We start from the raw sequence: 56,799 nt of genomic DNA on the forward strand, positions 1-56,799 counted from the left end.
CACTAAGGTTGCGATGCTGCCCCGTTCTTCGAAGGGTGTCGGTATTTTGGATCAATGAAAGGGAACAAACGTGGATCATCATGCTCAGCATGTCCATGGCTCCGCGGAGCTGGAACCGGTTTCCGACCGCCGGGGCCCGTCCGACGATCCCTTCAAGTTCCTGATCGTCGACGACCATGCCCTGGTCCGCTACGGATTGTCGCTGGCCCTGAAGCAGCGCTACGAGGGCGCCGTGATCGTGGAGGCAGGATCGCTGGCCGAGGCAATGCGCAAGGCCCGGTCGGAAAGCGACCTCACCGCCATTCTCTACGACCTGCAGATGGGCGACAGCGACGAGCATTGCGGTCTGGCGGACATGCTGGAAGCGGCGGGCGACGTGCCGCTGATCGTCGTGTCCGGGGCGACCGACGGCAACGTCATCGCGTCCTGCATCCGGGCCGGCGCCCGCGGCTTCGTCCATAAGGGTTGCGAAGGGGTGGTTCTGGATCAGGCGCTTCCCATCGTGCTGGAAGGCGGCATTTTCGCCCCGGCGCCGCCGGCCGCGCGCGACGGCCGACCGGTGCGCATCGCCATGACGGCCGCCGTGCCGGCGAAGTCGGACCTCGACGCCGTCAACGGCCTGACCGACCGCCAGCGCGAGGTGCTGCGGCTGCTTCTGGAAGGCCAGTCGAACAAGGAGATCGCCCGCGCCCTGGGAGTTCTGGAAGGCACGATCAAAGTGCATCTGCGTACGGTGATGCAGCGTCTGGGCGTGCGCAACCGCACCCAGCTGGCGCTCGCCACCATGCGTGCGGGGATCAAGCTGCAGTCCTGATCCCAACCGCGGTCCACCGACGCCGTCCCTATGCCGCAGTCGGGCCGATCCCGCGCTGCTGGGCGGCGTCCAGCAGGCTTATCAGTTCGCCCGACACCCACCAGCGGCATTTGCGCCGCTCTTCCGTCGCGACCGTGACCACACGTTCGATCAGCCGGCTTTCCCCGGCATTGAGTTCGCGGCCGTCGCGCAGCGCCCGCTCGACGATGGCCAGCAGAGTCTTGTCGATGGCGGTGACCTCGATCGGGTAGCCGGTCTCCTCCGCCAATTCGCACAGGTCGGCCATGGCGGACAGCGCGTCGTCCCGGCCATAGCTGCCGATCTGGCGGAACAGGCCGGCCAGATGGTCGCCGATGGCGGTCAGCCAGGGGTTGGTGGAGGCGGCGATGCCGCGGCGGCGCAGCCGGTGGTTGAAGCCGTTGATGAAGCGCACCGGCTCGATCAGCGGCCGGGCCGAGGAGCTGGCGTTCAGGGTCAGCAGGCGATGGCTCAGCACCGGCACCACTTCCCCCTCCACCAGCCCGGTGACGCGGCCGACGGCGGCGGACACCGCGGCCCAATTCCGGCCGCCGCGCTCCACCCCGAAGCCCTGCAGCGCGTCGTACCAGCGGAAGGCGCGTTCCTGCAGCCGGTCCACCGTCTCGCCGGCGGTCAGCTGCGGCGGGGCGGGGCGGCCGAGATAAAGGTCCTCCAGCTTCTGGCGCAGGCATTGCCAGGCGAACTGGACATGGCCCACCGCCGCCTCCGTCAGGGGCGAGTTCGGGAACAGGCCGTAGAGCGCCAGCGTCTGATCGGGATCGCGCGATCCGTTCACCAGCGACAGGGCGAAGAACAGGGCGCCGTCCGGCGTTCCGGCCTGCTGCGCCATCTCCGACACACTGTGCAGGATGCCGATGGTGTCGCGCGGGCGCACCGCGCCGCGCCAGGCCGGGGCATGGTCCAGCATCCCGTCCAGCATGGCGAGATCGCCCATCGACAGCGGCGCCACGCTGGTCAGGCCGCGCTTGCGCAGCAGGGTGATCCGTTCGGCGTTGGCGGTCGCCAGCAGCGTGCCGGCCCCGCCGCGCTGGCGCAGGACCGCCAGCGACCGGACGCGAAGCTCCTCCGCCCAATCGGCCGCGGCGGGGGAGGCGAGGACGGCGTCGAGCGGATGCTCGCTGGCCCTCACGGCGATGTCGGATTGCACTCGGCCGGCCAGTTCGCGCAGGTGCGGCAGCAGGGCGAACCACCAGGCGCTGGCATCGACCACATGCATGCAGCCGGGCGGCCGCGTTTCCGCCAGCATCAGCGCATCGGTGCGCAGCATCACCGGGTCGAACCAGCCGGTCCAGATGCGGCGGGCATGTTCGGTGCGCGGGCCGTTCAGCATGGCGACGATCAGGCGCCCGACCTCCACCGTCATCTGGTCGTCTTCCAGATGACCGGCCTGCACCAGTTCGAACAGCTTGGACTTCTGCGCGCGGTCGAGCGGAGCCAGGATCGCCTTGACCTTGTCGAGGCTGACCGCCGCCGGATCGGGTTCGGCAGCGTGGAGCGGGACGGTCTGAAGGGAGGCGCTGCGGTTGGGGCGGCCGGCCATGGCATTCACGGGCGCTGCTGAATCGACGTAATTTTAGGTACAAGCATTTAATATTGCCACTGATATGTAGTGACATATTCTGTCGAGCTGTGTCGCGTCGTCGCAGGGCGGGGCGGGGGCAGCTACCGTTGGGGGACCCCGGCCGCTGCGGAGGATATTGAAACGAGTTGTATCAAATGCTGCCTAAATTTATTTCATTTAAGCGCTAAATCGCTCCTTCCCGCCCAGCGGTTGCGGGGCCATTATCAGGACAGGCAACGCGTCCAGTATGAAGGCGGCCCCATGGTCCCGCAACAGATCGCCGACACCACCCTCAGGTTGTTTCCCGTCATGAGCCACGCCGACACCAGCAAGGCCCAGCAGGCCGTGGATGACGTCGTCGCCCGTCTGGCCGGCGCCGGCCTGTCGGATGCCGACCGCGCCGAAGCCTGCGAGGCGGTGCTGAAGCATCTGATGGGATACCTGATCGAGCGGGAGGGCTGGGTGGCGGAAGAGTTCACCGCCCTGGCCCATTCGCTGGGCGCCTACTGAGCACCGGCCGGTTGCGGGCATCCTCCGGCGCGGGCAAACTCCGCCCGGCACCATCGCCGGCGGGGAGTGGAACAGCGTGGCACAGAAGGTCATCGGCCTCATCGGAGGCATGAGCTGGGAAAGCTCGGCCGAATATTACCGCATCGTCAACGAGCGGGTGCGCGACCGGATGGGCGGTCTGCATTCGGCGCGCTGCCTGATGTGGTCCTTCGACTTCGCCGAGATCGAGGCGCTCCAGCATGCCGGCCGCTGGGACGACGCGACGGCCCTGATGATCGACGCCGCCCGGCGCCTGGAACGCGGAGGGGCCGACTTTGTCGTCATCTGCACCAACACCATGCACCGCATGGCCGATCAGGTGCAGGCGGCCATCGGCCTTCCCCTGCTGCACATCGCCGATCCCACGGCGGAGCGCATCCGCGCCGCCGGCCTGCGGCGCGTCGGCTTGCTGGGCACCGCGTTCACCATGGAACAGGACTTCTACAAGGGCCGGCTCGTGCGGAAGCATGGGCTGGAGGTTCTGGTCCCCGACGACGCGGACCGCGCCACCGTCCACCGGGTGATCTACGACGAGCTGGTGCAGGGCCGTGTCGAGGAGGCGTCCAGGCAGGCGTACCGCGGCGTCATCGCGCGCCTTGTCGAGCGGGGGGCGGAGGCGGTGATCCTCGGCTGCACGGAGATCATGCTGCTGGTCGGCCCGGAGGACAGCCCGGTGCCGCTCTACGACACTACGGCGATCCATGCGGAAGCCGCGGTGGAACTGGCTCTTTCCATCCCGTAGACCCAGCCTCCACCGCTCTCCCCGGCGCTTATCCGTTGGACTGGCCCACGCCGGCAAGGTCGGGGTGGATGCCCAGGACTTCCGCGGCCATCCTGGCGACGTTGCTGTCGACCGGGGGCGGGGCGATGTTGACACCCTCCTTCAAGGCGGCGGTGACCGTCTCCAGCACCTTGATGCGGGCGTACCATTTGGAGTTCGCCTCCACCGCATGCCAGGGCGCGTGGGGAGTGGAGGTTTTGTCGAACATCGCCTCCGCCGCCTTCACGTAGTCGTCCCATTTGGCGCGGTTGCGGAGATCCTCCTCCGTCAGCTTCCAGCGCTTGTAGGGGTTCTTCATCCGCTCGCGGAAGCGCTCCAGCTGCTCTTCCGGGGTGATGTGCAGGAACAGCTTGACGATGCGCACGCCGTCGTCGGTCAGCAGCCGTTCGAACTCGTTGATCTCATCATAGGCACGGTGCCACTGGTCCTTGCTGGCGAATTTCTCCACCCGCTCCACCAGGACGCGGCCGTACCAGGACCGGTCGAAGATGGCGAAGGTGCCGGCGCCCGGCAGCTTGGTCCAGAAGCGGTAGAGGTAGTGCTTGCTCTGCTCGTCCGCCGTCGGGGCGGAGATCGGCCAGACATGGAAGCCGCGGGGGTCGAGCGGCTCGGTCATGCGGCGAATTGCCCCGCCCTTGCCGGCGGCATCCCAGCCTTCGAACACCACGATGGCCCGGCGCTTTTCATGCCAGTAGGTCTGCTGGATGTGCAGCAGCTCCTTCTGCAGCTTGCCGAGTCGGCGGTCGTATTCCTCGGCGCTGTCGTAGCGCGCCTTGTTCTGGTCCAGTTTACCGAGGCGGATCTTCGCGACCTTGCCGGGCTTCTCGGCCATGCGGGGCATCCTGTTCTGGAAGGTTTGGTTGGTGTGTCGCGCGCGGCGGGCGGAACCTTCACCGCCCCGCCGGGTTGACCGGCGGGGGCATGTGCCGGCCGTGGCGCCGGTCCGGGTGCCTCCGCTGGGGAGAGGAGCACACCCCGTACGGTTGATCCCACAACGGGACCGGCGGGCTGTCAACGGAGAAGCAGGCCAAGTAAGGGGGTTCCATGAGCATCGCCGGACCGCGCATCTACAACCTGTTTCCGACCCTGGCGGGTCCCGTGCGCGATTGGGCCGGGCACCTGCCGCGGATCCAAGGGATGGGATTCGACTGGATCTTCCTGAACCCGATCCACCAGCCCGGATTCTCCGGCAGCCTTTACGCGGTGAAGGACCCCTACCGGCTGCACGATGCGCTCCGCGGCGGGTCGCATGAAAGCGACGATGAACTGCTGCGCCGCTTCACGGCGGAGGCCGGGGCGCATGGACAGTCGGTGATGATGGATTTCGTCATCAACCACACCTCCCGCGATGCGCTGCTGGTCGACCGCCATCCCGACTGGTACAAGCGCGGCGCTGACGGCGACCTGCACCGTCCGGGTGCCGTCGATCCCAACAACACGGCGCATGTCACGGTGTGGGGCGACCTCGCCTCGCTGGAATATGACCGGGCAGATTCGCGCGCCGGGCTGGTCGGCTACTGGTCCGACTATCTGCGCCATTACATCGGGCTGGGCGTGAAGGGCTTCCGCTGCGACGCCGCCTATCAGGTTCCGGCGGAGGTGTGGAAGAGCCTGATCGACGCCGCCCACGCCGTGAATCCGGAGGTGAAGTTCTTCGCCGAGACGCTGGGCTGCACGGTGGAGCAGGTGCGCGAGCTGTGCGGCGCCGGCTTCGACTTCCTGTTCAACAGCGCCAAATGGTGGGACTTCAAGGCCGACTGGCTGCTGGACCAGTATGAGGAGTTCCGCTGGATCGCTCCGTCCATCGCCTTCCCGGAAAGCCACGACACCGACCGCCTTGCGGCGGAGGTCGGCAGCCAGGACGCGGTGCGGCTGGCCGCCCAGATGAAGATGCATTACCTGTTCGCCGCCAGCTTCTCCACCGGCGTGATGATGCCGGTCGGCTTCGAATACGGCTTCACCCGCAAGCTGGACGTGGTGCGCACCAGCCCCGCCGACTGGGAACAGCCGAAGCTGGACCTGACCGGCTTCATCGGTGCCGTCAACGCCATGAAGGCGGCCACCCCGGCCTTGAACGTGGAAGGGCCGCAGCGCCGCGTGACCTCGCCCCACAGCCCGGTTCTGGGGCTGATCCGGCAGGTGGACGGAGCCGCGCTCGACCAGCCGGACGGCTGCGCCATCCTGGTGCTGAACCCGGACGAGAACCGGCCGCATACGCTGGACGTCGGCCCCATCCTGGCCGCCACCGGCGGCACCTATGAGGCGTTCGAGGACGTGACTCCGGAAGCCGAGCCGCTGCCGATGGAGCCGGGTGCGCCGATGACGCTGCGCCCGATGGAACTGCGCGTCTTCCGCGCCCGGGCCGCCCGCAGCCATGCGATCGAACTCCACGACGTGGAGGAGCGGGAATGGATGGATTCCATCGCCGCCGGCCGCATGACCATCGAGAATGTCTATCCGGAACTCGACGGCGGCCGCTTTGCCATCAAGCGCGCGGTCGGCGACGTGATGGAGGTGTGGGCCGACATCTACACCGACGGCACCTTCGTGCTTGCCGCGTCGGTCATGTACAAGGCGGACGGCGACGACGCGTGGAGCGAGGCGCCGATGCGCTTCCACGAGAACGACCGCTGGGTCGGCCGCGTGCCGCTGACCCGCAACGCCCGCTACACCTACAGCATCGAGGCGTGGCGCGACGTCTGGGAGAGCTGGCGCGCCGACTTCAAGAAGAAGGTCGATGCCGGAATGGTCGTCGACCTGGAGCTGGTGGAGGGCCGCCGCTTCGTCGAGCAGGCGCTGGACCTGAACCATGGTGACGGGCGTGCCGCGCTGGAGGCCGTCATCGAGCGGATGCAGGCGCTGGCCGGCCGCGAGGCCATCGATTACGCCCTGTCGGACGAACCGCGCCGCGTCATGGCGCTGTATGGGGAGCGGCAGTACAAGTCTCGCTATGTGCGCGAGCTGGAAGTCTATGTCGACCGCACCGCCGGCGCCTATTCGGCATGGTTCGAGATCTTCCCGCGTTCCGCTTCGCCCGATCCGTCGCGGCCGGGCAATTTCGACGACGTGGTGAACCTGCTGCCCATGGTGCGCGACATGGGCTTCGACGTGCTGTATTTTCCGCCGATCCACCCCATCGGCCGCGCCTTCCGCAAGGGCAAGAACAACACGCTGAACCCCGGCCCCGACGATCCCGGCGTGCCCTACGCCATCGGCGCGGAGGAGGGCGGGCACGACGCCATCGACCCCATGATCGGCGATTTCGACAGCTTCCGCCGGCTGGTGCGCGAGGCCAAGCGGCACGGCATCGAGATCGCGCTGGATTTCGCGGTCCAGTGCTCCCCCGACCATCCCTGGGTGAAGGAGCATCCGCACTGGTTCTACTGGCGGCCCGACGGCACCATCCGCTACGCCGAGAATCCGCCGAAGAAGTACCAGGACATCGTCAATGTCAGCTTCTACCGCCAGTCCTATCCGGACCTGTGGTACGCGCTGCGCGATGTGGTGCTGATGTGGTGCAAGGAGGGTGTCCGCATCTTCCGCGTCGACAACCCGCACACCAAGCCCTTCCCCTTCTGGGAATGGATGATCCGCGAGGTGCAGGACCGCTATCCCGACGCCCTGTTCCTGGCCGAAGCCTTCACCCGGCCCAAGTTGATGAAGCGGCTGGCCAAGGTCGGCTTCACCCAGTCCTACAGCTACTTCACCTGGCGCAACACCAAGGCCGAGCTGACCGAGTATCTGACGGAGCTGACGCAGAGTGAATCGAAGGAGTACATGCGCCCCAACTTCTTCGCCAACACCCCCGACATCCTGCCGAAGATCCTGACCCAGGGCGGCCGGCCGGCGCACATGATGCGGGCGGTGCTGGCGGCGACGCTGGCCGGCGTCTACGGCCTCTATGGTCCCTACCTGCTGTGCGAGGCGGAAGCCTATCCCGGCAAGGAGGAGTACAATCATTCAGAGAAGTACGAGGTTCGCCACTGGGATTGGAACCAGCCCGGCAACATCCGCGACTACGTCACCGCCATCAACCGCATCCGCCGCGAGAACCCGGCGCTGCAGCAGTTCACCAACCTGCGCTTCTACAACGCCTTCGACGACAACATCCTGCTCTACGGCAAGATGACGGCGGCCAAGGACAACGTCATCCTGATCGCGGTGAACCTCGACCCCCACAACGGCCATGGCGGGACCATCGAGGTGCCGCTGTGGGAACTGGGCCTGCCCGACGGCGCCCATGTCCAGGTGGAGGACCTGTTCAGCGGCCACCGCTTCACCTGGATCGGCAAGTTCCAGCATGTCTGGCTGGATCCCCACCGCAACCCCGCGGCGATCTGGCGGATCGTACCGCCGGGGGTGTGAGGGTTGTGGGGCGGTTTGCCCCCACCCTAACCCTCCCCCGCTGGGCGGGGGAGGGGATAAGTACTCGATTGAAAAAGTAGCGGCAGTCCCTCCCCGCCCAGCGGGGGAGGATAGGTGGGGGTCTAACTCCACCATAAAAAGCAGGCACAAAAAAGCGGCCCCGCAGGGCCGCTTTTATCAATTCGCTCCACGCACCGATCAGCGGCGGCGGATCATCGTCACGCCGCCGACGGTCTTGTCGAGGAAGGCGATCATCGTGTCCGGCTTGTGGCCGACGGAGGAGGCGGCGAAGGCCATCCACCAGCGGGCCATGGGGGTCGTCCAACCGTAACGGTCGGCGATGTCCTGAACATCCAGGGTAGAGGTCATGGTCGTCTGGGCAATCGTCGCGGTGCCGCCGGTGCGAAGGGCACCGGACGGGGTAACCTGGGATTCGACGCTGTGCATGGTTCCTCCCAACGGGGACATTCGGTGTCCGCCTGTGCGGTACCTTATCCTTCAACCGCCGAAAGGGGCAGAGGTGCTTTGGTCCTAACGGGTACTACACCTTTGGCTGCAGCGACCGTTGGCACATCTGCGTCCTTCGAGTAGGCGTGCCCGATAATATTAGCATTCCCAATGCCCTGACCAGGGGCCTGCGGCGAAATAATCGCGGATGACAATCCGGCAGGCCGTATCGCTTGCGGCGGCCTATGTCACCATGTCGCAGCTTTGTCCCCGTCCTCGCCCTTTCCGCCCTTCACTTGGCGGCGAGCAGAGCCCGCGGCGCGCGGTCGGCGCCGCTCGCCAGCGGCGTCTTCGGGTTGCCGATCCAGGCGACGATGTCGTTCACCACCAGCCCGCCCTTCAGGTCGCGCAGAAGCATGTGATAGCCGTCGGGATAGACCGCGACGACATGCCGGCCGCCGGCCTCGAAGTCCTTCAGCGCGCGTTCCACCGGCCGCGGCGGCAACACCTCCTCATGCGCGCCGTAGAGCACCAGGGATGGCGTCTGCAACTGCTGGCAGGCGTCGAGCGCCGCACCCATCAGGTCGGTCAGCCCCTCCAGCGCATCGACGCGGGAGCCCTTGATGACCAGCGGATCGCGGCCCAGCGCCCGCAGCATCTCGATGTTGTCGGACGGCTTGATGTTCATGTCGCGCGGCGGATGCACCACCATGCCCGGCACAAGATTGTAGGTGATCCACAAGGCGGCGCGCGGGAAGAAGCCCATGGCCTGCCGGCCCCAGACGGCGGGAGCCACCAGGATGGTGCCGTCGACCTTCGGCGGGTTGGGTCCGGTCATCGCGGTCAGCACCACCGCACCGCCCATGCTTTCGCCCATCAGGTAGACCGGCAAGCCGGGATGGCGCCTGCGCACCATCTCCACCGCCGTGCCGGCGTCGCTGACCAGGGTCGGCGTGCCGGCCCACACGCCGCGGTCGCGGGTGGCGCCGAAGCCGCGCTGGTCGTAGGCGTAGGTGGCGATGCCGGCGGCGGCGAACTCGCGGCCGGCCCCGTCGAAGGCGTTGGAATAGTCGTTGTAGCCGTGCAGGGCCACCACGGCGGCCCGCACCTTGCCATCCGCCGGAAGCCAGGAGCGCATCGGCAGCTCGAAGCCGTCGGCGGCGATCAGCACCTTGTCGTTCAACTGCGGCTGGACGACGGCCGCTCCCATCGGCTGGAAATCCGCGGCACAGCCGCCAAGCAGAAGTCCCAACCCCAGAACAGCCGCCAATCCGCTATGCCGCATGGATTACCCCTGTTTCGCCGTGCGCACCGCCCGTCAGTTGGAGGAATATATCCTCCAGATCCGATTCCTCGGTCGTGACATCGATGATCCCGATGCCGGATGCCGCCAGCGCCGACAGGATGGCACCCGCGCGCTGGCGGCTGGGCTGGTAGCGGACGACCATCCGCCGCGGCTCCGGAAGCTCCACCGTATAGCCTTCCAGCGAGGCGGGGGCTGCGGACAGGTCGCGCTCCAGCGTCAGGCACAGCGCCTTGTTGTCCACCCGGCGCAACAGCGTGGTCTTCGGTTCGCACGCCACCACCTGCCCATGGTTGATGATGGCGATGGTGTCGCACAGCTCCTCCGCCTCCTGCAGGTAGTGGGTGGTCAGCAGGACGGTCGTGCCGGACTTGTTCAGCGTGCGCACATAGTCCCAGAGCTGGCGGCGCAGCTCCACGTCGACGCCGGCCGTCGGCTCGTCCAGGATCAGCACCGGCGGGGTGTGCACCATCGCCTTCGCCACCATCAGCCGGCGCTTCATGCCGCCGGACAGGGAGCGGGCGTGGGCGTCCGCCTTGTCGGCCAGCCCGACGGCGTCCAGCAGTTCCTCCGTCCGGCGCTCCTTCTTCGGCACGCCGTAGAGGCCGGCCTGCAGCTCCAGCATCTCGCGCGGGGTGAAGAAGGGGTCCATGTTCAGTTCCTGCGGCACCACGCCGATGGAGGCGCGGGCGCGGCGCGGCTGCTCCGACACCTCGTGACCCCAGATTCTGGCGGTGCCGCCGGTCTTGTTCACCAGGCCGGCGAGAATGTTGATCATCGTCGACTTGCCGGCGCCGTTGGGGCCGAGCAGCCCGAACAGCGACCCGCGGGGAATGGCGAGGTCGATGCCCTTCAGCGCATGCTTCGGCCCCGCCTTTCCGGTCGGCTGGTAGATCTTGGTCAGGCCGCGCAGCTCCACCGCGTTGGCCGGGAGCGAGACGGGGGTGGGGGTATCGGTGGGCGCAGCCATTGATCCTGAACCATGATGATTGCGGTTGGTGAAAAAGCCCGGCGATCCGGCGGTTTCCCCCGTTGATCCGCGGCGCGCGATGGGTATCATCCGGCCCGCGCGCGCGGAACCCTGAACGGGGGCCCGGACAGCGGGCGTGTCCACGATGGCGTGAACCGGCGCGCCTGTCAAAACAGAGGATGACTGCCATGCAGCCGACCGAGACGATCCTTGTTGAAACCTCGACCGTCGGGTGCGACGGCGGCGGCGGCGCGCTGGGCCATCCGCTGGTCTATCTGACGCTGGATCGCGAGGGGAAGGTGGAATGCCCCTACTGCTCGCGCATCTACAAGCTGAAGGAAGGTGCCAAGGTCGCCCACGGTCATTGATCGAGGACCATTGAGCCGGGTCCACTGATCGGGTCCACCGATCCCCCCGGCCGTTGGCCAACCTTCGGCCGCGCCGCCCCGCTTCACGGGCGGCCCGGCCGGCGGGGCCGCTGTCTCCGCTCGGCGCCACGGCAGCTCCCCTGATGTCCGGGACCGTAACTGCTCAAGCACTGTGCAGCGGTGAGTAAAAATCGACCATTCGTCTAAGAATGACTTTGAGCGGCCGTCCGGGAGGCATCATCCCCTGCCACTTGCCAAGTCTTTCAGATTTTCAATACAACCCGATTAAACATTCCTTCTTTTTCAAAGGCTTGCCACTTGGTGCCGACGCTGTCCGCGCTCATGGGACAGGATGGGTTACCTTTTTGTTATATTTTCCCTTCGTACTATGCCACAGTATCGGCGATGACGCTTGACGGGCGTCGTCGGGCCGGCGTCTACTTTGCCGCATTGCGGAAAGGTGGAGATTCCACAATCGTTGTTTGAGTTGTACGCTTATGTTGTTTCCAGGCGGTTCGGGATTGGCGTCGGATGAGGCGCGGGCAATGAGTCACGAGACGGAAGAGCAGTACCGCAGCATCTTCGAAAATGCCGTCGAGGGCATTTACCAGACCACCGTCGATGGGCGTTACCTTCGGGTCAATCCGGCGCTTGCCGACATCTACGGCTACGCCTCGCCGGACGACCTGATCGCCAACCTCACCGACATCGCCTGCCAGCTCTACGTCGATCCCGGAAAGCGGGAGGCGTTCGCCGACCTGATGGCCCGCCAGGACCGCGTCCACAGTTTCGAGGCGCGCGTCTTCCGCCGCGACGGCTCCATCATCTGGATTTCGGAGAGCGCGCGCTGCGTGCGCGATACCGCCGGCCGCATCCGCTATTACGAAGGCACCGTCCAGGACATCACCGAGCGCAAGCAGCACGAGGAGAAGATCCGGCTGCTCGCCACCGTGTTCGACAGCGTCGCCGACGGCATTCTGATCGTCGATCCCGAACTGACCGTCCAGGCGATCAACCCGGCTTACGAGATCATGACCGGCTTTCAGCGGGAGGAGCTGCTGCGCCGCCCGCTGGTCCTCTTCGCCCCCGGCTCGCACGAGCGCGACTTCATCGACGCCATCTGGACCACCGCGCGCCAGTCCGGCCGCTGGCAGGGGGAGGTCACCAGCTTCCGCCATTCCGGCGACGCCTTCGCCGCCGCGCTGTCGGTGACGTCGGTCCGCGCGCCCAACGGCGTGCTGGAGCATTACGTCCTCACCATCGCCGACATCAGCCAGCGCAAGTCGCAGGAACACCAGATCCGCTATCAGGCCAGCTTCGACCGGCTGACCGACCTGCCCAACCGCTGGCTGGTCTGCGAAAGGCTGGAGGAGGCGATCGTCCGCGCCCAGCGCAGCAAGAGCAAGGTCGCCGTCGCCTTCCTCGACCTCAACCGTTTCAAGCAGGTCAACGACACGCTGGGCCACCATGCCGGCGACGAGCTGCTGAAGCTGGTGGCGCGGCGCCTGCGCAACTGCACCCGCATGACCGACACCGTCGGCCGGCTGGGCGGGGACGAGTTCCTGATCGTCGCGCCCGACGCAGCCGACCGTTCCGCCGGCGCGCGGCTGGTGGAAAAGGTGCTCTATTCGATGGACGAGCCCTTCGCCGTCCACAATCAGGAGCTTTTCTGCGGCGCGTCCATCGGCATCGCCTTCTACCCCGACGACGGCGAAACGGCGGACCAGCTTCTGCGCAACGCCGATCTGGCCATGTACCATGCCAAGCGCAACCCGGAGCACAAATACGTCTTCTACGACGGCGGGATGCGCGAGCGGTCGGGCTTCACCCTGGGGCTGGAGAGCGACCTGCGCCGGGCCACCGGCGGCGGCGAGTTCGAACTGCATTTCCAGCCCAAGATCGACCTTGCCGGTAACCGCACCATCGGGGCGGAGGCGCTGATCCGCTGGCGCCATCCGATCCGCGGCATGGTCAGCCCGGCGGAGTTCATCCCGCTGGCGGAGGAAACCGGCCTGATCTGGGAGATCGGCGCCTGGACGCTGATCGAATCCTGCCGCCGGCTGGCCGACTGGATCCGGCGTGACCTGCCGATTCCGTCCGTTTCGGTCAACCTGTCGCCGCGCCAGTTCCAGGACGCCCGCCTCGTCGGCTTCGTCCGCAGCGTGGTGGAGTCGGCCGGCATCCCGCCCGGCCGGCTGGAGCTGGAACTGACCGAAGGCGCCATGATCGGCGACATCGAGAAGGCGGTCACCATCCTGAACGGGCTGAAGGACATCGGCGTCCGCCTGTCCATCGACGATTTCGGCACCGGCTATTCCTCGCTGGCCTATCTGAAGCGCTTCCCCATCGACACGCTGAAGATCGACCGCAGCTTCGTCCGCGACATCGTCAAGTCCACCACCGATCCGGCCATCGTCGGCACCATCGTGAATCTCGCCGAAAGCCTGGGCTTCGACACCATCGCCGAGGGGGTGGAAACGCAGGAGCAGGCCGACATGCTGCGCCAGCAGCGCTGCACCCGGATCCAGGGCTTCCTCATCAGCCGGCCGCTGCCGGTCGACCAGTTCGAGGTCTTCCTCGGCAACAGCGTGGTTCCGGCCTGAGGGGCACTGCGGTCGGTTCCGAACGCCGCAACCGATCCGCGCTACCGGCGACGGTGTTCGCGAAATTTCGATAGTGGTAGGGTTTCCTTTACGTTTAGGGTGCGAACCTTAAGTAGACACATTATTTCGCCCCGCCGAGACGATGTGTCGGAAACCGCCTGTCCCACAGCGATCCCTGTCGAGGCCCCATGACATCGGACGTCGCACGCTTCCTCGGCTTCGCGTTCGCCAACGCGGATGTGCTGATCGAGGTGGATGCGCGCGGGACCATCGGATTTGCGGCCGGTGCCTTGCAGAATCTCCTGGGCACCACCGATGCCGACCTGATCGGCCAGCCCATCGACCGGGTGGTGGCGGCCGGCGACCGCGGGCTGGTGCGGCGCCTGCTGCGCACCGCCGCCTCCAACCGCCGGCTGGAGGCGCGGGCCGTGGCGCTTGCCGGCGGGGTGCAGGCCAACCTGTCCGGCTACCGGCTCGGCCGTTCCCCCAACGTGCAGCTCACCCTGACCCGGACGGAGGCCGCCGGCAGTGCTCCCCAGCCGGCCCGCGATGCGGAGACCGGGCTTCTCGACCCCGACGCCTTCCAGGCGCAGCTGGGCGAGCGGTTCGGCGTCCATGTCGGCAATTCCCCGCCCAAGCTGACGCTGATCAAGATCGCCGATTTCGGTGAGGTGAAATCGCGCCTGGGACCGGAACTGACCCTGCGCCTGCTGGGGGAGGTGGGGGCGCTGCTGCGCGTCCATGCTGCCGACGACACGCTGGCGACACGGCTGGGGGAGGACCGATTCGGCCTCGTCCATGGCAGCGACGTGTCGCCCGGGGCGCTCGCCAGCGAAATCGCGGTGACCGGCGCCGGCCTGTCGCCGGACGGCCGGCCGCTGGAGGCGGAGAACCTGACGCTCGACATGGCGGCGCCCGGCCTCAGCCGCGAGGATGCCGGGCGCGTGCTGATGTTCACGGTGAAGAGCTTCGCCGAAGACACCAGCGGCTTCGACATCGCCACCATGCACGATGCGGTGAAGCTGCTGGTCGACCAGACGGTGACGCGGGTGACCGGACTGCGCTCCACCCTGACCGACGACCGGCTGAAGCTGCAGTTCCAGCCCATCGTCTCGCTCGCCACCCGCGGGCTGCACCATTACGAGGCGCTGGCCCGCTTCCCCAACGGCGCCCCCGGCCCGACCATCGCCTTCGCCGAACAGGTGGGCATGGTCCATGACGTCGATTTGCTGGTCTGCGAGAAGGCGCTGGAGGTTCTGGCCGCCGATCCCGGCCTGCAGGTCGCCGTCAACATGTCGGCGGCCTCGCTGGGCAGCGATATCTTCGTCGTCGCCTTCCAGCAACTGGTCGCCCGCAACCCGTCGCTGCGCTCCCGCCTGCTGGTGGAGGTGACGGAATCGACCGGCCTCACCGACCTGCCGCGCGCCGCCCGCATCCTGGAGGAGCTGCGCCGCGCCGGACACCGCATCTGCCTGGACGATTTCGGCGCCGGGGCCGCGTCCTTCCCCTACATCCAGGCGCTGCCGGTCGATTTCGTGAAGATCGACGGAAGCTACGTCAAGCGGCTGGGCGGCAGCCCGCGCGACGACGCCATCCTGCGCGCCATGGTCGGCCTGTGCCGGGAGGTCCGCGTGCAGGTGATCGCCGAGATGGTGGAAACTCCCGATCAGGCGGCGCAGCTGAATGCCTGGGGCTTCGAACTGGCCCAGGGCTATCACTTCGGCCGGCCGGCCGACCGCCCGGTCTACCAGCCGCCCGGACTGTTCACGCCGCCCCGGCCGCGGCCGGGCCTTGCCGACGGCTGGGCCTGACCGCTTCGACCAAGGTCGTAGAACGAAATCTTTTTCGCAGACGGTGGAATGAAAGCGGGAGGCTTCGCGTTCATCCGATCAAAGGGGAACAACCGCTTCCCGACACCAGGAGGACGCCGGAATGACTGGCCGCTTTGGGTTTGGATTGAAAGCCGTGGTTCTGGGCGCGCTGGTCGCCGGATCGATGCTGGGCGTGACCGTCACCCAGGCGGAGGCGCATGACGGCTGGCGCGGGCGCGGCGATCACGGCCGCGAATGGTACGGTCCCGGCCGCGGCGGCCCCGACTGGCGCCGCTGGGATCGCCCCCGCCATCACCACCATCATTGGCGTGACCGCGGCGTCTATTACGCCCCGCCGCCGGTCATCTACGCCCCGCCCCCGCCGCCGCGGGTGATCTACGCGCCGCCGCCGCCGGTCATCTATGCGCCGGCCCCGGTCGCCCCCGGCTTCGGCTTCAGCGTCAACATCCGCTGATCCGGCGGCCTAATCCCGCCGCCGGATCCCACCCGCGAAAAAGGACGGCTTCCGGCCGGGCGCTTGCCGCATTATGGTGCGCCCGGTTCGGACAGCCGCCCCGCCGGGGCGCAGCAGCCAGGGAGACGGCCTTTGCGGGTTCTTAGTGTGTGTGCCGCGGTGGCGGGCAGCCTTCTGATCGCCACCTCCGCCGGCGCGGCGGAGCCCCGCCTGATGGCGGCGCTCGGCAACACGATTCTGACGCTGACCGACATCGGGCCGAAGCACACCCAGGTGTCGGTCAACGACAAGCCGGTCTTCGACGACAAGGAAAGCGACATGCTGTCCTTCGTCGGCGCCTATTCCCTGAAGGATCGCTGGATCGCCCTGTTCCAGGCCGACACCGGCACCAAGGACTGCCCGACCCGCTTCCGCATCCTGGAGGTCGGCGGGCCGCAGCCGGTGGTCTCCTATCCCTTCGGCTCCTGCAGCGACGCCGCCCAGGTCACCATCGACAACGACATGCTGACCGTTTCCATGCCGCAGCCGGCCGGTGGCGGCGAAGCCGCCTGGACCTACCGCAACGGCAAGATCGGCCGCAGCAAGTAGGTGGCCGGCAGGGAGGCCGGCAGGGCTGCGGATCCGGTGTGGCTGGGCGTCGCCGCCCGTCGATTGACGGGCGGGGGCGCAGCTTTTAAGGTCCGGACCTCCGCACATTCCCGTTCCGGGACAGGAAGTCCGCCATGACGATCAGCCGGCCCAGCCGCCGCCCCAACAATCCGCTCTTCTCCTCGGGCCCCTGCGCGAAGCGGCCGGGCTGGTCGCTCGACGCGCTGGACGGCGCGCTGCTCGGCCGCTCCCACCGCTCCAAGCCGGGCAAGGCCAAGCTGAAGGAGGTCATCGACCTCACCCGCGCGGTCCTGAACATCCCCGGCGACTACCGCATCGGCATCGTCCCGGCCTCCGACACGGGGGCGGTGGAAATGGCGCTGTGGTCGCTGCTCGGCCCGCGCGGCGTCGACATGCTGGCCTGGGAGAGCTTCGGCAAGGAGTGGGTGACCGACGTCGCCAAGCAGCTGAAGCTGCCGGACGTCCGCAACCTGATCGCCCCCTATGGCGAGCTGCCGGACCTGTCGTCGGTCGATTTCAGCCGCGACGTGGTCTTCACCTGGAACGGCACCACCGCCGGCGTCCGCGTGCCGGACGGCGAGTGGATCCCCGATGACCGCCAAGGGCTGACCATCTGCGACGCCACCTCCTCGGCCTTCGCCATGGCGATGCCCTGGAACAAGCTCGACGTCGCCACCTGGTCCTGGCAGAAGGTGCTGGGCGGCGAGGCGGCGCACGGCATGCTGGTGCTGAGCCCGCGCGCGGTGGAGCGCCTGGAGAGCTTCCAGCCCGACCGGCCGCTGCCCAAGATCTTCCGCCTGACCAAGAACGGCAAGCTGATCGAAGGCATCTTCGAAGGCGACACCATCAACACCCCGTCGATGCTCTGCGTCGAGGACGCCATCGACAGCCTGCGCTGGGCCCTCTCGGTGGGCGGCCTGACCCAGCTGATCCGCCGGTCGGAGCAGAATCTGCGCATCGTCGCGGAATGGGCGGAGGCCAGCAGCTGGGCCGGCTTCCTCGCCAAGGAGCCGGCGACCCGCTCCTGCACCTCCATCTGCCTGCGCTTCACCGATCCGGAGGTGACCGCCCTGCCGGAGGACGCCCAGGCCGCCTTCTCCAAGAAGCTGACCGCGCTCCTGGAGAAGGAGGAGGCTGCCTTCGACGCCGGCTCCTACCGCGATGCGCCTCCGGGCCTGCGTCTGTGGGGCGGGGCCACGGTGGAGAATGACGATATGGAGGCGGTGCTGCCCTGGCTCGACTGGGCCTTCGCCACCGTCAAGGCGGAGATGCTCGGCCCCAAGCAGGGCTGACGCTGCCGAAAGCGCAAGCCGGGCCATAGTCCACAGGCCCGTCCGACCCGGTCGAAAGGCCCTGCCGTGGCGTAAATGCCACAGCGGGGCCTTTTGCATTGGTGAATTTTGTGCTGTGCAGCAAAGGCTCCGGCAAGGAACCATTCGTACACAGCAGCATTTCTGCACCAGTGTGTCCGGCCCGACGCGGGAATCCGGCTGGCAAGCTTGACCATGGTTATCCACAGAACCGTGGACAAGCTGGTGGATAACCCTGTTGAACCATCGGTCGCGCCTATCCGGAAACCGTCATGGCGGAAGCCGGGCCGATTCGCCTGCCGGGTCGCCGAACGGGCGGCGCGGATCCCCGGTTGAGGCGTTACCCTATCCCGAAGATGGTCTGGCGATCCTGCGGTTGTGTCCCGACCCTAGAAAGGGATTTTTCCGGCGGCTCCGCTGCGCTGCGGCAGGGCTGGTCACAACTAAGGAAGGGCTTGGACGGACCATGGCGCACTACCTCATCACCGGCGGCTGCGGTTTCATCGGCTCGCATCTGGCCGACCGGCTGCTGGCCGACGGGCATCGGGTGACGATCCTCGACAACCTGTCGAGCGGCCGGCTGGAAAACAAGCCGGAGGCGGCGAATCTGGTGGTGGGCGACGTGGCCGATCCTGACGCGGTGCGCGAGGCCATGGCCGGCGACCATGGCGAAGGGGTGGACGGCGTCTTCCACCTCGCCGCCGTCGCGTCCGTGCAGAAATCGCGGGAGCTGTGGGCGGAGACCCACCGCACCAACCTGCTGGGCACCGTCACCGTGTTCGAAGCGGCGCGTGACGCCAAGCGCGGCGGCCCGATCCCCGTGGTCTACGCCTCCTCCGCCGCCATCTACGGCGACAACACCAACACGCCGCTGAAGGAGGAGGAGCTTCCGCGTCCGCTGTCGGCCTACGGCGTCGACAAGCTGGGCTGCGAGATGCATGCCCGCGTCGCATGGTCGATCCAGGGGGTGCCGACGGTCGGATTCCGCTTCTTCAACGTCTATGGGCCGCGGCAGGACCCGATGTCGCCCTACAGCGGCGTGATCTCCATCTTCGCCCGCCGGGTGGCGCGCGGCGAGGATGTGGAAATCCACGGCGACGGCCAGCAGGTCCGCGACTTCGTCTTCGTCGGCGACGTGGTGCGCATCCTGGCCCTGGCGATGGAGCGGCGCTTCGCCGGCGCGCAGGTGTTCAACCTCTGCACCGGCCGTGCGACCTCGCTGGTGATGCTGCTGGACGTGCTGCAGGAACTGTGCGGCAGTCAGGTCCGCCGCCGCCATTCGGAACCGCGGGCGGGCGACATCCGCGTGTCGATCGGCGACCCGTCGCTGATGCGCTCCACCTTCGACACGGTCTGTCAGGTCGGCCTTCTCCAGGGGCTGAGCGCGACGTTGACCGGCCGCATGCCTTGAGGCCGGGGGCATTACCGGAGTATGAGGAGGGCTGACTAGCGGTAGGATCAGAGACGTGGAAGCTGGCGTTCGAAGAGACCTGAATCCCCCTCTCCCCCCGGGGAGAGGGACGGGGTGAGGGGATGCGTGGCGGGACTTTTGCAAAAATCCCGTGGTGCGTCCCCCTCACCCTAACCCTCTCCCCGGGGGGAGAGGGGATAATAGGCGGCAGTACTGAGGTGGCCCGCCGCCGTTCCCTGACCCTGCGGGGGCTGTTCATCGTGCTGGCCGTGCTTGCCGCCATTGCGCTGGCGGAGCGGCTGCATATCCTGCCGCCGGGCACGCTCGACGATCTGCTGGGCAACGAGACGCAGCGCCCCCGCCAGCCGCGCAAGCAGGAGACCGCCGAGCCGCCGCCGCCGGTCATTGCGCGCCCGTCCGACCGGATCGACTATGCCGAGGTGACCCGCCAGCTCGACACCATCCGGGTGGAGCCGGAACGGCGCCGCGGCTACGAGCGGTCGGAATGGCCGCACTGGCTGGCGCTGGAGGGCGGCTGCCTGAATGCGCGCGAGAAGGTGCTGATCCGCGACTCGCGGCGCCCGGCGACGCTGGATGCCAAGGGCTGCAGCGTGAAGTCCGGCGACTGGCTCGACCCCTACACCGGGGAGCGCATCACCGATCCCCAGATGGTCGACATCGACCACCGGGTTCCGCTGGAGGAGGCTTATGCCAGCGGCGGCTACGACTGGAGCCGGGAACGGCGCGCCGCCTACGCCAATGACACCAGCGAACCGCTGACCCTGCTGGCATCCAGCCGGGAAGCCAACCGTGCCAAGGGCGCCAAGGGGCCGGAGGACTGGCTGCCGCCCAAGCAAGACGGCATCTGCCTGTATGTCGCCAACTGGATCCTGGTGAAGGCGCGCTGGGAACTGGCCATGGACGAGCGGGAGCGGGTGACCGTCGGCAACATCCTGAACGACTGCCGCGCGTCAGCCGGCGGCCGGCGCTGATCGCTCTGCATTGTTTCGCATACCATCGGTTTCGCGCTACCGTTCTGGCCGGAAACGGGAGGATGCAGTGAGCGAAGGACGTAACGCCCTGTGGCGGGAGAGCGCTGCCGGTCTGGCGGCAAGGCTGGCGCGGCGGGAAGTGTCGGCGCGGGAGGCGGTTGAGGCGCATCTGGCGCGCATCGCGGCGAAAGAGCCGGAGCTGTCCGCCTTCATCACGGTGGCCGCCGACGAGGCGCTGTCCCGTGCCGAGGCGCTGGACGCTGCGCCGGCACCGGTCGGGCCGCTGCATGGGCTGCCGGTGGCGGTGAAGGACCTGACCGACACCGCCGGCATCCGCACCACCTACGGCTCGGCCCTCTATGCCGATCATGTGCCGGCCGCCAGCGACATCGCTGTGGCGCGGATCGAGGCGGCGGGCGGCATCGTCATCGGCAAGACCAACACGCCGGAATTCGGCTTCGGCGCCGTCTGCCGGAACCGGCTGTACGGGCCGACCTGCAATCCCGTCGATCCGGTGCTGACCTCCGGCGGGTCGAGCGGCGGATCGGCGGTGGCGGTGGCCGTCGGCATGGCGCCGCTGGCCCATGGCACCGATTTCGGCGGATCGGTGCGGGTGCCGGCGAGCTTCTGCGGCGTCGCCTCCATCCGGCCGACGCCGGGGCTGATCCCGGCGCCGGGCCGCGCCCTGGGCTGGGACACGCTGGCGACCCACGGCGTGCTGGCGCGCGATACCGAAGACTGCGCGCTGCTGTTGTCGGCGATGGCCGGGAGCGACCTGCGCGACCCGACCTCCCTGTTCGGCGACCGCGACGATGGGACCGAGTCGCGGCTGGGCGCCACCGCCGATTTCGGCGCGGCCATCGTGTCCCGGGCGGTGCGGGACCGCTTCGCCGAGGCGGTCGACCGGCTGGAGCGCGTCGTCGGGCCGGTGGCTCGCCGCCATCCCGACTGCGGCGACGCCATGGCCACCTTCCGGACGCTGCGCGCGGCGCAGACCCGCCACGCCTTCGGGCCGATGCTGGCGAAGCATGGCGCGGACCTGACCGACACCATCCGCTGGAACATCGAGGCCGGCGCCGGCATCGCCGCCGACGCCTATCTGGAGGCGCAGGCCGCCCGCACCGCCCTCTACCGCCGCTTCGTGGCGCTGTTCGAGGACATCGACGTGCTGGCCGCACCGGCCTGCGGCGTGCTGCCCTGGCCGAACGCGGACGGCGAGGTGACGGAGATCGACGGCCGGCCGGTGGAGACCATCCTCGATTATCTCGGCGTCACCGCCATCGTCACGCTGATCGGTTTCCCGGTGCTGACCCTGCCTGTCGGCGGGCCGATGGGCGGGGAAAGGCTGCCCTTCGGCATCCAGCTGATCGGCCGGCCGGGCGAGGAGCGGCGCCTGATCCGCCTGGGCCGCCTGCTGGAGCGGGAGGCGGGATTCGTCCATCACTGGCTTGAAAGCTGAGGAGATGACCGGAATGGCTGGAAGACTGCAGGGCAAGACCGCCATCGTCACCGCCGCGGCGCAGGGCATGGGGCGCGCCACCGCTCTTGCCTTCGCGCAGGAGGGCGCCAGCGTGCTGGCGACCGACATCAACGACGGGCTGCTGGAGGAGTTGGCCGGCACCCCCGGCATCGTCACCCGCCGCCTCGACGTTTGCGATCCCGCGGCGATCCGGGCCTTTGCGGCGGAGGTGCCGGCACCGTCCGTGCTGTTCAACTGCGCCGGCTATGTCCATGCCGGCACCGTGCTGGACTGTGATGAAGATGCCTTCGACTTCTCCGTCACGCTGAATGTCCGCTCGATGTACCGGATGATCCGCGCCTTCCTGCCGGGAATGCTGGAGGCGGGCGGCGGGTCGATCATCAACATGTCGTCGGTCGCCTCCAGCATCATCGGGGCGCCGAACCGCTTCATCTACGGCACAACCAAGGCCGCGGTGATCGGCCTGACCAAGTCGGTCGCCGCCGATTACGTCACCCGCGGCATCCGCGTGAACGCCATCTGTCCGGGCACGGTGGACAGCCCGTCGCTGCATGACCGCATGCGGGCGCTGGGCGATTACGAAACCGCCCGCGCCGCCTTCGTCGCCCGCCAGCCGATGGGCCGTCTCGGCACGGCAGAGGAGGTGGCGAAACTCGCCGTCTATCTGGCGTCGGACGACTCAGCCTTCATGACCGGTCAAGCGGTCGCCATCGACGGCGGCTGGTCCAACACCTGAGCGGCAGGGGGATTGGGGCGCCCGAACGTCACAGCCGCCCCCTCTTCCCCATGCGGCGCATTTATGGTAAATGAGTACCCATGGTAGAGACCCGACGCACCGGTGACCGTTCGAACGAGCCGATCCGCCCCGACTCCGGCGGCGGGCGGGTTCCCGCGGCCGGTGCGCGTGCGCGTGCCGACGGTGTGGTGGCGCAGGGGCGGCAGCGTATCCCGAGCCTGCGCGAACTGGCGGCCCTGGTGGTCAACGGGGTACTGACACTGCCGCGCAACTATCGCCGCGGCATGTTCCTCGACGTTCAGGTGTAGGCGGCCACCTCCGGCCCGAACAGGCGTTCCATCAGGACCGGCGGCAGTTCGTACTGCGGCAGGCACAGGCTGGTGCTGCGGGCGTGCAGCGTGTGCAGGCACAGCCCCTCGGCATCCGGGAAGGTGCCGACGCGGAAGCGCTCGCGCGCCGCCTTCACGAAGGGCGCATCCTCGCAGGCATTGACCGCGGGAAAGCGAACCGCTTCCCAGACCGTGCGGCGGTAGGCGTAGGAGAAGCCGTAGCCGTCCAGATTATCGGGGGAGGGCGGGGTGTCCGGCGCCTCGACATAGCTGCAGCCCTGCCGTCCCCAGCGGTGGTGCGAGCCGCCGCGCGCGGTATCCCAATAGCCGAACCGCCGGTGCGCCGCGCTGTAGAGGAACCAGCCCGACAACTTCACCAGGTCATGGCCCTGCTCCAGCCGGTCCAGCATCCGTTCAACATAGGTCGGCGCGTAGAAATCGTCGTCGTCCATGTGGACGATCACCGATCCCTTGGCATGTTCGGCGAGGATGTTGCGCTTCTCGCCGATCGCATAGCGGCTGGGCGAATAGAAATACTTCAGCCGCGGGTTCGCCAGCGGCTTGAGATAGGCGGACTGGCGCGGGCTGTCGTCGAACACCAGCCACTCGATCTCGGGATGGGTCTGCGCCTTGATGCAGGCATGCAGGCGGGGCAGGAAGTCCTCCCGCTGCCAGGTGGGCGTGACGATGCTGACGAGCGTGGTGGCCGGGGAGGCGGCTGTGGTCATGGTCGATTCTTGCCCCTGCGGGCGCCCTGCGTGTAGACAGGCGGCAGGATAGCACCGTCCGTCGGCCGGTGGTGGTCGCAAGGAAGGAAAGAACGTCCGTGGGAGTGATCGACCGCATCTGGATCGTCTTCGCCGCGCTGAACGGCGCCGTCGCGGTCGCCGCCGGCGCCTATGCCAGCCATGGGCTGGCGGGGCAGCCGCAGGCGCAGGAATGGTTCCGCACCGCCGGGCTGTATCAGATGGGGCACGCGCTGGCGCTGCTGCTGCTGGTGGCGCTGGCCGGCCGGCTGCCCGGGCGGACGGGCGCGCAGCTTGCCCTGCGGGTGGCGGGGTGGCTGTTCTGCGCCGGGATTCTGCTGTTCTGCGGCACGCTCTATGCGCTGGCCACGGTTGGACCGCTGCCGGTGCCGATGACGGCGCCCGCCGGAGGGTGGAGCTTCATGCTTGGATGGGTGGCGCTGGCGGCCGCGGCGCTGCAGGCGCGCGGCTGAGGCTTGCGCCCCTCATTGTGGGGGTGCCGCCCGGCGGGTCAGCCGGTCGCGGCGGCGCGCAGGTCGGAACGGTCGCTGCCGGGATCGTTGGCGGAGGCGCCGTCGCGGCCGTCTTCCGCATCCTCCGCCGGAGTGCAGTAGAGGCCGTGCAGCGTCGTCATGATCGTCTGCGCCTCGTGCCCGTTCAGCGAGTAGTAGATGTTCTGGGCGCTGCGGCGCGTGCGGACCAGATTGTCGTTGCGCAGCCGGGCCAGATGCTGCGACAGCGCCGACTGGCTGAGCCCGACCAGATCCTCAAGCTCGCCCACCGACCGTTCGCCCTGGCTCAGATGGCACAGGATAAGAAGGCGCCGCTCATTGCACATCGCCTTCAGCAGCGCGCTCGCCCGGCGGGCGTTTGCCTGCAAATCCTCGATCTTCATCGCTTTCCCGTTGCCCTGTCCGTTCCGATTCGTTTTGCAACCGGGCTGTCGTTGCGCGGCCCGGCAAAGAAAAATGCTCGTATCCTAGTATATTCGTACCGCACGTGAATTGTCCACCTGTGGGATTCCGTCATCCGGACCCTGACACCGATTGTCACCGTGCCGGCTTGGGCGTCGCCATTACCGCCGGGCACCGCTTTTTTCTCGCATGCCGGAACAATAGTCGGAAGGATCTATCGCCTAACGGTTGCGGGAGCGGCGTCGAGCCTCCGTTTCGCCACAGGCCGGCGACAGTGGTCTGATGACAGTGGTCCGCGGGTGGGATAGCATTCCGCCCATGACCGATCATCCTTTGGATACCAAGGGCTTGCAGTGCCCGCTTCCCGTCCTGCGCGCCCGCAAGGCGATCCGGGCCATCGCCATCGGCGACACCCTGACCGTGGAGGCGACCGATCCCGGCGCCCGCAAGGACTTTCCGGCCTTCTGCGAGGCGACGGGCAACCGCCTGCTGTCGGTGGTGGAGGAGGACGGAATCCTCCGCTTCGTCATCGAACGGACGGCGTGACCACGGCCCGCCTTTGTCAGCGCCCCATCGTTGCCGTCCCCATCGTGTCGTGTCACGGATTGCCCCGCTCCCCGAAAGTGGGCTGTGACGAATCGTCCTGGATTCAGCCTGTACTTTCATTAGCGATCCGGGAAGAATGGTTTTCGGAAACGCTGCGAACGCCGCCCGAAAACCAACGATAACGACCGAAAAATCGATGTTCACCACCCTGTTCACCCACCCGGCGTGCCTGGAGCACGACACGGGTCTCGGTCATCCCGAATGCTCCGACCGCCTGCGCGCCGTTCTCGCCGCGCTGGAAACGGAGGAGTTCCACATGCTGGAACGGCAGGAGGCGCCGCGCGCCACGGTGGAACAGCTCCTGCGCGCGCACCCTCAGTCGCACATCGACCGCGTGCTGTCGCTGATCCCGGAGGTGGAGCATGCCGGCGTCGATGCCGACACGGTCGTCTCGCCCGGATCGGGGGAGGCGGCGCTGCGCGCGGCCGGGGCCGTCTGCGCCGCGGTGGACGCGGTGGCGACAGGCCAGTCGCGCAACGCCTTCTGCGCTGTGCGCCCGCCCGGCCACCATGCGGAGCGGGACAAGGCGATGGGCTTCTGCCTGTTCAACAACGCGGCGGTCGGCGCCTACCATGCCCGCGCCGCGCACGGGTTGCAGCGGGTGGCGGTGATGGATTTCGACGTCCATCACGGCAACGGCACGCAGGACATCCTGCAGCACGACCCGGACATGCTCTATTGCTCCACCCACCAGTCGCCGCTCTATCCCGGTACCGGCGACGCCGGCGAGAAGGGCGAATACGGCAACTGTGTCAATGCGCCGCTGCCGGCCATGGCGGGGTCGCCGGAGTTCCGGCATGCCATGACGCACGTCATCCTGCCGGCCATCGACCATTTCAAGCCGGATCTGCTCATTATCTCCGCCGGATTCGACGCCCATTCGCGCGATCCGCTGGCCGGCCTGCATCTGATCGACGACGATTTCGTCTGGGCCACCCGCAAGCTGGGCGAACTGGCCCGCACCCATTGCGGGGCGCGCATCGTCTCGGTGCTGGAAGGGGGCTACAACCTGCGCGCCCTCGCCTCGGCCAGCGCCGCCCATGTGCGCGAGCTGATGTACTGCTGACATGCGGCTTCCCGGTCGGTCGGGCGCTCCTCTCTTCCGAAAGGAGGAGGGGCAGCCCGAACGCATAGGCCGCACATAGGCCGCAATGGCCGGGGTAACGGGCTGCCTCGGGCCTTGCGCCGGACGTGGGCGGGGCATACCTTCGCGGGCTTGAGGTCCCATCGATGGTTCTGCCCGACATGCCCCCTTCCACGACGTCTTCCGCCCCTGCCTCCGGCGCCGCCATACCACCCGACATCGCCGCCCTCAGCTTCGAGGATGCGCTCGCCGAACTGGAGCGGATCGTCCGCCAGCTCGAGGAAGGGCGCGGCAAGCTCGACGATGCCATCTCCTCCTACGAGCGGGGCACGGCGCTGAAGCGCCATTGCGAGATGAAGCTGCGCGAGGCGCAGGCCAAGATCGACCGCATCACCGTGAGCGCCGACGGCTCCCTCGGCACCGAACCCGCCCGGATCGACTGACGTGCAGACCATTTCCCAGACTGAGTTCAAAGCCGCGCTGGCCGACATCGCCCAGGCGGTCGAGGTCAAGATCAACGCCCTCCTGCCGACCACCGACCTGCCCGAGGCACGGGTGTTCGACGCCATGCGCTATGGCTGCCTGAACGGCGGCAAGCGGCTGCGCCCCTTCCTGGTGATGCAGTCGGCGGCCCTGTTCGGCGTCAATCCCGACTGCGCCATCCGCGCCGCGGCGGCCGTCGAGATGGTCCACAGCTATTCCCTGGTCCATGACGACCTGCCGGCCATGGACGACGGCGAGCTGCGGCGCGGCCGTCCGACCTGCCACCGCCAGTTCGACGAGGCGACCGCCATCCTGGCCGGCGACGGGCTGCTGACCTTCGCCTTCGAGGTGCTGGCCGATCCGGCAACGCATGAGGACCCCAACATCCGCTGCCAGCTGGTGACGGCGCTGGCCAAGGCGTCCGGCGGCCACGGCATGGTCGGCGGCCAGATGCTGGACCTGATCGCCGAGCATGAGACCTTCGACCTCGGCACCACCACCCGGCTGCAGCGCATGAAGACCGGCGAGATGATCGCCTTCTCCTGCGAGGCCGGCGGCATCCTGGGCAAGGCCAACCCGCCGCAGCGCACGGCGCTGCGCGCCTACGCCCACGACCTCGGCCTCGCCTTCCAGATCGTCGACGACCTGCTGGACGTCGAGGGCACCGCGGAGGAGACCGGCAAGACGGTCGGCCGCGACGCCCAGGCCGGCAAGGCGACCTTCGTGTCGATCCTTGGCCGCGACCGTGCCCGTGCCCAGGCTGAAATCCTCGCCAATCAGGCGTCGCAGCACTTGGACATTTTCGATGGGCGTGCCGATATGTTGAAGGCGGTCGCCGACTTCGTCGTCGCGCGCCGCGCCTGACCAGAGCTTGAGGACCATCACGACGTGACCTCCACCAAGACTCCGCTGCTCGACCTTTGTCCGACGCCAGCCAAGCTGCGGGCCCTGAAGCCCGAGCAGCTCCGCCAGTTCGCAGACGAGTTGCGCACCGAGACGGTGGATGCCGTCTCGGTGACCGGCGGCCATCTCGGCGCCGGGCTGGGCGTGGTGGAGCTGACGGTGGCGCTCCATTATGTGTTCGACACGCCTTATGACCGGCTGATCTGGGACGTTGGGCACCAGTGCTACCCGCACAAGATCCTGACCGGCCGGCGCGACCGCATCCGCACGCTGCGCATGGGCGGGGGCCTCAGCGGCTTCACCAAGAGGTCGGAGAGCGAATACGACCCGTTCGGCGCCGGCCACAGCTCCACCTCCATCTCCGCCGGTCTCGGCATGGCCGTCGCCAGCAAGATGAAGGGGGAACAGCGCAACGTCATCGCCGTGATCGGCGACGGCTCGATGAGCGCCGGCATGGCGTATGAGGCGATGAACAACGCCGCCTCCACCAAGTCGCGGCTGATCGTCATCCTCAACGACAACGACATGTCCATCGCCCCGCCGGTGGGCGCGATGAGCGCCTACCTGTCGCGGCTGATCTCCTCCAAGCCGTACCTGTCCTTGCGCCATCTGGCGAAGGAGATCGCCGACCAGCTGCCGCGTCCGCTGCGCAATGCCGCCCGCCGGGCGGAGGAATATGCCCGCGGCATGGTCACCGGCGGCACCCTGTTCGAGGAACTGGGCTTCTACTACATCGGTCCGATCGACGGCCATAACCTGGACCATCTGCTGCCGGTTCTGCAGAATGTCCGCGACGCCGACGACGACAAGCCGGTGCTGATCCATGTCGTCACCAAGAAGGGCAAGGGCTACGCCCCGGCGGAGGCGTCGGCGGACAAGCTGCACGCCGTCGCCAAGTTCGACGTGGTGACCGGCACCCAGTCCAAGCCGAAGTCCAACGCCCCGACCTACACCCGCGTCTTCGCCCAGAGCCTGATGGCGGAGGCGGCGGCCGATCCGACCATCGTCGGCATCACCGCCGCCATGCCGTCGGGCACCGGGCTGGACCTGTTCGGGGAGCGCTTCCCCGACCGCTGCTTCGACGTCGGCATCGCCGAGCAGCATGCGGTGACCTTCGCCGCCGGCATGGCGACGGAAGGGTTCAAGCCCTTCTGCGCCATCTATTCCACCTTCCTGCAGCGCGCCTACGACCAGGTCATCCATGACGTGGTGCTGCAGCATCTGCCCGTGCGCTTCGCGCTGGACCGCGCCGGTCTGGTGGGGGCGGACGGGGCGACCCATGCTGGGTCCTTCGACACATCCTATCTCGGCTGCCTGCCCGACATCGTGCTGATGGCGGCGGCGGACGAGCTGGAGCTGATGCACATGGTAGCGACCCAGGCGGCCATCGACGACCGTGCGTCGGCCCTGCGCTATCCGCGCGGCGAGGGGGTGGGGCTGGAACTGCCCGACCGCGGCAGCATCCTGCCGATCGGCAAGGGCCGCATCCTGCAGGAAGGCACCAAGATCGCCATCCTCAGCTACGGCACCCGGCTGGGCGAGGCCCGGCGCGCGGCGTCGGAGCTGGCGGCGCGCGGCCTGTCGACCACGCTGGCCGACGCCCGCTTCGCCAAGCCGCTGGACGAGGATCTGGTCCGCCGCCTCGCGCTGGAGCATGAGGTGCTGATCACCATCGAGGAAGGGTCGGTCGGCGGTTTCGGCAGCTTCGTGCTGCAGTTCCTGGCGACCTCCGGCCTGCTGGACGGCGGCCTGAAGATCCGCCCGATGGTCCTGCCCGATCTCTATCTCGACCATGACCAGCCGGCCAAACAGTATGAGACCGCCGGCCTGACCGCCCAGCACATCGTCCGCACTGCGCTGCAGGCGCTGGGCATCGAGAGCGCTGCGGCACGGGCCTGACCTGCCGTCCGTTCAGGGCCATCCGAATGTCGTAATGCCATTTGTCTAGCGACCTTTCGGGTTGTTGGACTGGTGCCGAGCGCGAGCGACGCCTTACACTGCAAAGGCTGGAATGGTAGCTCATCTGTAACGGTGGATGCGCCGGCGGCACATGGGACGGCTACGGGGTCAGGGGCGATGGCGCACATCATGGCGGTCACGGCGTACCGGAACGCGGAGTTCGGGACGGATCCCGGCGCGGGGCGGGCGGCGGAAGCCGGTGGCTCATGCATCGACGACCCGGCGCTTCTGCGCTGCCTGCTGGACCAGACGCCGACCCCCACCGCCCTGCTGGAGGGGGAGGGCGACCGCTGCAGCTTCGCCAATGCCGCCTTCCGCGCGCTGGGCGTGGTCGCCGGCTCCGGCCTGACGGAGAGCTTCCCCGCCCTGTCGCCGGCTTTGCTGGCGGACGCGCGCCACAGCGGCCGGCCGCAGCGCAGCCGGGCCGCGGGCGACCGCGCACCGGACGGCGAACGGTTCTGGGATGTGCGCGTCACCCCGATGCTGGGACTGAACGGCGTCGTCCGCGCCCTGATCGTCACGGCGGAGGAAACGCCGGAATCCGCCGCGGAGCATGACCGGCGCCTGCGCGACGTCAGCCACCGGCTGAAGAACACGCTGCAGCTCGTCTCCAGCCTGCTGACCCTGCAGACGCTGTCGAGCAAGGATCCCGAAGTTCGCCGTGCCCTGCAGAGTGCCGGCAGCCGCGTCGGCATCGTCACCCAGGCCCACCAGCGCACCCACGGCGCCCTGCGTGCCGGCACCGTCGACATGGCACCGCATCTGCGCGAACTCTGCCAGGAGCTGGAGGCGACGCTTCCCGGCGCCCACCGCATCCAGGTCACCGCGGAGGCGACGGAGATGCCGGTGGATTCGATCATCCCCTTCAGCCTGATCGTCAACGAACTGGTCGGCAACGCCGCCCGCCATGCCTTCCCGGCCGGCGCGCCCGGCACCATCGACGTGTGGCTCGGCCGCGACGGGGCAGGCGGCCTCCGGCTGGAGGTCAGCGACCGCGGCACCGGCCTGCCGGCCGGACTGGACGTCACCCGCGCGAGCACGCTGGGGCTGAAGGTGGTGCGCGCCTTCGTGGGGCAGCTGCGCGGCAAGCTGTCGGCGGACAGCAGCCCCTACGGCACCCGCATGTCCGTCGAATTCCCGGCGATTTGACGACAGGCCGCCCTCGGGCTTGCCCTTCCGTCCGTTCCGCGTCAGGAATGCGCCGACACGGGGACGAGAGGGACTGACTTCATGGCACGGGTACGGGCGGACGTGGCGCTGGTCGAGCGCGGGCTGGCGGAAAGCCGTGCCAAGGCGCAGGCGCTGATCCTGGCCGGGCTGGTCTATTCCGACACCAAACGCATCGACAAGGCCGGCGACCTGATCGCGGCGGAAGCCCCGCTGGCGGTCAAGGGACAGGACCATCCCTGGGTGTCGCGCGGCGGGCTGAAGCTGGTGAAGGGGCTGGACGTCTTCGCCATCGATCCGGCCGGGCTTACCGCGGTCGATGTCGGCGCCTCCACCGGCGGCTTCACCGACGTGCTGCTGACCCGCGGCGCCGCCAAGGTCTATGCCGTCGATGTGGGGCACGGGCAGCTGGCCTGGAAGCTGCGCAACGATCCCCGCGTGGCGGTGCTGGAGAAGACCAACGCCCGCCATCTGACCACGGCCGAAATCCCCGATCCGATCGACCTCGTGGTGTGCGACGCCAGCTTCATCGGGCTGGAAATCGTGCTGCCGGCGGCGCTGGACCTCGTGGTGCACGGAGGACGGCTGGTCGCCCTCATCAAGCCGCAGTTCGAGGTCGGCAAGGGCCGCGTCGGCAAGGGCGGGGTGGTGCGCGAACCGGAACTGCACCGGGAGGTCTGCGACCGCATCCGCGGCTGGCTGGACGCGCGGCCGGGCTGGCGCGTGCTGGACATCACGGAAAGCCCCATCACCGGGCCTGAAGGCAACAAGGAGTTCCTGATCGGCGCGGTGAAGGACCGGGACCTGCCCTGCGAAAGCCCCGCAGCCACATCTGCGCTGTAGATGGTGGCGGCGGCTATGCGGACGACTTGCCGTCGAGGCGGTCCAGTATTTCCTGTGCCTGCGCAAGCAGCGAGTCGCGCGCGGCGCACAGTCGTTCAAGGGCTGTCTGCGACTGCGTGATCGTCCATCTGGCGTGGTAGATCTGCTGATCGAGCGCATCGATGTCCTTCTCGATGTACATCAGCCATTCGCGATCGCTCTGTATTTCGCGGTCGTTCATGATCGGGCCTCCCTTTCGCTTTGTCTTGTCCGGCTGTGGGTGTGTCCTCCCGAAGTCAGGATGTCCTGATTGGCGCGAGGCGGCCCGGCCAGCAATGGCGGGCCGCCTCCGGCAATGGCCGTCCATGTCACTGCGACATGCCGGCGCGAACCGTCACTGCCGCGGCCGGGCCAGGTCGAAGCGGTCGGCGTTCATGACCTTCGTCCAGGCGGCGACGAAGTCCTTCGCGAACTTCTCGTGCGATCGCTGCATGCATAGACCTCAGCAAAGGCCCGCAGCTGCGAATGCGATCCGAAGATCAGGTCGACGCGGGTGGCCGTCCACCTCGACTGGCCGGTCTTGCGGTCCCTCCCTTCATAGATGCCCTCCGCGTTCGGCGGCTGCCACTCCGTGTCCATGTCGAGCAGGTTGACGAAGAAGTCGTTGGTCAGCGTCTCCGGCCGGTCGGTCAGGACGCCGTGCCTGGAGCTGCCGGCATTGGCACCGAGCACGCGCAGCCCGCCGAGGAGAACCGTCATCTCCGGCCCGGTCAGCCGCAGCAGCGCCGCCCGGTCCACCAGCGCCTCCTCCGGGATCATGAACTGCCGCTTGCTGCTGTGGAGATAGTTGCGGAAGCCGTCGGCCCTCGGTTCGAGCGCGGCGAAGGAGTCGACGTCGGTCTGGTCCTGCGACGCATCCATGCGTCCCGGCGAGAACGGGACCTGCAGGGTCAGGCCGGCGTCCTGCGCCGCCTTCTCGATGGCCGCGCCCCCGGCAAGGACGATCAGGTCGGCGAGGGAAATCCGCTTGCCGCCGCCGGCCGACGCGTTGAAGTCGGTCTGAATGGCTTCGAGCGCCTGCAGAACCGTCTGCAGCTGCGCCGGCTCGTTCACCTCCCAGTCCTTCTGCGGGGCGAGGCGGATGCGCGCCCCGTTGGCGCCGCCGCGCTTGTCGGAGCCGCGGAAGGTGGAGGCGGAAGCCCAGGCCGTCGAGACCAGCTGCGACACCGAAAGGCCGGAGGAGAGGATGCGTGCCTTCAGCGCGGCGATATCCGCGTCGTCGACCGTCGGGTGATCCAGCGGCGGAATCGGATCCTGCCAGATCAGCGTCTCCTTCGGAACGAGCGGACCGAGATAGCGCACCGTCGGCCCCATGTCGCGGTGGGTCAGCTTGAACCAGGCGCGGGCGAAGGCATCCGCGAATTGATCGGGATTCTCGTAAAACCGCCGGGAGATCTTCTCGTAGATCGGATCGAAGCGCAGAGACAGGTCGGTGGTCAGCATCGTGGGGAGGCGCTTCGCCGAACCGGGGCAGGGGCCGGGGATCGAAGGCTCCGCATCCTTCGCCTGCCATTGCCATGCGCCGGCCGGGCTCTTGGTCAGTTCCCATTCGAACTTGAAGAGGTTGTCGAAGAAGTGGTTGCTCCATTTCGTCGGCGTCTGGGACCAGATGACCTCCGGGCCGCCGGTGATCGCATCGACTCCGAAGCCGGTGCCGTGCTTGGACTTCCAGCCGAGGCCCTGGTCCTCCAGCGCGCCGGCTTCCGGTTCCGGACCCATGAAGGACGGATCGCCGGCGCCGTGCGTCTTGCCGAAGGTGTGGCCGCCGGCGATCAGCGCGACGGTCTCCTCGTCATTCATCGCCATGCGGTAGAAGGTTTCGCGGATGTCCTTGGCCGCCGCCAGCGGGTCCGGATTGCCGTTCGGCCCTTCCGGATTGACGTAGATGAGTCCCATCTGCACCGCGCCCAGCGGGTCGGCAAGCTGGCGTTCGCCGCTGTAGCGCTCGTCGCCGAGCCAGCTTCCCTCCGGACCCCAGAACAGCTCCTCCGGTTCCCACGCGTCCACCCGGCCGCCGGCGAAGCCGAAGGTCTTGAACCCCATCGATTCCAGGGCGACGTTGCCGGCCAGGACCATCAGGTCGGCCCAGGACAGCTTGCGTCCGTATTTCTGCTTGATCGGCCAGAGCAGGCGGCGCGCCTTGTCGAGATTGGCGTTGTCCGGCCATGAGTTGAGCGGTGCGAAGCGCTGCTGGCCGGTGCCGGCGCCGCCGCGCCCGTCGGTGATGCGGTATGTGCCGGCGCTGTGCCACGCCATGCGGATCATCAGCCCGCCGTAATGACCGAAGTCGGCAGGCCACCAGTCCTTGGAGTCCGTCATGACGCCGTGCAGATCCCGGATTACCGCGTCGAGGTCGAGGGACTGGAATTCCTTGGCATAGTCGAACTCTTTGCCCATCGGGTCGGACAAGGCCGAGTTGCGATGAAGCATCTCGATATCCAGGGCGTTCGGCCACCAGTCGCGGTTCCTGCGGCCGCGGCTTCCGCCGCTGAACGGACATTTGCCTGCGCTCTCGTCGATCCTTGTGTCCATCGTTTCCTCCTGCAACGCTTATGGTTCACGGGGCGGCAACAGATGATCGGCATATCAAACTGTATGTTCATCCATCAATCAGGTACAGTGGTCTTTGTTGATGGCCGCGATAAGGTAAGCTTATGATCCCCGGCTCGGTGACTCTCCGGCAGCTCCGCTATTTCGACGCGCTGGCGCATCACGCCCATTTCGGACGCGCCGCCGCCGCCTGCGCCGTGTCGCAGCCGGCATTGTCGATGCAGATCAAGGAGCTGGAGGAGGCCCTTGGGGCTTCGCTTGTAGAACGGGGCAGCAGGGGCATCCGGCTGACGCCCTTTGGACAGGAGGCGTCCCTGCGCGTCCGCGACATCCTGCGCTCGGTCGATCAGCTGGGGGAGCTTGCGCAGCTGTCACGGAACCGGATTAGCGGCCGGCTGCGCATCGGCATGATCCCCACCATCGCCCCCTATCTGCTGCCGGCGGTGATCGCGACCGTCACGCGCGAGCATCCCCATGTGGAGATCGAGGTGCGCGAGGCGCTGACGTCGAGGTTGATCGAGGAGCTGGCGGACGGGCGGCTGGATACCGCCATCGCCGCCCTGCCGGTGTTCGAACCGTCGCTGAGCGAAGCGGTTCTGTTCACGGAGAGCTTCCTGCTGGTCCGGCCGGCCGAGGATGCAGGCAAGCCGGTGCCCAGCGGCGAGATGCTGCGCGATATGCGGCTTCTGCTGCTGGAGGAGGGGCACTGCTTCCGCAATCAGGCCCTGTCCTTCTGCAACATGCCGTCCTCCTCGCCGCGCAAGGCGCTGGAGGCGAACTCCTTCTCCACGCTCGTCCAGATGGTCAGGGCCGGGATGGGCGTGACGCTGGTCCCGGAGATGGCCGTCGCCGTTGAGGCCGGCTCCGGATCGGTGTCCGTCGCCCGCTTCGATGGCCCGCAGCCCTCCCGGACCATCGGCATGATCTGGCGCAAGACGAACCCGCTGGCCGCCCAGTTCCTGCAGCTGGCGGACCTTTTGCGGAAGGAGCGAGGCGATGCGGGCGCCGCGGCAGGGTCGCGGCGCCCGTCGGCGGTCAGTCGAAGCTGAAGCCCTGGTCCTTCATGTAGATGTTCTTCACCTTGCACCAGTCTACGCTGAACTTCTCCGACTCATAGCCGACCCAGTCCACCTTGAACGGAACGACGCAGTTGCCTTCGTTGCTGCCCCAGTCCATCTCGGCGGATTCGCCGGGCTTCAGCTTGAAGTCGATCCAGTTCTTGCTCCACACACCGCCTTCGAAGGTGCGGAAGCCGTTGATGACGTATTCCGACGACTTGTTGTGGAGATTGAACTTGTAGGTGTCCGCGGCCTGGGCGGAAACCGATGCCCCGGCCAGGGCGGCGAAAACGGCGAGAAAAGCAAATCTGCGCACGATCGACCTCGTCTAGGATAGGCCCGCCCTCAAGAGCGGCAATCCTTATGCTGACAAAGCAATAATACCGATGGAAGAGGGTATAAGACCTTCGGGGCGACACGCTGCCCTGTCGCCAGTTGCCCTCCGGACCGCTGCGCTTATGATTGCCGGCAATGACCGCCTGGACGGTCTTCAAGACGAAGGGTTCGGGATATGAATGACGCAACGGCGGGCTGGATCGAACTCCAGGCCGCGGACGGCCACCGGCTGCGCGCTTATCGGGCGCCGGCCAGAGGCGAGGAGATCGGGCGCCTGATCGTGGCGCCGGAGATCTTCGGCATCAACCACCATATCCGCAGCGTGTGCGACGGCTTCGCCCAGCAGGGTTTCACCGCCGTGGCGCCCGACCTGTTCGACCGGGCCGAACGCGGGGTGGAGCTGCCCTATGACGATGCCGGCATCCAGCGCGGCATCGCGCTGAAGGGCGCGGTTTCGACCGCCGACGCGCTGCAGGACGTCGCGGCGGCGCTGGCCCATCTGGGCGGAGACGGGGCCGCGGCCATCGTCGGCTATTGCTGGGGCGGCAGCATCGCCTGGGCGTCGGCGGCGGCCCTGCCGCTGCGCGCCGCCATCGGCTATTACGGCGGCGACATCGGCAAGACGCTGGACAGCGCCCCGCGGGTGCCGACCCTGCTGCATTTCGGCGACCAGGACCACGCCATCCCGCTGTCGGTGGCGGAGGGGGTGCGGTCGCGCTATCCGTGGCTGCCGGTGCATGTCTATCCGGCCGGCCATGGCTTCAACTGCGACGAGCGGGGGAGCTTCCATCCGGAAAGTGCCGTGCTGGCGCTTCGCCGGACCGTGGGGCTGCTGCGGGCCGTGTTCTGACGGACGCCCGTCCGGCCTGCGGGTCCTTCCGCCGCCCCAGCCGCACCGGCCAGCGGCGGAAGGCCAGCAGCCCGGCGCAGATCAGCGCATAGACCAGCGGCGCCGTCTGCCAGCCCTTCACCAGCATGATGAAGTGCAGGCAGCCGGCCAGCCCGGCGATGAAAACGCCTTTGTGCAGGGCGCGCCAGCGCTTGCCGCCCAGCCGCTTCACCATCCCGTCGGTGGAGGTGGCGGCCAGCGCCGTCAGGATCAGGAAAGCACCCATGCCGACGGTGATGTAGGGCCGCTTGACGATGTCCTTCCAGATCGCCGCCCAGTCGAAGAACTGGTCCAGCCCGACATAGGTGGACAGGTGGACGGCGGCGTAGAAGAAGGCGAACAGTCCCAGCATCCGGCGGAAGCGCGCCAGCCCTGCCACACCCGTCAGCATGCGCAGCGGCGTCAGCGCCAGGGCGATCAGCAGGAAGCGCAGGGCCCACAGCCCGCTCGCCTTGACGCTTTCCAGCACCGGCTCCGCCCCCAGCTCGCCGGTATAGGCGAGCCAGACGGTCCAGACCAGCGGGACGAGGCAGAGGGTGAAGACGGCGGGCTTGGCCCAGCGCGAGGCGAGTGCGGCGTTGGCGGCGGCGCGCAGATCGACGCCGCCGGCTGCTGCTGTAGGGTCGGCCATGGTCAGTAATTCGCCTTCAGGTCCATCCCGGCATAGAGCGACGCGACCTCCTCGCCATAGCCATTGAAAGGCAGGGTCTTGCGGCGGGAGAATTCGCCGACGCGGCGTTCGGTCGCCTGGCTCCAGCGCGGATGATCGACCTCAGGGTTGACGTTGGAATAGAAGCCGTACTCACGCGGCTGCGACTTGTTCCAGGCGGTCGGCGGCTGGTCCTTGACCAGCGTGATCTTGACGATCGACTTGATCGACTTGAAGCCGTACTTCCACGGCACCACCAGCCGGACCGGCGCGCCGTTCTGGTTGGGCAGAACCTCCCCATACATGCCGACGGCGAGCATGGTCAGCGGGTGCATCGCCTCGTCAAGCCGCAGCCCCTCGGTATAGGGCCAGTCCAGCACCCAGGAACGCAGGCCCGGCATCTGCTTGGGATCGTTCAGGGTCTGGAAGGCGACGTATTTGGCGTTGCCGGTCGGTTCCACCCGTTTCAGCAGTTCGGCCAGGGAGAAGCCGACCCAGGGGATGACCATCGACCAGCCCTCGACGCAGCGCAGGCGATAGATGCGCTCCTCCATCGGGAATTTCAGCAGATCTTCGATGCCGATGGTCATCGGCTTGGCGACCTCGCCGCCGATGGCGATTTCCCACGGGCGGGTCTTCAGCGTGCCGGCATTCTCGGCGGGATCGCCCTTGCCGGTGCCGAATTCGTAGAAGTTGTTGTAGGTGGTGGCCGACTTCATCGGCGTCGTCGGGTCGAACTTCGGGTCGGCCGGCTTGATCGTGGTCGGCACCTGGAAGGACGCGGCGAAGGCGTTGCCGCTCCACGCCGGCAGGCTGCCCAGCGCCATCGCGGCGGCACCGCCGGCCATCAGGCTGCGGCGGGTGAGAAACAGTTCCCGCGGAGTCACCTCGTCCTCGCGGGCCTGCGAGGCGGCGGGGAATTTGAACAGCATCGACCCTCTCCCGAACGGACCATTCCTGCCAGTAACCATAGGGCTGCGGCAGGCTGCCGGCAAATCACGGACTCTACACGATTGCGTGAGCGGGTCGAAATCGTGGCGTCAGCGGCGGCCGAGCGGGATCACGATGGCGGGGCCGCCGAAGCTGCCGCCGCGCGCCACCCGACGCATCGGGAAAGGCAGCACGTCCGCCGCCGGCCGGGGCGGGCTCAACGCCGGCAGTCCGGCGAAGGAATGGGCCAGGACGGCGCCGCTGTTGCAGGCACGCATCCAGGAAAGCATGCAGTACATCGATGCCTGCATGGAAATCGTCCAGAGAATCATGGTCAAGCCCTGGGCTGTGACGACGGTCTGTTTGGTCTTGCCCCACGGGAGGTGGCCGCCTGCCGAATGATCCCGCTGTGGCTCTGTTCCATAACGAGGTCGGCCGCTGAATCGTTCCGGCATTCATACGATGGTCGGGGGTGGCCTTTCAGGATGGCCGATGCGCGCGAACAACCTCAGGCGATCTAAAACGAAGGTTGCCATATTCCTGGATGAATCGCGTGACAAAGGCGGCCAAGCTCAAGAAACTCCAACATCCATCCTAAGTCATAGGCTTGATAACTACGCCGGAAGTCGGAGTTCCTACGAAAGGCTAAATTGACCGGAATCGCCTTTACTTCATCGTGCGGGGATGTAGGACTGCGCGGTCACTCGCCGGCCCAGGCTCGGGTGCGCGCAGGCTGGCTGCGGGTATTCGGTTTTCCGGTGGTGACAGGTTGCGTTTACTGGGCCGCATACCGGGATTGTGCCGGGGCGGTCCAAAGCTGTGGCTGAATGCGGTCCATGGTGGGCCGGCGCGCGGGCAGGGGGAACGGCATGACGGCGATGGTGGAGACGGCGGACGCGTTGGATCCGAAGGTTCTGCTGATGGCCTTGCGGCAACTGCGCAAGGGCGACTTCTCCGTGCGGCTGCCGCTCGACCTGACGGGCATGGACGGCGAGATCGCCGCCGCCTTCAACGACGTGGTCGAGCTGAACCAGAACCTGACCACCGAGGTCAGCCGGCTCAGCGTCGCCATCGGCAAGGAAGGCCGTATCAGCCAGCGCGCCAAGCTGAACAACGCATCCGGCGGGTGGGAGACCTGTGTCGACAGCATCAACACGCTGGTCGGCGACATGATCCAGCCGACGACGGAAATCGCGCGCGTCATCGGCGCCGTCGCCAAGGGCGACCTGTCCAAGACGATGGCGCTGGAGATTGAAGGCCGTCCGCTGCAGGGCGAATTCCTGCGCACCGCCCGCAACGTCAACACCATGGTGGACCAGCTGGTCACCGTGACGACCGAACTGACGCGCGTGGCGCGCGAGGTCGGTATAGAGGGCAAGCTGGGCGGGCAGGCCCAGGTCAAGGGCGTCGCCGGCAGCTGGAAGGACCTGACCGAGAACGTCAACGTGATGGCGGCCAACCTGACCGGTCAGGTGCGCAACATCGCGGAGGTGACAACCGCGGTCGCGAAGGGTGACCTGTCCAAGAAGATCACCGTCGATGTGAAGGGCGAAATCCTTGAGCTGAAATCCACCATCAACACCATGGTGGACCAGCTGAACAGCTTTGCCTCCGAAGTGACGCGCGTTGCGCGCGAGGTGGGCTCCGAAGGCAAGCTGGGCGGGCAGGCGAAGGTGGAGGGCGTCGGCGGCACCTGGAAGGACCTGACCGACAACGTGAACATGATGGCGGCGAACCTGACCGGTCAGGTGCGCAACATCGCCGAGGTGACGACGGCGGTCGCCAAGGGTGACCTGTCCAAGAAGATCACCGTCGACGTGAAGGGCGAGATTCTGGAGCTGAAATCCACCATCAACACCATGGTGGACCAGCTGAACAGCTTTGCCTCCGAAGTGACGCGCGTGGCCCGCGAGGTGGGCTCCGAAGGCAAGCTCGGCGGTCAGGCGAAGGTGGAGGGCGTCGGCGGCACCTGGAAGGACCTGACCGACAGCGTGAACATGATGGCGGCGAACCTGACCGGTCAGGTGCGAAACATCGCCGACGTCACCACCGCCGTCGCCACCGGCGACTTGTCGAAGAAGATCACCGTCGACGTGAAGGGCGAGATTCTGGAGCTGAAATCCACCATCAACACCATGGTGGACCAGTTGAACAGCTTCGCCTCGGAAGTGACGCGCGTCGCAAGAGAGGTGGGCTCGGAGGGTAAGCTGGGTGGTCAGGCGCGGGTGGAGGGCGTCGGCGGCACCTGGAAGGACCTGACCGACAGCGTGAACCTGATGGCGGCGAACCTAACCGGTCAGGTGCGAAACATCGCCGACGTGACCACCGCGGTGGCGAACGGCGACCTGTCCAAGAAGATCACCGTGCCGGTGAAGGGCGAAATCCTGGAGCTGAAGAACACCATCAACACGATGGTGGACCAGCTGAACAGCTTCGCCTCGGAAGTGACGCGCGTCGCAAGAGAGGTGGGCTCCGAAGGAAAGCTGGGCGGTCAGGCGCAGGTGAAGGGCGTCGGCGGCACCTGGAAGGACCTGACCGACAGCGTGAACGCGATGGCGACCAACCTGACGGGTCAGGTGCGCAACATCGCGGAGGTGACGACGGCGGTCGCCAACGGCGATTTGTCGAAGAAGATCACCGTCGACGTGAAGGGTGAGATCCTTGAGCTGAAATCCACCATCAACACCATGGTGGACCAGCTGAACAGCTTCGCCTCGGAAGTGACGCGCGTCGCAAGAGAGGTGGGCTCCGAAGGCAAGCTGGGCGGCCAGGCGCAGGTGAAGGGCGTTGCCGGCACCTGGAAGGACCTGACCGACAATGTGAACGCGATGGCGACCAACCTGACCGGTCAGGTGCGCAACATCGCGGAGGTGACGACGGCGGTCGCCAACGGCGATTTGTCGAAGAAGATCACCGTCGACGTGAAGGGCGAAATCCTTGAGCTGAAATCCACCATCAACACCATGGTGGACCAGCTGAACAGCTTCGCTTCGGAAGTCGCCCGCGTGGCGCGCGAAGTGGGCATCGAGGGCAAGCTGGGCGGTCAGGCGCAGGTGAAGGGCGTTGCCGGCACCTGGAAGGACCTGACCGACAACGTGAACATGATGGCGGCGAACCTGACCGGTCAGGTGCGAAACATCGCCGAAGTGACGACGGCGGTCGCGAAGGGCGATTTGTCGAAGAAGATCACCGTCGACGTGAAGGGCGAGATCTTCGAACTGAAATCCACCATCAACACCATGGTGGACCAGCTGAACAGCTTCGCTTCGGAAGTGACGCGCGTGGCGCGCGAGGTGGGCTCCGAAGGCAAGCTGGGCGGTCAGGCGAAGGTGGAGGGCGTCGGCGGCACCTGGAAGGATCTGACCGACAATGTGAACATGATGGCGGCGAACCTGACCGGTCAGGTGCGCGGCATCGCCAGCGTCGTCACCGCGGTCGCCGACGGCGACCTGAAGCGCAAGCTGGCGGTGGACGCGAAGGGCGAGATCGCGGCGCTGGCCAACACCATCAACGGCATGATCGACACGCTGGCGACCTTCGCCGATCAGGTCACCAACGTGGCGCGCGAAGTGGGCATCGAAGGCAAGCTGGGCGGTCAGGCCCGCGTGCCGGGCGCCGCCGGCCTCTGGAAGGACCTGACCGAGAACGTGAACCAGCTGGCCGCCAACCTGACCACGCAGGTGCGCGCCATCGCCGAGGTCGCCACCGCGGTGACCAAGGGCGACCTGACCCGCTCCATTACCGTCGAGGCGATGGGCGAGGTCGCGGCGCTGAAGGACAACATCAACGAGATGATCCGCAATCTTCGCGACACCACGCTGAAGAATGCGGAACAGGATTGGCTGAAGACCAACCTCGCCAAATTCACCCGCATGCTGCAGGGCGAGCGCGATCTGGTCACCGTCTCCAACATGATCCTGTCGGAAATCGCGCCGCTGGTGAACGCGCAGCATGGCGTCTTCTACGTCGCCACCCGCGACCGCGACGAACCGCTGCTGGAACTGGTCGCGTCCTACGCGCTGAAGGAGCGCAAGAACCTGTCCAACCGCTTCCACCTGAAGGAAGGTCTGGTCGGGCAGTGCGCCTACGAGAAGAAGCGCATCCTGCTTACCAACGTGCCGCGCGACTACGTGTCGATCAGCTCCGGCCTGGGCGAAGCGCCGCCGCTGAACATCATCGTCCTGCCGGTGCTGTTCGAGGATGACGTGAAGGCGGTGATCGAGCTGGCGAGCTTCGGCCGCTTCAGCGAGACGCACCAGAGCTTCTTGGAGCAGCTGACCGAGAGCATCGGCATCGTTCTGAACACCATCGCCGCCAACATGCGCACCGAAGGTCTGCTGAAGCAGTCGCAGCGCCTGACCACCGAACTGCAGAGCCAGCAGGAGGAACTGAAGACCACCAACGAGCGGCTGGAACAGCAGGCCGCCTCGCTGCGCAAGTCGGAAGAGCTTCTGAAGGCCCAGCAGGAAAAGCTGACCACCACCAACGAGGCGCTGGAGGAGAAGGCCGAACAGCTGGAGAAGCAGAACATCGAGGTGGAGCGCAAGAACCGCGAGGTCGTGCTCGCCAAGGCGGCGCTGGAGGAGAAGGCCGAACAGCTCGCCCTGACCTCCAAGTACAAGTCGCAGTTCCTGGCGAACATGAGCCACGAGCTGCGCACGCCGCTGAACAGCCTGCTGATCCTGTCCAAGCTGCTGGCCGACAATCCCGACACCAACCTGTCCGACCGCCAGGTGGAGTTCGCCCGCACCATTCATTCCGCCGGCTCCGACCTGCTGGGCCTCATCAACGACATCCTCGACCTGTCGAAGATCGAATCCGGCACCGTCACGCTGGAGATCGGCGAGGTCGTGCTGGGCGACCTGCGCAACCATGTGGAACGCACCTTCTCGCAGGTGGCACAGGAGAAGAAGCTGGCCTTCGCCATCGAGATGGACCAGGCGTTGCCCGCCAGCATCCAGACCGACGAGAAGCGGCTGGCCCAGGTGCTGAACAACTTGCTGTCGAACGCCTTCAAGTTCACGGATACCGGCGGCATCACCTTCCGCGTCGCCCCGGCGACGGAGGGCTGGAGTGCCGCTCACCCGACGCTGAACGCGGCGTCGTCGGTGCTCGCCTTCACCGTGATCGACACCGGCATCGGCATCCCCGAGGACAAGCAGCGCATCATCTTCGAGGCGTTCCAGCAGGCCGACGGCACCACCAGCCGCAAGTACGGCGGCACCGGCCTTGGCCTGTCGATCAGCCGCGAGATCGCCCGCCTGCTGGGCGGCGAGATCCGGGTGACCAGCACGCCGGGCAAGGGCAGCGCCTTCACGCTCTATGTCCCGCGCAGCTATGACGTCGCGGAGGAAACCGCGAACCCGCTGGTCGCCGCCGCCAGCACCGTGCCGGCCCCGGCCGGCCTGCTGACCCGGCGGCCGGAGGCGGCCACCCGCCCGGTGGTGGCCTCCGGCCCGCAGGAAGGGCTCGCCCTGCTGGAGATGCAGCCGGCCGGCGACGACCGCGAACGCATCCGCGGCGGCGAGCCGGTGGTGCTGATCGTGGAGGACGACGCGACCTTCGCCTCCATCCTGATCGATCTGGCGCGGGAGAAGGGCTTCCGCACCGTCCTGTCGGCCGGTGGAGCGGCGGCGCTGCCGCTGGCGCGCAAATACCGGCCGGATGCCATTCTGCTCGACATCGGGTTGCCGGACATGGACGGCTGGGCCCTGCTCGACCTGCTGAAGCGGGACCCGCAGACCCGCCACATCCCGGTCCACGTCATCTCCGCCAAGGACGAGCGGCGGCGCGGCCTGTCGATGGGTGCCTTCGATTATTCGGAAAAGCCGGTGGAGCGTGAGGCGATCTTCGACGCCCTGAACCGGGTGAAGAGCTTCAAGGAGCGCGACCACCGCAAGCTTCTGGTGGTGGAGAAAGACAACCCGCAGCCGGGCGCCGTCGCCGCCCTGATCGGCAACGGCGATGTGGAGACCCATACCGTCACCTCCATCGAGGCGGCGATGGCGGCGCTGTCGGCCGACCGGTTCGACTGCATGGTGCTGGATCTGTCGAGCCCGGCGCTGGCCGGCCCCTCCGCAGCCGATTTCGAACTGGTGGAATGGCTGCGCACCCGCGACACGCTCGCCTGGATGCCGGTGGTGGTCTATGTCGCCCCCGACATCACGGCGGAGGACGAGGCGCGGCTGCGCCGGCTTGCCGAGACCGTGGTGCTGAAGAGCGCCCGGTCGCCCGCCGGCCTGCTGGACGAGACCGCGCTGTTCCTGCACCGCGCCGTCGACAAGCTGCCCGACGACAAGCGGCGCAGCATCCTGGACCTGCGCCAGCATGACCCCTCGTTGGCCGGCAAGCGGGTGCTGGTGATCGACGACGACATCCGCAACATCTTCTCGCTTGCCAGCGTGATGGAGGCTCACAGGATCGAGGTCCTGCATGCCGAAAGCGGGCGCGAGGGGATCGAGCGGCTCCGCGCCGACCCGGCCGTCGACGTGGTGCTGGTGGACATCATGATGCCGGAGATGGACGGCTACGAGACCATGCGCACGATCCGCAGCATCGACGAGTTCCGCGGCCTGCCGATGATCGCCGTCACCGCCAAGGCGATGAAGGGTGACCGCGACAAGTGCATCGAGGCCGGGGCGACCGATTACATCGCCAAGCCGGTGGACATCGACCATCTGCTGTCGCTGCTGCGGATCTGGACCGCGAAGGGCGGCAGGCCGCAACCGCGCGGCGGAGTTTCGGCATGACCCGGCGCAAGCTGCGCCCGGCGCGGGTGGCGCGGCGCGGGCCGTTCGTGGCGCCGCCGGCCTTCCCGGTGCCGGCGGTCCGCCGCGCGCGTCTGCTCGGCACCACAAGTGTTCAGCCGGCCGGCGCTCAGCCTGCCAGCCGGGATGACATCCGCCAGACGCTTATGCCGCCGGATGTGGCGCCGCCCGCACCGGCCCCCGTTCCGGCCGTCACGCCTGCACCGCCGGCCGGTGCCCCCGCGGGATGGGAAAGCATGACCACCGACGCTCCTCCGCACCCTGACAAGGCCGACGTGGCGATCCTGATCGTCGATGACGACCCGCGGAACCTCTTCGCCGTGCGCGAGACGCTGGAGGACATGAACGCGCAGCTCGTCCTGGCACGGTCGGGGGAAGAGGCGCTGAAGCACCTGCTGCGCCAGGACTTCGCGCTGATCCTGCTTGACGTCCACATGCCGGGGATGGACGGCTACGAGACGGCGGAGCTGATCCGCCTGCGCGAAAAGTCCCGCCACATCCCCATCATCTTCCTGACCGCCATCAACAAGGACGAGACGCACATCTTCCGCGGCTATGCCAGCGGCGCCGTGGACTACATGTTCAAGCCGGTCGATCCGCACATCCTGAAATGCAAGGTGTCGGTCTTCGTCGATCTCTACCGCAAGACGGAGGCGGTGAAGCGCGAGGTCGAGGCCAAGCAGCGCCTGCTGGACGAGAACGAGCGGGTGCGGCGCGAGATGCGGCAGGCCGAACAGGCGCTGCGCCGGTCGGAGGAGCGGCAGGCTCTGATCCTGGGGCAATTGCCCATCGTGCTCTACACCGCAGACCTGACGCCGGGCATCCCCTTCCGCTACCTGTCGGACACGGCGCAGTCGGTTCTGGGTTGCCCGGCCGCCCGTTTCGTCGAGGATCGCGTTTCTGGGAATCGGGGCTGCATCCGGACGACCGCAACCGCGTGCTGCGCCAGCTGGAGTCGATCCACGACACCGGGTTGACGACGGTCGAGTACCGCTGGCGCTGCCCGGACGGCAGCGAGCGCCATCTGCTGGACCAGGCGGTGGTGGTGCGCGACGAGGACGGCCGGCCGGCCGAGCTGTTCGGCACCATCCTGGACGTGACCGAGACGCGTCAGGCCCAGCGCCAGCTCGCCCACGCCCAGAAGATGGAAATGGTCGGCCAGCTGACCGGCGGCATCGCCCACGACTTCAACAACATGCTGATGGTGGTGATCGGCAGCCTCGAACGGCTGGTCCCCAGCCTCGCCGACGATCCGAAGGCGGCGAAGCGGGCGGAGATGGCGCTGCAGGCGGCGCTGCGCTGTTCCGACATGACGCGGCGTCTGCTGACCTTCGCCCGGCGCCAGCAGCTTCATCCGGAGCCGGTTGATCTCGGCGCGCTGGTCGCCGGGATGGGCGAGCTGATGGAGCGCACGCTGGGCGGCGGCGTCGGCATCGCCATCGAGGCGCCGGCCGCCGACGCGGAGCCGCTGTGGACCGCGTCGGTCGACCGGTCGCAGGCCGAATCGGCCCTGCTGAACCTCGTCATCAACGCCCGCGACGCCATGCCCGGCGGCGGCACCCTGCGCATCCGCACCGAGAACGCCCGGTTCGGCGACACCCAGTCCGCCCATGGCATGTCCGTGCCGGCCGGCGACTATATCCTGCTGTCGGTGTCCGACAGCGGATGCGGCATGCCGCCGGAGGTGCTGGAGCGGGCTTTCGAGCCCTTCTTCACCACCAAGGAGGCGGGGAAGGGCACCGGTCTCGGCCTCGCCATGATCCACGGCTTCGTCAAGCAGTCGGGCGGGCTGATCGACATCGACAGCAGTCCGGGCGTCGGCACCACCTTCCGCCTCTATCTGCCGAGGGCGGCCGTCGACGCGGCCCATGGTGCTGTTCCCGACGACGACGGCGCCGACGAGGCGTTCGCCGGCCGCGGCGAGACGGTGCTGGTGGTCGATGACGACGCCGACGTGCGCGCCGTCGCCGTCCAGGCCGTAGGCGCGCTGGGCTACCGCGTGCTGGAAGCCGACGGGGCAGAGGCGGCGCTGACCCTGCTGGACCGCCAGCCGGTCGATCTCCTGTTCACCGATATCGTGATGCCGGGCGGCCTGAATGGGCGCGAGTTGGCGCGCGAGGGGCTGCGCCGCCATCCCTCGCTGCGGGTCCTGTTCGCCTCGGGCTATGCCAACGGAACCAGTGCGCCGGAGCCGGAGGCCGGCGCCGCCACCCCCGCGGACGACGGCACCGATCCGGGCGCCGTGCTGGGGGCGGTTCTGAGCCGGGCGGAGACGCTGGCCAAGCCCTATCGCGACGGCGATCTCGCCCGCGCGCTGCGCCGCGCGCTGGATCTGCAGTCCCCCCTCGCGCCGGCGGAGGCCGTCCGGGGCTGACGAGGGGGAAAGATGGCGGCGCAGTCCCACGCCGCCGGTTGTGCACATCAGGTCAGGTTCTAGTTCATGGTTTTGTCCGACGATGCGCTTACGCTGCTCAGAAGTTCGATCCGTTCGGTCTGGGCGCTCGAACTCCTGCTTCTGCTGCGCCGTGACTCCGGCCGCGACTGGTCGAACGGCGACCTCGTGCGGGAGTTGCGGGGCAGCGAGGTGGTGGTGCAGGAGGCGCTTGACGGTTTCCTGGGGGCGGGGCTGCTGGTGGCGCTGGCCGACGGCCGCCACCGCTACCAGCCCGCGGCACCCGTCCTCGACCAGTGGGTGGAGGAGATCGCGCAGGCTTATGCCACCCGTCCCTCCGCCATCATCCGGGAGATCTTCGCTGCTCCCGGCAACAAGGTGCAGATTTTCGCCGATTCCTTCCGCTTCCGCCTCAACGACTGATGCCAGTGAATGACATGACCGCTGCTTTCCATTCCCCTGCCGCGCACCGGTTGTCCTCTCTCCCATGCGGGAGAGCGGGGTGGGGGAGCTGACATGGACCTCGTGAAGTCGGCGGTCTATCTGCTGTGCTTTGCCGCCAGCCTGCTGTGCATGGTCCTGCTGCTCCGCAGCTACCTGCGGTCGCGCAGCCGGCTTCTGCTGTGGAGCACGCTGTGCTTCGTCGGGCTGGCGATCAACAACCTGCTGCTGTTCATCGACGTCGTCGTCCTGCCGACCCAGGTCGATCTGCTGCCCTTCCGCCAGTTCTCCGCCATGGCCGGCGTGGGCGTGCTGCTCTACGGCTTCATCTGGGATGCCGAATGATGCTGCCGACGACCTACAGCTTCTTCACCGGGGCGCTCGCGGCCCTCTATGCGGTGGCCGGGCTGTTCTTCCTCAGCTTCTGGAAGCGGACGCGCGACGCGCTGTTCGCCTCCTTCGCTCTGGCCTTTGCGCTGCTGGCGCTGAACCAGACCGTGCTGGCGCTCGGCGGGCTGGAGCGGGAGGAGCAGAGCTGGGTCTATCTGCTGCGGCTGGTGGCCTTCCTGCTCATCATCGCCGCCATCGTCCGCAAGAACCTGGAAGGGCGGCGCCGGTAAAGGGTCATTTCCGCCCGTCGCCAAAGCGGCGGCAATCCCATTCGTCGGTTCCGGTCGCCGCCCGCCCGCCGTTGGAGGTGCGGTAGCGCGCGTCGTCGCACTGGCCGTTGCCGGCATAGCGGCTGTAGCCGTCCTGGCCGCGGCCGCCATAGTATCCGTTTCCATAGTAGCCGCTGTCGTAGCCGCCGCGGCGGTGGTGGCGCCGGTCGCGGTCGTAATCGTGGTCGTCGTCATCGTCATCGGCGGTCGCCGCCAGCACGCCGAGCCCGACCACGGCGGCGCCGAGCAGCAATGCGCCGGCCATGTCGTCGTTCCCGTTGCCGGCGCAGCCCGGCAGGGCCAGCGACACCGCAAGGCAAGCGGCCAGGGCCGTCCTGCCGCCGAAGAGTCCGCGCCGCACCGCCTTTTCCATCGCCGCCTCCCAGCACACGGGTAGTTTCTCCCATGAACACATGGGCGGCGCTTTTCATCCAGTACCTTTATAGTTTCTTTTTAGAAATATTTGCATCGTACAGCTTCCGCCGGCTTGACCGCATACCGGGGCGCTCACCGCGGGGCTTGGCCCGGCGGGCATGAAGCCCTATGGTCGGCCTGCTGTCGCCGTGATAGGGCGCCAAAATGGGGAGTGCGTGGATGTTCACCGCCAGGATCCTTCTGCTCGGCTCCGGTGAGCTGGGCAAGGAATTCGTCATCGCCGCCAAGCGGCTGGGCTGCGAGGTCATCGCCTGCGACAGCTACGCCAACGCCCCGGCGATGCAGGTCGCCGACCGGGCGGAGGTGTTCTCCATGCTCGACGCCGACGCCCTGCGCGCCGCCATCGCCAAGCACCGCCCGGACTTCATCGTGCCGGAGGTGGAGGCGATCCGCACCGAGGTGCTGCACGAGTTCGAGGATGCCGGCACCACCGTCGTGCCGTCGGCCCGCGCCGCCACCATGACGATGAACCGCGACCGCATCCGCGAGGTCGCCGCGACCGAACTCGGCCTGCGCACCTCGCGCTACCGCTATGCCGAAAGCCTGGAGGAGGTGCGCGCCGGGGCGGAGCACACCGGTTTCCCCTGCGTCATCAAGCCGGTGATGTCCTCTTCGGGCAAGGGGCAGAGCACGGTGCAGGACGCCGCCGGTCTGGAAGTCGCCTGGGACTATGCGGTGGCGAACATGCGCGGCGACCGCCGCAAGGTGATCGTCGAGGAATTCGTCGCCTTCGAATACGAGATCACTCTGCTGACCGTCCGCACCCGCGACGGCATCCTCTATTGCGAGCCGATCGGCCACCGGCAGGAGCGCGGCGACTACCAGGAATCCTGGCAGCCGGTCGCCATGCCGCAGGCGATGCTGGACGACGCCAAGGCGATGGCGGCCCGCGTCGTCGACAATCTCGGCGGCTACGGCATCTTCGGCGTCGAGTTCTTCGTGACCGCCGACGAGGTCGTCTTCTCCGAACTGTCGCCGCGCCCGCACGACACCGGCATGGTCACCCTGCTGTCGCAGAACCTGTCGGAGTTCGAGTTGCACGCCCGCGCCATCCTGGGCCTGCCGATCCCGAACATTGTCTGCCGCGCCCCCTCGGCTTCCGCCGTCATCCTGGCCGACCGTGAATCGGAGAGCTTCCGGATCGAGGGGCTGGCCGACGCGCTGAGCCTGGGCAGTGCAGAGCAGGAGGTGGACGTCCGCCTGTTCGGCAAGCCGACCACCCGCAAGAACCGCCGCATGGGCGTTGCGCTCGCCACCGGCACCGACACCGACGATGCGCGGGCACGGGCCAAGCAGGCGGCGGACAAGGTGACGATCCGGTATCCGTGATTGACTGTGCCGCGCCGCAGGTGGGGAGACGGTTCCCCACCCGCGGGGGCCTTGTCAGATAGAAGTGGCGAGCACGCCTGACAGGGTGTTCGTCTCGATCGGGGACGCTGCCCGGCCGGTGGTGGTCAGCGGCTCGGCCGAGCGGCCTTCGCGATAGCCAAAGACGATGTAATGGGTCAGCGCGTCTTGTTCAGTCTTGCCGATACCGGGATAGCGCGCCATGTACGCCGCGATGTTGAAATTGATCGCCCGTCCTTCCAAGCGGCCGGCCGTCGCGTAATGCATGGCCGCAGATGTCGCATTCGTCCCAAACGCCTGGATCAGGTCGGGATTGGCCGCAATATAGGCCAGCGAGTTGAATGACGTGCTTCGGCCTTCCAACCGGCCGGCCACCACATAATGTTCGGTGGCGGCGGCGGTGTTGGAACCAAAGGCAGCGGCAAGATCAACGTTTGCTGCAAGGTAGCTCGCCGCGTCAAAACTCGTCGGCCGGCGTTCGATGTAATTGAAACCCCTCTGCACATAATGCATGAAAGCTGCGCTGCCGTTGGAGCCAAAAGCAGCGGCCAAGTCACGGTTGGAAGCCAGATAGCTCATTGCGTCAAAAGTAACGGCGCTTGCCGTTGATACGGTCTTGTCATTAAAGCGGATATACTCAATATTGGTCAACAAATCGGAATCATTGTACAACGTCAAAACAGCTGTTTGTCCGCCATAGGTAACGAATTTACTTCCCCGGTAATTATTTGAGGGATAGTATAAATACGATAGCTCGTCGTAAATGACAGTGTCGTTGCCATCACCGCCATCGATCGTATCGCTTCCACGACCGCCATCAATCAGGTCGTCTCCACCACCGCCGACGATCAGATCGTCACCAACATACCCGTAAAGAGTATCGTTCCCAGCAGAGCCAAAAATCTGATCATTGTTAGCCAAAATGTATTCATTATACACTACTCTGGTAAGATTCGAAAAAGAATAGAATTTAAGATCAAGATTGGATAGAGAAAGCAATGTTCCGCCGCCGACGGCGGGTACCGTCATTGAAGAGATAGCTCCGGAATGAATGATTGACGAAGTGAAATAAAACTGCCCAACCATGGTGACGTCAATAGTCTGGTTTGTTCCAACCCAATAGCGAATGGTAGCCTGATTATGATCCACCGACACTGCACGATAATTAGTAGGAAAATAACTGCCTACGCCACCGAGCGTAGACAAATTGACAGCAGAATTTGCAAAAATAGTGGCCATCTCGTTTCCTAACTAAAAATCGGCAGATGTCGCATCCGCTGTACGGATCAGCCGAAAGGGTTGGGATGAATGCACTCTTTTGACTGTAATTGCACAATTTTCGAATGTCTAGGTGGAAACTATAGTGCAGCAATCGTTGTGGGGGAGAAGTGACTACCGCCCCAGCAGCCTGTCCACCCGCCGCAGCGCCGGGAACATTGCCGCCCACAGCCCGGCCAGCCCGACCGCACCGACGCCGCCCAGCACCACGGCCGGCACCGCCCCGATCATCGCCGCGACGCTGCCGGATTCGAACTCGCCCAGCTGGTTCGACGCGCCGATGAACAGCGAGGTGACGGCGCCGACGCGGCCGCGCATCTCGTCGGGGGTGGACAGCTGAATCAGCGTCTGGCGGACGAACATGCTGACCTGATCGGTGGCGCCGACCGCCAGCAGGGCGATGAAGGACAGCACCGGATCGGCCGACAGCCCGAAGGCGATGGTGGCGACGCCGAACCCCGCCACCGCGATCAGCATCCAGCGCCCGGCATGGCGCTTCACGCCCCAGCGGGTGATGACCATCGCCATGGCGAGCGCCCCCAGCGCCGGGGCGGAACGCAGCAGGCCGAGGCCCCATGGCCCGACGAACAACACGTCGCGGGCGTAGATCGGCAGAAGCGCCGTCGCCCCGCCCAGCAGCACCGCGAACAGGTCCAGCGAGATGGCGCCCAGGATCTCCGGCCGGCTGCGGATGAAGGCGGCGCCGGCCAGCATGCTCGACAGGCTCATGGCGCGCTTGGTCATGGTGACCGGGCGCGGCCGGCAGGCGGCGATCAGCAGGACCGACAGCACCAGCATCGCCGTGCTGACGCCATAGACCGCCGCCGGGCCGGCGATGTAGAGCAGCCCGCCCAGCGCCGGGCCGGAGATCTGCGCCACCTGCACCCCCGACGACTGCCATGCTACGGCATTGGGCAGATCCTCCACCGGCACGGTCGCCGACAGGATCGCCTGGTTGGCCGGCCCCTCGAAGGACTTGGCGAGGCCGATCAGCGCCACCACGGCGAAGATCGCATGCGGCGACAAGGCACCCGCCATGGTCAGCAGGAACAGTGCGGCGACCGCGATCATTTCGACGGACAGCGCGCCGAACAGCACCGTCTTGCGGTCGTTGTTGTCCACCACATGGCCGGCGACCAGCACCAGGGCCAGGGTGGGCAGGAACTGGAACAGTCCGACCAGACCGAGGTCGAGCGGGTTGCCGGTCATGGCATAGACCTGCCATCCGACCGCCACCACCTGCATCTGGATCGCCAGCATCGAACAGACCCGCGCGCACCAGAACAGGGCAAAGGCGCGGTGACGGAAAGCCGACCGGAAACTGTCCCCGGCCGCGGGCACGCTGGTCATTCAGACTGGCTCCAGAAGTGTGGCAATGCCCAGCCCGCCGCCGATGCCGAGCGTGGCGAGCCCCCGGCGAGGCGTCGTGCCGGCCGTGGGGAACAGCAGCTCGGTGAACAGACGCGTCACCAGGATGGCCCCCGACGCGCCATAGGGATGGCCGAGCGCCAGCGCGCCGCCGCCGACCGACACGCGGGACGGGTCGATGCCCAGCGCGTCGAGGCTGGCCAGCACCTGGGCGGCGAAGGCCTCGTTGAATTCGATCAGGTCGATGTCGGCGACCGACAGGCCGGGGTTGCGGGCCAGCAGCTTGCCCACGGCCGGGACCGGTCCGGTGCCCAGCAGTTTCGGGTCCACCCCCGCCGCGGCGGAATCGACCACCGCCAGCCCGCGGGTGAGGCCGAGCGCGCGGAACTTCCGCTCCGACACCACCGCCACCACGGCGGCGCCGTCATTGACCGGGCAGGCGTTGCCGGCGGTCACGGTGCCGTCCGGCCGCAGGATGGGCCGCAGGCGCCCGAGCTTCTCGAGGCTGGTGTCCGCACGCGGGCATTCGTCGCGGTCGATGACGCGGCCGTCGGGCAAGTCGAGCGGCACGATCTCGCGGTCGAACCGTCCGGCAGCCTGGGCTGCGACCGCCTTGCGGTGGCTGTTCAGGGCATAGCGGTCCTGCCGTGCGCGGTCGATGTCGTAAGCCAGGGCGACATTCTCCGCCGCCTCGATCATCGACGGGTCGCCGATCTCGTCGGGTGCGAAGCGGGCGCGGTCGTAGAAGGTGGGGCTGCGGTAGAGGCTGGACGGCTTGGCGACCCGCCAGGGGGCCGTGCTGGTGCTTTCCACCCCGCCGGCCAGCACGACGTCGCAGGCTCCGGACTGCACCAGCCGGGTGGCGAGGTTGATCGCCTCCAGCCCCGATCCGCATTGCCGGTCCACCGTGACGCCCGGCACCGACACCGGCAGGCCGGCCGACAGCGCCGACAGCCGCGCGACATTGCCGCCGGGACCGACCGCGTTGCCCAGCAGCACCTCGTCCACCTCCGCCGGGTCTATTCCGGCATCGGCGAGCACCGCGCGGATGACCGGTGCGGCGAGATCCTCGACGGGCAGTTCGCACAGGGCACCGCCGACGCGGCCGACGGGCGTCCGACGCGCGGCGACGATGATCGGACGGTTGCTCACGCCACCACCTCCAGCCCGCCGCCCTTCGCGCGCTCGCGCACATCGCCGCGGGCGATCTTGCCGCTGCCGGTCAGGGGCATGTCGGCCGCGGCGAACACCCGCCGGGGCGCCTTGTAGGCTTCCAGCCGCTCCTGACACCAGCCGCGCAGCTCAGCGAGCGAGGCGCGCCCGGCTCCGCGCCACCAGACCACGGCGGACAGGGCGTCGCCCCAATAGGGATCGGGCAGGCCGAACACCACCGCCTCCGCAACCGCAGGGTGGGCGCGCAGGACCGCTTCGACCTCCGCCGGGTAGACGTTCAGGCCGCCGGTGATGACCATGTCGCCGGCCCGTCCGACGAGCCGCAGCCAGCCTTCGCCGTCGATCCAGCCATAATCGCCGACCGTGCCCCAGCCGTCCCGTTCGCGATAGCCTGCGCCGTCGGTGGTGCCGAGATAGCCGTCGCTGAGCATGCCGCTGCGCACCCAGACCGTGCCGGGCCGGCCGCGCTCCACCGGGTTGCCGTCGTCGTCGCGCAGGCCCAGCTCCACCCCGTGGAAGGGGCGGCCTACACTGTCCGCCGGGGCGCCTTCGAGCGAGGAACGCAGGCTGACGAAGCTCAGCTCCGATGCGCCGTAATATTCCAGCACGGCGGCGTTGGGGCAGAGCGCGGCCAGCCGCTCATGCACCGCGGGCGCCAGCTTCGCGCCGGAGCAGATCACCCGGCGCAGGGCGGGGAAGTGTCGGCCGTCGCGTTCCGCCGCGTCGAGGATGCCGACCAGCATCGTCGGCACCAGCACCAGCGTGGTGACTCCGCACTCCGCCAGCTGCATGGCCGCGTCGGCGGCGTCGAATTTCGGCTGCACCCGGATCGTGGCGCCGGCCGACAGCCCCTCCACCGCGCCATAGAGGCCCAGGCCATGGACCAGCGGCCCCGGCACCAGAATGATGTCGTCCGGCCCGATGCCGAACTCCACCCGGCTCGCCTCCAGCGTCGCCAGCCAGGAGCCCTGGTTGCGGATGAAGGCCTTCGGCCGTCCCGTGGTGCCGGAGGTGAAGCCGACCAGGAAGGGCGTCTTCGGATCGACCGGCGGGATGCTCCAGTCCGCCGGTTGCCCGGCGATCCAGGCGGCGGCGGTCTCCGTCGTCAAGTGCAGGTCGGGGCGGAAGCTGTCGAGCGCGGCGGCGGTCTGCGCCACGCTCCATTTCGGGTCCAGCAGCCCGACGATGCCGCCGGCCGCGACGATGCCGAAGAACAGGGCCGGCAGCTCCGCACGGTTGCCGAGGCTGAGCGCCACGCGCGGCGGCACGTCGCCGGTCGGCAAGGCCGCCACCCCGGCGCCGGCCCGCAGCACCTGCTCCAGCAGGGTGCCGTAGGACACCGGCGCGCCGTCGAACACCAGGGCGGGATGGCCGGGCCGGCGCCCGGCCGTCAGCGCGAAGGGGCGGGCGAGGTTGTCCGCCCGCAGATAGCCGCCGGTCGGGGGCGGCCGGTCAGGCGCCGTTCCTTCAGGCATGGATCGGCAGGATGCCGGCGCGGCGGACGCCCGAGGCGGCGACGGCGGCGACGCCGGCCTTGATCAGGTCGCCCGGAACGAAGGCCAGCGAGCCGAAGACGGCCTTCTCGATCGGCAGGCCGGCGACCAGCCACAGCCAGGGAATGCCGCCGGCATAGACGACCAGGATGCCGCCGGCGACGCTGACCACGAACAGGCGGATCGGGTTGGCGTTGGTGGCGAACCGCTCCGCCAGCCAGCCGGTGACGAAGGCGGCGATCGGCCAGGACAGCACGAAGCCGCCGGTCGGCCCCATCAGCACGCCGATGCCGCCACGCCCGCCGGCCAGCAGCGGCAGGCCGGCGGCGACCAGCAGCACGAACAGCAGGGCGGCGATGCCGCCGCGCTTGGCGCCCAGGATGGTGCCGGCCAGCATGACGCCCAGCGTCTGGGCGGTGACCGGCACCGGCAGGAAGCCGAGCGGGATCGGCGGCGCCATGCCCAGCCCGCCCAGCAGGGCGGCGAACAGGGCGCAGAGGACGAGGTCGCGGGTGGACAGCATTGCGGACGCTTCCTTCGGGTGGTGACGTTATCGTTGTGTACTTTTTCTTATCGCGGCTTGTGATCCGGAGTCCGCCGGATCGTAGCCGCGTGCTTCCAATGCGGCGGTCAGATCATCGGCCATGGTGAGGATCTTGACCAGCAGCGGAACGAACAGGGCGGCTATGTTGCGCTCGACGCCGCGGGCGCGCTGGGCCATCCGCACCTCGCGCACCTGCTCGCCCAGCAGGGGGATGAAGCGGATGGTCAGCGCCAGCATCAGCGCCATCTTGGCCGGGTTGACCCCGACCGGGCGCAGCAGGCCGAACAGCCGCTCGAACAGATCGACCATGTCCGTGACGCGGGTGGTCAGCGTGACCAGGGTCGCCAGCAGGATCAGGGCGGCGAAGCGGGCGATGGCGACCGCCGTCTCCTCCCACCCGCCGCCGGACAGCAGGGCCTGGAAGCCGAACAGCAGGGTCAGCATGACGACCGGCGCCCGCAGCTCCTTCAGCACCCGGCCGGCCGGCAGCCTCGCCGCCGCCAGCACCGCGGCGCCGATCAGTCCGGCGGCCGCTGCCCCCAGGCGCCGGGCAGCGCCAGCACGACGATGGTCACCAGCAGCAGCCCGCCCAGCTTCGCCCCCGCCGGCAGGCGATGGATGGCGGAGTCCCGGTGCAGGTAGAGGCCCAGCATCAGCCGAGCCGCTCGACATAGGCGGGCACGGCGTCGGCCGGCGGACCGTCGGCGACGACGCGGCCGTCCTCCAGCACCAGCGCGCGGTCGAAATCCATCACCATGTCCAGGTCGTGGGTGACGACGATCACCGTCTGCGG

The 56,799-nt window shown here is 67.6% G+C and carries 53 protein-coding genes and 1 pseudogene (1 of these 54 running past the window's edge); 32 read left to right on the top strand and 22 right to left on the bottom strand.

The features are described 5' to 3' along the window. The first annotated feature begins 70 nt into the window (after nt 1-70). Nucleotides 71-814 (top strand): LuxR C-terminal-related transcriptional regulator, encoded by a 744-nt coding sequence (locus tag AB8P05_RS24120; RefSeq protein WP_455174854.1) that lies wholly within the window; start codon nt 71-73, stop codon nt 812-814. Between the two features lie 28 nt (nt 815-842). Here AB8P05_RS24120 and AB8P05_RS24125 read toward each other — a convergent pair whose 3' ends face one another. Next, complete coding sequence (locus AB8P05_RS24125) at nt 843-2,393, bottom strand: hypothetical protein (protein ID WP_472760727.1); 1,551 nt, start codon at nt 2,391-2,393, stop codon at nt 843-845. A gap of 282 nt (nt 2,394-2,675) precedes the next feature. Here AB8P05_RS24125 and AB8P05_RS24130 point away from each other — a divergent pair, with 282 nt between their 5' ends. Both AB8P05_RS24130 and AB8P05_RS24135 read left to right on the top strand, forming a co-directional pair. Next, on the top strand, nt 2,676-2,924 hold the full coding sequence (locus AB8P05_RS24130; RefSeq protein WP_455174856.1) for a hypothetical protein: 249 nt from the start codon (nt 2,676-2,678) through the stop codon (nt 2,922-2,924). Between the two features lie 109 nt (nt 2,925-3,033). Then, complete coding sequence (locus AB8P05_RS24135; RefSeq protein ID WP_472761179.1) at nt 3,034-3,705, top strand: aspartate/glutamate racemase family protein; 672 nt, start codon at nt 3,034-3,036, stop codon at nt 3,703-3,705. 28 nt (nt 3,706-3,733) lie between these two features. Here the strand turns inward: AB8P05_RS24135 and AB8P05_RS24140 are convergent, their stop codons facing one another. Further along, nucleotides 3,734-4,576 (bottom strand): polyphosphate kinase 2 family protein, encoded by an 843-nt coding sequence (locus tag AB8P05_RS24140; protein ID WP_472760728.1) that lies wholly within the window; start codon nt 4,574-4,576, stop codon nt 3,734-3,736. Between the two features lie 212 nt (nt 4,577-4,788). Between AB8P05_RS24140 and AB8P05_RS24145 the strand changes: the two genes are divergently transcribed. After that, nucleotides 4,789-8,109 carry a maltotransferase domain-containing protein gene (locus AB8P05_RS24145; protein ID WP_472760729.1) on the top strand — a complete coding sequence of 1,107 codons (3,321 nt, stop codon included), beginning with the start codon at nt 4,789-4,791 and terminating at the stop codon, nt 8,107-8,109. A 198-nt stretch (nt 8,110-8,307) separates the two neighbouring features. Here the strand turns inward: AB8P05_RS24145 and AB8P05_RS24150 are convergent, their stop codons facing one another. The 3 genes from AB8P05_RS24150 to AB8P05_RS24160 form a co-directional block, all read right to left on the bottom strand. Beyond that, a complete protein-coding gene (locus tag AB8P05_RS24150; RefSeq protein ID WP_455174859.1) occupies nt 8,308-8,556 on the bottom strand; it encodes a hypothetical protein in 249 nt (82 codons plus the stop codon). A 292-nt stretch (nt 8,557-8,848) separates the two neighbouring features. Further along, on the bottom strand, nt 8,849-9,766 hold the full coding sequence (locus AB8P05_RS24155) for an alpha/beta hydrolase (protein WP_472760730.1): 918 nt from the start codon (nt 9,764-9,766) through the stop codon (nt 8,849-8,851). A 64-nt stretch (nt 9,767-9,830) separates the two neighbouring features. Next, entirely contained in the window at nt 9,831-10,829 is a 999-nt protein-coding gene (locus tag AB8P05_RS24160) for an ABC transporter ATP-binding protein (protein ID WP_472760731.1), read from the bottom strand. Nucleotides 10,830-11,008: 179 nt separating this feature from the next. Between AB8P05_RS24160 and AB8P05_RS24165 the strand changes: the two genes are divergently transcribed. The 11 genes from AB8P05_RS24165 (at nt 11,009) to AB8P05_RS24215 (ending at nt 22,932) form a co-directional block, all read left to right on the top strand. Beyond that, the gene (locus tag AB8P05_RS24165; RefSeq protein WP_455174862.1) at nt 11,009-11,197 is read left to right on the top strand and encodes a zinc-finger domain-containing protein; all 189 of its coding nucleotides are present in this window, start codon (nt 11,009-11,011) and stop codon (nt 11,195-11,197) included. Nucleotides 11,198-11,742: 545 nt separating this feature from the next. Beyond that, nucleotides 11,743-13,800 (top strand): sensor domain-containing protein, encoded by a 2,058-nt coding sequence (locus AB8P05_RS24170; RefSeq protein WP_455174863.1) that lies wholly within the window; start codon nt 11,743-11,745, stop codon nt 13,798-13,800. A gap of 188 nt (nt 13,801-13,988) precedes the next feature. Beyond that, nucleotides 13,989-15,611, top strand: a complete 1,623-nt coding sequence (locus AB8P05_RS24175) for an EAL domain-containing protein (protein ID WP_472760732.1) — start codon at nt 13,989-13,991, stop codon at nt 15,609-15,611. A 121-nt stretch (nt 15,612-15,732) separates the two neighbouring features. After that, the gene (locus tag AB8P05_RS24180) at nt 15,733-16,086 is read left to right on the top strand and encodes a hypothetical protein (RefSeq protein WP_472760733.1); all 354 of its coding nucleotides are present in this window, start codon (nt 15,733-15,735) and stop codon (nt 16,084-16,086) included. A 159-nt stretch (nt 16,087-16,245) separates the two neighbouring features. After that, on the top strand, nt 16,246-16,674 hold the full coding sequence (locus AB8P05_RS24185) for a hypothetical protein (RefSeq protein WP_472760734.1): 429 nt from the start codon (nt 16,246-16,248) through the stop codon (nt 16,672-16,674). 134 nt (nt 16,675-16,808) lie between these two features. Beyond that, nucleotides 16,809-17,987, top strand: coding sequence for a phosphoserine transaminase (locus AB8P05_RS24190; RefSeq protein ID WP_472760735.1), 1,179 nt, complete (start codon nt 16,809-16,811; stop codon nt 17,985-17,987). A 484-nt stretch (nt 17,988-18,471) separates the two neighbouring features. Next, on the top strand, nt 18,472-19,416 hold the full coding sequence (locus AB8P05_RS24195) for an SDR family NAD(P)-dependent oxidoreductase (RefSeq protein WP_472760736.1): 945 nt from the start codon (nt 18,472-18,474) through the stop codon (nt 19,414-19,416). A gap of 218 nt (nt 19,417-19,634) precedes the next feature. Then, a complete protein-coding gene (locus AB8P05_RS24200) occupies nt 19,635-20,408 on the top strand; it encodes an HNH endonuclease family protein (protein ID WP_472760737.1) in 774 nt (257 codons plus the stop codon). A gap of 67 nt (nt 20,409-20,475) precedes the next feature. Beyond that, on the top strand, nt 20,476-21,867 hold the full coding sequence (locus AB8P05_RS24205) for an amidase (protein WP_472760738.1): 1,392 nt from the start codon (nt 20,476-20,478) through the stop codon (nt 21,865-21,867). 13 nt (nt 21,868-21,880) lie between these two features. Beyond that, nucleotides 21,881-22,624 (top strand): SDR family oxidoreductase, encoded by a 744-nt coding sequence (locus AB8P05_RS24210; protein WP_455174871.1) that lies wholly within the window; start codon nt 21,881-21,883, stop codon nt 22,622-22,624. A gap of 80 nt (nt 22,625-22,704) precedes the next feature. Further along, a complete protein-coding gene (locus AB8P05_RS24215) occupies nt 22,705-22,932 on the top strand; it encodes a hypothetical protein (protein ID WP_455174872.1) in 228 nt (75 codons plus the stop codon). Here the strand turns inward: AB8P05_RS24215 and AB8P05_RS24220 are convergent. After that, on the bottom strand, nt 22,923-23,681 hold the full coding sequence (locus AB8P05_RS24220) for a glycosyltransferase family 2 protein (protein WP_472760739.1): 759 nt from the start codon (nt 23,679-23,681) through the stop codon (nt 22,923-22,925). The two genes, AB8P05_RS24215 and AB8P05_RS24220, sit on opposite strands and share 10 nt — an antisense overlap. Before the next feature lie 98 nt (nt 23,682-23,779). On the opposite strand from AB8P05_RS24220, the gene AB8P05_RS24225 reads away from it, so the two are divergent. After that, nucleotides 23,780-24,172: a DUF423 domain-containing protein gene (locus tag AB8P05_RS24225; RefSeq protein ID WP_472760740.1), complete on the top strand. Its 393-nt coding sequence runs from the start codon at nt 23,780-23,782 to the stop codon at nt 24,170-24,172. A gap of 38 nt (nt 24,173-24,210) precedes the next feature. Here the strand turns inward: AB8P05_RS24225 and AB8P05_RS24230 are convergent, their stop codons facing one another. Next, nucleotides 24,211-24,594 carry an ArsR/SmtB family transcription factor gene (locus AB8P05_RS24230; protein WP_455174875.1) on the bottom strand — a complete coding sequence of 128 codons (384 nt, stop codon included), beginning with the start codon at nt 24,592-24,594 and terminating at the stop codon, nt 24,211-24,213. A gap of 337 nt (nt 24,595-24,931) precedes the next feature. On the opposite strand from AB8P05_RS24230, the gene AB8P05_RS24235 reads away from it, so the two are divergent. The 7 genes from AB8P05_RS24235 to AB8P05_RS24265 all read left to right on the top strand — a co-directional run bounded on the left by AB8P05_RS24235 (nt 24,932) and on the right by AB8P05_RS24265 (nt 31,658). Next, nucleotides 24,932-25,159 (top strand): sulfurtransferase TusA family protein, encoded by a 228-nt coding sequence (locus AB8P05_RS24235; protein ID WP_472760741.1) that lies wholly within the window; start codon nt 24,932-24,934, stop codon nt 25,157-25,159. Nucleotides 25,160-25,355: 196 nt separating this feature from the next. Continuing rightward, nucleotides 25,356-26,285 (top strand): histone deacetylase family protein, encoded by a 930-nt coding sequence (locus AB8P05_RS24240; RefSeq protein ID WP_472760742.1) that lies wholly within the window; start codon nt 25,356-25,358, stop codon nt 26,283-26,285. 164 nt (nt 26,286-26,449) lie between these two features. After that, the gene (locus AB8P05_RS24245) at nt 26,450-26,746 is read left to right on the top strand and encodes an exodeoxyribonuclease VII small subunit (protein ID WP_472760743.1); all 297 of its coding nucleotides are present in this window, start codon (nt 26,450-26,452) and stop codon (nt 26,744-26,746) included. Nucleotide 26,747: 1 nt separating this feature from the next. Beyond that, nucleotides 26,748-27,650 carry a polyprenyl synthetase family protein gene (locus tag AB8P05_RS24250; RefSeq protein WP_472760744.1) on the top strand — a complete coding sequence of 301 codons (903 nt, stop codon included), beginning with the start codon at nt 26,748-26,750 and terminating at the stop codon, nt 27,648-27,650. 24 nt (nt 27,651-27,674) lie between these two features. Next, nucleotides 27,675-29,588, top strand: coding sequence for a 1-deoxy-D-xylulose-5-phosphate synthase (gene dxs / locus AB8P05_RS24255; RefSeq protein ID WP_472760745.1), 1,914 nt, complete (start codon nt 27,675-27,677; stop codon nt 29,586-29,588). Between the two features lie 189 nt (nt 29,589-29,777). Further along, nucleotides 29,778-30,797, top strand: coding sequence for a sensor histidine kinase (locus tag AB8P05_RS24260; RefSeq protein ID WP_472760746.1), 1,020 nt, complete (start codon nt 29,778-29,780; stop codon nt 30,795-30,797). 81 nt (nt 30,798-30,878) lie between these two features. Next, nucleotides 30,879-31,658, top strand: a complete 780-nt coding sequence (locus AB8P05_RS24265; RefSeq protein WP_472760747.1) for a TlyA family RNA methyltransferase — start codon at nt 30,879-30,881, stop codon at nt 31,656-31,658. Between the two features lie 13 nt (nt 31,659-31,671). On the opposite strand, the gene AB8P05_RS24270 is transcribed toward AB8P05_RS24265, so the two are convergent. Continuing rightward, a complete protein-coding gene (locus tag AB8P05_RS24270) occupies nt 31,672-31,878 on the bottom strand; it encodes a hypothetical protein (protein WP_472760748.1) in 207 nt (68 codons plus the stop codon). A gap of 153 nt (nt 31,879-32,031) precedes the next feature. Continuing rightward, nucleotides 32,032-34,229 (bottom strand): annotated as a pseudogene (gene katG / locus AB8P05_RS24275) (catalase/peroxidase HPI). A 122-nt stretch (nt 34,230-34,351) separates the two neighbouring features. Here katG and AB8P05_RS24280 point away from each other — a divergent pair. Further along, nucleotides 34,352-35,296 (top strand): LysR substrate-binding domain-containing protein, encoded by a 945-nt coding sequence (locus tag AB8P05_RS24280; RefSeq protein WP_472760749.1) that lies wholly within the window; start codon nt 34,352-34,354, stop codon nt 35,294-35,296. Here the strand turns inward: AB8P05_RS24280 and AB8P05_RS24285 are convergent. Further along, nucleotides 35,283-35,621 (bottom strand): hypothetical protein, encoded by a 339-nt coding sequence (locus tag AB8P05_RS24285; protein WP_472760750.1) that lies wholly within the window; start codon nt 35,619-35,621, stop codon nt 35,283-35,285. The two genes, AB8P05_RS24280 and AB8P05_RS24285, sit on opposite strands and share 14 nt — an antisense overlap. Nucleotides 35,622-35,816: 195 nt before the next feature. Here AB8P05_RS24285 and AB8P05_RS24290 point away from each other — a divergent pair, with 195 nt between their 5' ends. After that, complete coding sequence (locus AB8P05_RS24290; protein WP_472760751.1) at nt 35,817-36,491, top strand: dienelactone hydrolase family protein; 675 nt, start codon at nt 35,817-35,819, stop codon at nt 36,489-36,491. Here AB8P05_RS24290 and AB8P05_RS24295 read toward each other — a convergent pair. The 3 genes from AB8P05_RS24295 to AB8P05_RS24305 form a co-directional block, all read right to left on the bottom strand. Further along, nucleotides 36,403-37,161: a protein-methionine-sulfoxide reductase heme-binding subunit MsrQ gene (locus tag AB8P05_RS24295; protein WP_472760752.1), complete on the bottom strand. Its 759-nt coding sequence runs from the start codon at nt 37,159-37,161 to the stop codon at nt 36,403-36,405. The two genes, AB8P05_RS24290 and AB8P05_RS24295, sit on opposite strands and share 89 nt — an antisense overlap. Before the next feature lie 2 nt (nt 37,162-37,163). Further along, nucleotides 37,164-38,111: a protein-methionine-sulfoxide reductase catalytic subunit MsrP gene (gene msrP, locus AB8P05_RS24300; protein ID WP_472760753.1), complete on the bottom strand. Its 948-nt coding sequence runs from the start codon at nt 38,109-38,111 to the stop codon at nt 37,164-37,166. 108 nt (nt 38,112-38,219) lie between these two features. Then, nucleotides 38,220-38,420 (bottom strand): hypothetical protein, encoded by a 201-nt coding sequence (locus AB8P05_RS24305; protein ID WP_472760754.1) that lies wholly within the window; start codon nt 38,418-38,420, stop codon nt 38,220-38,222. Between the two features lie 567 nt (nt 38,421-38,987). Here AB8P05_RS24305 and AB8P05_RS24310 point away from each other — a divergent pair. From AB8P05_RS24310 to AB8P05_RS24335, 6 genes are all read left to right on the top strand, one after another. Next, nucleotides 38,988-44,858, top strand: coding sequence for a HAMP domain-containing protein (locus AB8P05_RS24310; protein ID WP_472761180.1), 5,871 nt, complete (start codon nt 38,988-38,990; stop codon nt 44,856-44,858). Next, nucleotides 44,855-45,853, top strand: a complete 999-nt coding sequence (locus AB8P05_RS24315) for a response regulator (RefSeq protein ID WP_472760755.1) — start codon at nt 44,855-44,857, stop codon at nt 45,851-45,853. The genes AB8P05_RS24310 and AB8P05_RS24315 overlap by 4 nt, the downstream gene beginning before the upstream one ends. Then, complete coding sequence (locus AB8P05_RS24320; protein WP_472760756.1) at nt 45,814-47,250, top strand: ATP-binding protein; 1,437 nt, start codon at nt 45,814-45,816, stop codon at nt 47,248-47,250. Before AB8P05_RS24315 ends, AB8P05_RS24320 begins: the two co-directional genes overlap by 40 nt. Nucleotides 47,251-47,316: 66 nt before the next feature. After that, nucleotides 47,317-47,691, top strand: a complete 375-nt coding sequence (locus AB8P05_RS24325) for a hypothetical protein (RefSeq protein ID WP_455174893.1) — start codon at nt 47,317-47,319, stop codon at nt 47,689-47,691. Nucleotides 47,692-47,784: 93 nt separating this feature from the next. After that, nucleotides 47,785-48,054, top strand: a complete 270-nt coding sequence (locus tag AB8P05_RS24330; protein WP_472760757.1) for a DUF5985 family protein — start codon at nt 47,785-47,787, stop codon at nt 48,052-48,054. Then, entirely contained in the window at nt 48,051-48,329 is a 279-nt protein-coding gene (locus AB8P05_RS24335) for a DUF5985 family protein (protein ID WP_455174895.1), read from the top strand. Before AB8P05_RS24330 ends, AB8P05_RS24335 begins: the two co-directional genes overlap by 4 nt. 4 nt (nt 48,330-48,333) lie before the next feature. Here AB8P05_RS24335 and AB8P05_RS24340 read toward each other — a convergent pair whose 3' ends face one another. Further along, nucleotides 48,334-48,759, bottom strand: a complete 426-nt coding sequence (locus tag AB8P05_RS24340) for a hypothetical protein (RefSeq protein ID WP_472760758.1) — start codon at nt 48,757-48,759, stop codon at nt 48,334-48,336. Nucleotides 48,760-48,962: 203 nt separating this feature from the next. Between AB8P05_RS24340 and purT the strand changes: the two genes are divergently transcribed. Beyond that, the gene (gene purT, locus AB8P05_RS24345) at nt 48,963-50,132 is read left to right on the top strand and encodes a formate-dependent phosphoribosylglycinamide formyltransferase (RefSeq protein WP_472760759.1); all 1,170 of its coding nucleotides are present in this window, start codon (nt 48,963-48,965) and stop codon (nt 50,130-50,132) included. A 54-nt stretch (nt 50,133-50,186) separates the two neighbouring features. Here the strand turns inward: purT and AB8P05_RS24350 are convergent, their stop codons facing one another. The 8 genes from AB8P05_RS24350 to AB8P05_RS24385 all read right to left on the bottom strand — a co-directional run. Further along, nucleotides 50,187-51,389, bottom strand: a complete 1,203-nt coding sequence (locus AB8P05_RS24350) for a calcium-binding protein (protein WP_472760760.1) — start codon at nt 51,387-51,389, stop codon at nt 50,187-50,189. A gap of 153 nt (nt 51,390-51,542) precedes the next feature. Then, nucleotides 51,543-52,778 (bottom strand): MFS transporter, encoded by a 1,236-nt coding sequence (locus AB8P05_RS24355; protein WP_472760761.1) that lies wholly within the window; start codon nt 52,776-52,778, stop codon nt 51,543-51,545. Then, nucleotides 52,779-53,948: a thiolase family protein gene (locus AB8P05_RS24360; RefSeq protein WP_472760762.1), complete on the bottom strand. Its 1,170-nt coding sequence runs from the start codon at nt 53,946-53,948 to the stop codon at nt 52,779-52,781. Beyond that, entirely contained in the window at nt 53,945-55,444 is a 1,500-nt protein-coding gene (locus tag AB8P05_RS24365; RefSeq protein WP_472760763.1) for a class I adenylate-forming enzyme family protein, read from the bottom strand. The genes AB8P05_RS24360 and AB8P05_RS24365 overlap by 4 nt, the downstream gene beginning before the upstream one ends. After that, nucleotides 55,437-55,982 carry a biotin transporter BioY gene (locus tag AB8P05_RS24370; RefSeq protein WP_472761181.1) on the bottom strand — a complete coding sequence of 182 codons (546 nt, stop codon included), beginning with the start codon at nt 55,980-55,982 and terminating at the stop codon, nt 55,437-55,439. The genes AB8P05_RS24365 and AB8P05_RS24370 overlap by 8 nt, the downstream gene beginning before the upstream one ends. Nucleotides 55,983-56,012: 30 nt before the next feature. Next, the gene (locus AB8P05_RS24375; RefSeq protein WP_472760764.1) at nt 56,013-56,513 is read right to left on the bottom strand and encodes an energy-coupling factor transporter transmembrane component T family protein; all 501 of its coding nucleotides are present in this window, start codon (nt 56,511-56,513) and stop codon (nt 56,013-56,015) included. Between the two features lie 11 nt (nt 56,514-56,524). After that, the gene (locus AB8P05_RS24380) at nt 56,525-56,659 is read right to left on the bottom strand and encodes a hypothetical protein (protein WP_472760765.1); all 135 of its coding nucleotides are present in this window, start codon (nt 56,657-56,659) and stop codon (nt 56,525-56,527) included. After that, nucleotides 56,659-56,799 carry the 3' portion of an energy-coupling factor ABC transporter ATP-binding protein gene (locus AB8P05_RS24385; RefSeq protein ID WP_472760766.1) on the bottom strand. It continues 534 nt past the right edge of the window, so only the last 141 of its 675 coding nucleotides appear in the window; its start codon lies beyond the right edge, outside the window; it ends in the stop codon at nt 56,659-56,661. The genes AB8P05_RS24380 and AB8P05_RS24385 overlap by 1 nt, the downstream gene beginning before the upstream one ends.

The organism is Azospirillum sp. VT-I1, from assembly GCF_055698305.1.

Coding starts and splice junctions, on each gene's coding strand:
- AB8P05_RS24125 (WP_472760727.1), bottom strand. CDS start 2,393: ATGGCCGGCCGCCCCAACCGCAGCGCCTCCCTTCAGACCGTCCCGCTC.
- AB8P05_RS24130 (WP_455174856.1), top strand. CDS start 2,676: ATGGTCCCGCAACAGATCGCCGACACCACCCTCAGGTTGTTTCCCGTC.
- AB8P05_RS24135 (WP_472761179.1), top strand. CDS start 3,034: ATGAGCTGGGAAAGCTCGGCCGAATATTACCGCATCGTCAACGAGCGG.
- AB8P05_RS24140 (WP_472760728.1), bottom strand. CDS start 4,576: ATGGCCGAGAAGCCCGGCAAGGTCGCGAAGATCCGCCTCGGTAAACTG.
- AB8P05_RS24145 (WP_472760729.1), top strand. CDS start 4,789: ATGAGCATCGCCGGACCGCGCATCTACAACCTGTTTCCGACCCTGGCG.
- AB8P05_RS24150 (WP_455174859.1), bottom strand. CDS start 8,556: ATGCACAGCGTCGAATCCCAGGTTACCCCGTCCGGTGCCCTTCGCACC.
- AB8P05_RS24155 (WP_472760730.1), bottom strand. CDS start 9,766: ATGGGAGCGGCCGTCGTCCAGCCGCAGTTGAACGACAAGGTGCTGATC.
- AB8P05_RS24160 (WP_472760731.1), bottom strand. CDS start 10,829: ATGGCTGCGCCCACCGATACCCCCACCCCCGTCTCGCTCCCGGCCAAC.
- AB8P05_RS24165 (WP_455174862.1), top strand. CDS start 11,009: ATGACTGCCATGCAGCCGACCGAGACGATCCTTGTTGAAACCTCGACC.
- AB8P05_RS24170 (WP_455174863.1), top strand. CDS start 11,743: ATGAGTCACGAGACGGAAGAGCAGTACCGCAGCATCTTCGAAAATGCC.
- AB8P05_RS24175 (WP_472760732.1), top strand. CDS start 13,989: ATGACATCGGACGTCGCACGCTTCCTCGGCTTCGCGTTCGCCAACGCG.
- AB8P05_RS24180 (WP_472760733.1), top strand. CDS start 15,733: ATGACTGGCCGCTTTGGGTTTGGATTGAAAGCCGTGGTTCTGGGCGCG.
- AB8P05_RS24190 (WP_472760735.1), top strand. CDS start 16,809: ATGACGATCAGCCGGCCCAGCCGCCGCCCCAACAATCCGCTCTTCTCC.
- AB8P05_RS24195 (WP_472760736.1), top strand. CDS start 18,472: ATGGCGCACTACCTCATCACCGGCGGCTGCGGTTTCATCGGCTCGCAT.
- AB8P05_RS24210 (WP_455174871.1), top strand. CDS start 21,881: ATGGCTGGAAGACTGCAGGGCAAGACCGCCATCGTCACCGCCGCGGCG.
- AB8P05_RS24215 (WP_455174872.1), top strand. CDS start 22,705: ATGGTAGAGACCCGACGCACCGGTGACCGTTCGAACGAGCCGATCCGC.
- AB8P05_RS24220 (WP_472760739.1), bottom strand. CDS start 23,681: ATGACCACAGCCGCCTCCCCGGCCACCACGCTCGTCAGCATCGTCACG.
- AB8P05_RS24230 (WP_455174875.1), bottom strand. CDS start 24,594: ATGAAGATCGAGGATTTGCAGGCAAACGCCCGCCGGGCGAGCGCGCTG.
- AB8P05_RS24235 (WP_472760741.1), top strand. CDS start 24,932: ATGACCGATCATCCTTTGGATACCAAGGGCTTGCAGTGCCCGCTTCCC.
- AB8P05_RS24240 (WP_472760742.1), top strand. CDS start 25,356: ATGTTCACCACCCTGTTCACCCACCCGGCGTGCCTGGAGCACGACACG.
- AB8P05_RS24245 (WP_472760743.1), top strand. CDS start 26,450: ATGGTTCTGCCCGACATGCCCCCTTCCACGACGTCTTCCGCCCCTGCC.
- AB8P05_RS24260 (WP_472760746.1), top strand. CDS start 29,778: ATGGCGGTCACGGCGTACCGGAACGCGGAGTTCGGGACGGATCCCGGC.
- AB8P05_RS24265 (WP_472760747.1), top strand. CDS start 30,879: ATGGCACGGGTACGGGCGGACGTGGCGCTGGTCGAGCGCGGGCTGGCG.
- AB8P05_RS24270 (WP_472760748.1), bottom strand. CDS start 31,878: ATGAACGACCGCGAAATACAGAGCGATCGCGAATGGCTGATGTACATC.
- AB8P05_RS24280 (WP_472760749.1), top strand. CDS start 34,352: ATGATCCCCGGCTCGGTGACTCTCCGGCAGCTCCGCTATTTCGACGCG.
- AB8P05_RS24290 (WP_472760751.1), top strand. CDS start 35,817: ATGAATGACGCAACGGCGGGCTGGATCGAACTCCAGGCCGCGGACGGC.
- AB8P05_RS24295 (WP_472760752.1), bottom strand. CDS start 37,161: ATGGCCGACCCTACAGCAGCAGCCGGCGGCGTCGATCTGCGCGCCGCC.
- msrP (WP_472760753.1), bottom strand. CDS start 38,111: ATGCTGTTCAAATTCCCCGCCGCCTCGCAGGCCCGCGAGGACGAGGTG.
- AB8P05_RS24305 (WP_472760754.1), bottom strand. CDS start 38,420: ATGCAGGCATCGATGTACTGCATGCTTTCCTGGATGCGTGCCTGCAAC.
- AB8P05_RS24310 (WP_472761180.1), top strand. CDS start 38,988: ATGGTGGAGACGGCGGACGCGTTGGATCCGAAGGTTCTGCTGATGGCC.
- AB8P05_RS24315 (WP_472760755.1), top strand. CDS start 44,855: ATGACCCGGCGCAAGCTGCGCCCGGCGCGGGTGGCGCGGCGCGGGCCG.
- AB8P05_RS24325 (WP_455174893.1), top strand. CDS start 47,317: ATGGTTTTGTCCGACGATGCGCTTACGCTGCTCAGAAGTTCGATCCGT.
- AB8P05_RS24330 (WP_472760757.1), top strand. CDS start 47,785: ATGGACCTCGTGAAGTCGGCGGTCTATCTGCTGTGCTTTGCCGCCAGC.
- AB8P05_RS24335 (WP_455174895.1), top strand. CDS start 48,051: ATGATGCTGCCGACGACCTACAGCTTCTTCACCGGGGCGCTCGCGGCC.
- purT (WP_472760759.1), top strand. CDS start 48,963: ATGTTCACCGCCAGGATCCTTCTGCTCGGCTCCGGTGAGCTGGGCAAG.
- AB8P05_RS24350 (WP_472760760.1), bottom strand. CDS start 51,389: ATGGCCACTATTTTTGCAAATTCTGCTGTCAATTTGTCTACGCTCGGT.
- AB8P05_RS24355 (WP_472760761.1), bottom strand. CDS start 52,778: ATGACCAGCGTGCCCGCGGCCGGGGACAGTTTCCGGTCGGCTTTCCGT.
- AB8P05_RS24365 (WP_472760763.1), bottom strand. CDS start 55,444: ATGCCTGAAGGAACGGCGCCTGACCGGCCGCCCCCGACCGGCGGCTAT.
- AB8P05_RS24380 (WP_472760765.1), bottom strand. CDS start 56,659: ATGCTGGGCCTCTACCTGCACCGGGACTCCGCCATCCATCGCCTGCCG.